This window comes from Methylosoma difficile, assembly GCF_054657615.1.
In genome coordinates this window covers 56,636-114,306 of the sequence record NZ_BAAHYJ010000006.1, presented here as the reverse complement: position 1 = coordinate 114,306, position 57,671 = coordinate 56,636, and the positions used below count along the sequence as shown (strand labels likewise).

Annotated in this window: 48 protein-coding genes, 2 tRNA genes, 1 other RNA gene and 1 pseudogene (2 of these 52 running past the window's edge); 30 read left to right on the top strand and 22 right to left on the bottom strand. The window is 48.9% G+C overall.

Translation table 11 applies throughout. From position 1 onward, the window contains the following. From ACYQ1O_RS15405 to glgB, 4 genes are all read right to left on the bottom strand, one after another. On the bottom strand, positions 1-1,111 hold the 5' portion of the coding sequence (locus tag ACYQ1O_RS15405) for a replication endonuclease (protein ID WP_459993020.1). 587 nt of this gene lie to the left of the window's left edge; only the first 1,111 of its 1,698 coding nucleotides appear in the window; it begins with the start codon at positions 1,109-1,111; its stop codon lies beyond the left edge, outside the window. A 137-nt stretch (positions 1,112-1,248) separates the two neighbouring features. Beyond that, positions 1,249-1,627: a transfer-messenger RNA gene (gene ssrA, locus ACYQ1O_RS15400) on the bottom strand. A gap of 71 nt (positions 1,628-1,698) precedes the next feature. Then, positions 1,699-3,144, bottom strand: a complete 1,446-nt coding sequence (gene glgA / locus ACYQ1O_RS15395) for a glycogen synthase GlgA (RefSeq protein WP_459993018.1) — start codon at positions 3,142-3,144, stop codon at positions 1,699-1,701. Between the two features lie 118 nt (positions 3,145-3,262). Then, positions 3,263-5,434, bottom strand: a complete 2,172-nt coding sequence (gene glgB, locus ACYQ1O_RS15390; protein ID WP_459993203.1) for a 1,4-alpha-glucan branching protein GlgB — start codon at positions 5,432-5,434, stop codon at positions 3,263-3,265. Between the two features lie 222 nt (positions 5,435-5,656). Here glgB and glgC point away from each other — a divergent pair, with 222 nt between their 5' ends. From glgC to recJ, 5 genes are all read left to right on the top strand, one after another. Next, complete coding sequence (gene glgC, locus ACYQ1O_RS15385; RefSeq protein WP_459993017.1) at positions 5,657-6,925, top strand: glucose-1-phosphate adenylyltransferase; 1,269 nt, start codon at positions 5,657-5,659, stop codon at positions 6,923-6,925. 196 nt (positions 6,926-7,121) lie between these two features. After that, complete coding sequence (gene malQ, locus ACYQ1O_RS15380) at positions 7,122-8,585, top strand: 4-alpha-glucanotransferase (RefSeq protein ID WP_459993016.1); 1,464 nt, start codon at positions 7,122-7,124, stop codon at positions 8,583-8,585. Between the two features lie 7 nt (positions 8,586-8,592). Next, a complete protein-coding gene (cmoA, locus tag ACYQ1O_RS15375) occupies positions 8,593-9,333 on the top strand; it encodes a carboxy-S-adenosyl-L-methionine synthase CmoA (RefSeq protein ID WP_459993015.1) in 741 nt (246 codons plus the stop codon). Positions 9,334-9,676: 343 nt separating this feature from the next. Then, positions 9,677-11,770 carry a glycogen debranching protein GlgX gene (gene glgX, locus ACYQ1O_RS15370; RefSeq protein WP_459993014.1) on the top strand — a complete coding sequence of 698 codons (2,094 nt, stop codon included), beginning with the start codon at positions 9,677-9,679 and terminating at the stop codon, positions 11,768-11,770. A 77-nt stretch (positions 11,771-11,847) separates the two neighbouring features. Next, a complete protein-coding gene (recJ, locus tag ACYQ1O_RS15365) occupies positions 11,848-13,593 on the top strand; it encodes a single-stranded-DNA-specific exonuclease RecJ (protein WP_459993012.1) in 1,746 nt (581 codons plus the stop codon). Between the two features lie 44 nt (positions 13,594-13,637). On the opposite strand, the gene ACYQ1O_RS15360 is transcribed toward recJ, so the two are convergent. From ACYQ1O_RS15360 to ACYQ1O_RS15345, 4 genes are read right to left on the bottom strand one after another with little or no spacing between them, the layout of a single operon-like run. Further along, positions 13,638-14,693 carry a peptidylprolyl isomerase gene (locus tag ACYQ1O_RS15360; protein ID WP_459993009.1) on the bottom strand — a complete coding sequence of 352 codons (1,056 nt, stop codon included), beginning with the start codon at positions 14,691-14,693 and terminating at the stop codon, positions 13,638-13,640. After that, positions 14,694-14,972: a BolA family protein gene (locus ACYQ1O_RS15355; RefSeq protein ID WP_459993008.1), complete on the bottom strand. Its 279-nt coding sequence runs from the start codon at positions 14,970-14,972 to the stop codon at positions 14,694-14,696. Next, on the bottom strand, positions 14,969-15,271 hold the full coding sequence (locus tag ACYQ1O_RS15350; protein ID WP_459993006.1) for a YciI family protein: 303 nt from the start codon (positions 15,269-15,271) through the stop codon (positions 14,969-14,971). Before ACYQ1O_RS15350 ends, ACYQ1O_RS15355 begins: the two co-directional genes overlap by 4 nt. 3 nt (positions 15,272-15,274) lie before the next feature. Next, entirely contained in the window at positions 15,275-15,811 is a 537-nt protein-coding gene (locus tag ACYQ1O_RS15345; RefSeq protein WP_459993005.1) for a septation protein A, read from the bottom strand. Positions 15,812-15,972: 161 nt separating this feature from the next. Here ACYQ1O_RS15345 and ACYQ1O_RS15340 point away from each other — a divergent pair, with 161 nt between their 5' ends. From ACYQ1O_RS15340 to dapB, 6 genes and pseudogenes are all read left to right on the top strand, one after another. Continuing rightward, positions 15,973-16,275, top strand: a complete 303-nt coding sequence (locus ACYQ1O_RS15340) for a DUF1244 domain-containing protein (RefSeq protein WP_459993003.1) — start codon at positions 15,973-15,975, stop codon at positions 16,273-16,275. A gap of 162 nt (positions 16,276-16,437) precedes the next feature. Next, positions 16,438-17,493, top strand: coding sequence for a heat-inducible transcriptional repressor HrcA (gene hrcA / locus ACYQ1O_RS15335; protein WP_459993001.1), 1,056 nt, complete (start codon positions 16,438-16,440; stop codon positions 17,491-17,493). 85 nt (positions 17,494-17,578) lie between these two features. Continuing rightward, a complete protein-coding gene (gene grpE, locus ACYQ1O_RS15330) occupies positions 17,579-18,184 on the top strand; it encodes a nucleotide exchange factor GrpE (protein WP_459992999.1) in 606 nt (201 codons plus the stop codon). Positions 18,185-18,254: 70 nt separating this feature from the next. Next, positions 18,255-20,171: pseudogene (gene dnaK, locus ACYQ1O_RS15325) on the top strand (molecular chaperone DnaK); the annotation flags it as partial. Between the two features lie 254 nt (positions 20,172-20,425). Continuing rightward, positions 20,426-21,568, top strand: a complete 1,143-nt coding sequence (gene dnaJ, locus ACYQ1O_RS15320; protein ID WP_459992998.1) for a molecular chaperone DnaJ — start codon at positions 20,426-20,428, stop codon at positions 21,566-21,568. Positions 21,569-21,573: 5 nt separating this feature from the next. Next, complete coding sequence (gene dapB / locus ACYQ1O_RS15315) at positions 21,574-22,374, top strand: 4-hydroxy-tetrahydrodipicolinate reductase (protein WP_459992997.1); 801 nt, start codon at positions 21,574-21,576, stop codon at positions 22,372-22,374. A 760-nt stretch (positions 22,375-23,134) separates the two neighbouring features. On the opposite strand, the gene ACYQ1O_RS15310 is transcribed toward dapB, so the two are convergent. Both ACYQ1O_RS15310 and ACYQ1O_RS15305 read right to left on the bottom strand, forming a co-directional pair. Next, positions 23,135-23,596, bottom strand: a complete 462-nt coding sequence (locus ACYQ1O_RS15310) for a CreA family protein (RefSeq protein WP_459992995.1) — start codon at positions 23,594-23,596, stop codon at positions 23,135-23,137. Between the two features lie 64 nt (positions 23,597-23,660). Continuing rightward, positions 23,661-24,782, bottom strand: coding sequence for a PQQ-dependent sugar dehydrogenase (locus ACYQ1O_RS15305; RefSeq protein ID WP_459992993.1), 1,122 nt, complete (start codon positions 24,780-24,782; stop codon positions 23,661-23,663). Between the two features lie 128 nt (positions 24,783-24,910). On the opposite strand from ACYQ1O_RS15305, the gene ACYQ1O_RS15300 reads away from it, so the two are divergent. From ACYQ1O_RS15300 to ACYQ1O_RS15250, 11 genes are all read left to right on the top strand, one after another. Next, a tRNA-Ser gene (locus tag ACYQ1O_RS15300) sits at positions 24,911-25,000 on the top strand. A 308-nt stretch (positions 25,001-25,308) separates the two neighbouring features. Further along, entirely contained in the window at positions 25,309-26,781 is a 1,473-nt protein-coding gene (locus ACYQ1O_RS15295; RefSeq protein WP_459992992.1) for a class I SAM-dependent DNA methyltransferase, read from the top strand. Continuing rightward, entirely contained in the window at positions 26,778-27,938 is a 1,161-nt protein-coding gene (locus ACYQ1O_RS15290; RefSeq protein WP_459992990.1) for a restriction endonuclease subunit S, read from the top strand. The genes ACYQ1O_RS15295 and ACYQ1O_RS15290 overlap by 4 nt, the downstream gene beginning before the upstream one ends. 1,012 nt (positions 27,939-28,950) lie before the next feature. Continuing rightward, positions 28,951-29,412, top strand: a complete 462-nt coding sequence (gene tnpA / locus ACYQ1O_RS15285; RefSeq protein ID WP_459992988.1) for an IS200/IS605 family transposase — start codon at positions 28,951-28,953, stop codon at positions 29,410-29,412. A gap of 84 nt (positions 29,413-29,496) precedes the next feature. Continuing rightward, positions 29,497-29,748, top strand: a complete 252-nt coding sequence (locus ACYQ1O_RS15280) for a type II toxin-antitoxin system Phd/YefM family antitoxin (protein WP_459992986.1) — start codon at positions 29,497-29,499, stop codon at positions 29,746-29,748. Positions 29,749-29,781: 33 nt separating this feature from the next. Continuing rightward, positions 29,782-30,186 (top strand): putative toxin-antitoxin system toxin component, PIN family, encoded by a 405-nt coding sequence (locus tag ACYQ1O_RS15275; RefSeq protein WP_459992984.1) that lies wholly within the window; start codon positions 29,782-29,784, stop codon positions 30,184-30,186. Positions 30,187-30,194: 8 nt separating this feature from the next. Then, a complete protein-coding gene (gene hsdR / locus ACYQ1O_RS15270) occupies positions 30,195-32,582 on the top strand; it encodes an EcoAI/FtnUII family type I restriction enzme subunit R (RefSeq protein ID WP_459992983.1) in 2,388 nt (795 codons plus the stop codon). A gap of 308 nt (positions 32,583-32,890) precedes the next feature. Continuing rightward, a complete protein-coding gene (locus tag ACYQ1O_RS15265; protein WP_459992981.1) occupies positions 32,891-34,090 on the top strand; it encodes an efflux RND transporter periplasmic adaptor subunit in 1,200 nt (399 codons plus the stop codon). Continuing rightward, positions 34,087-37,251 (top strand): efflux RND transporter permease subunit, encoded by a 3,165-nt coding sequence (locus tag ACYQ1O_RS15260; protein WP_459992979.1) that lies wholly within the window; start codon positions 34,087-34,089, stop codon positions 37,249-37,251. Before ACYQ1O_RS15265 ends, ACYQ1O_RS15260 begins: the two co-directional genes overlap by 4 nt. Before the next feature lies 1 nt (position 37,252). Then, the gene (locus tag ACYQ1O_RS15255; RefSeq protein ID WP_459992977.1) at positions 37,253-38,668 is read left to right on the top strand and encodes an efflux transporter outer membrane subunit; all 1,416 of its coding nucleotides are present in this window, start codon (positions 37,253-37,255) and stop codon (positions 38,666-38,668) included. Next, positions 38,665-39,111: a GNAT family N-acetyltransferase gene (locus tag ACYQ1O_RS15250; RefSeq protein WP_459992976.1), complete on the top strand. Its 447-nt coding sequence runs from the start codon at positions 38,665-38,667 to the stop codon at positions 39,109-39,111. Before ACYQ1O_RS15255 ends, ACYQ1O_RS15250 begins: the two co-directional genes overlap by 4 nt. A 61-nt stretch (positions 39,112-39,172) precedes the next feature. Here the strand turns inward: ACYQ1O_RS15250 and ACYQ1O_RS15245 are convergent, their stop codons facing one another. From ACYQ1O_RS15245 to ACYQ1O_RS15230, 4 genes are all read right to left on the bottom strand, one after another. Further along, complete coding sequence (locus ACYQ1O_RS15245; protein WP_459992975.1) at positions 39,173-39,889, bottom strand: YebC/PmpR family DNA-binding transcriptional regulator; 717 nt, start codon at positions 39,887-39,889, stop codon at positions 39,173-39,175. 124 nt (positions 39,890-40,013) lie between these two features. Next, a complete protein-coding gene (locus ACYQ1O_RS15240; RefSeq protein ID WP_459992973.1) occupies positions 40,014-40,745 on the bottom strand; it encodes a DUF5765 domain-containing protein in 732 nt (243 codons plus the stop codon). A gap of 183 nt (positions 40,746-40,928) precedes the next feature. Continuing rightward, entirely contained in the window at positions 40,929-42,521 is a 1,593-nt protein-coding gene (locus tag ACYQ1O_RS15235) for a GTPase (protein WP_459992971.1), read from the bottom strand. Then, positions 42,502-44,241, bottom strand: a complete 1,740-nt coding sequence (locus tag ACYQ1O_RS15230; protein WP_459992969.1) for a GTPase domain-containing protein — start codon at positions 44,239-44,241, stop codon at positions 42,502-42,504. Before ACYQ1O_RS15230 ends, ACYQ1O_RS15235 begins: the two co-directional genes overlap by 20 nt. Before the next feature lie 217 nt (positions 44,242-44,458). Here ACYQ1O_RS15230 and ACYQ1O_RS15225 point away from each other — a divergent pair, with 217 nt between their 5' ends. Beyond that, complete coding sequence (locus ACYQ1O_RS15225) at positions 44,459-44,806, top strand: hypothetical protein (RefSeq protein ID WP_459992968.1); 348 nt, start codon at positions 44,459-44,461, stop codon at positions 44,804-44,806. A 2-nt stretch (positions 44,807-44,808) separates the two neighbouring features. Here ACYQ1O_RS15225 and ACYQ1O_RS15220 read toward each other — a convergent pair whose 3' ends face one another. Next, positions 44,809-45,489 carry a DUF2959 domain-containing protein gene (locus tag ACYQ1O_RS15220; RefSeq protein ID WP_459992967.1) on the bottom strand — a complete coding sequence of 227 codons (681 nt, stop codon included), beginning with the start codon at positions 45,487-45,489 and terminating at the stop codon, positions 44,809-44,811. A gap of 109 nt (positions 45,490-45,598) precedes the next feature. Next, positions 45,599-45,674, bottom strand: a tRNA-Thr gene (locus ACYQ1O_RS15215). 120 nt (positions 45,675-45,794) lie between these two features. Between ACYQ1O_RS15215 and ACYQ1O_RS15210 the strand changes: the two genes are divergently transcribed. Further along, positions 45,795-46,742: a ZIP family metal transporter gene (locus ACYQ1O_RS15210; RefSeq protein WP_459992965.1), complete on the top strand. Its 948-nt coding sequence runs from the start codon at positions 45,795-45,797 to the stop codon at positions 46,740-46,742. Here ACYQ1O_RS15210 and ribA read toward each other — a convergent pair. From ribA to ACYQ1O_RS15180, 6 genes are all read right to left on the bottom strand, one after another. After that, positions 46,739-47,359: a GTP cyclohydrolase II gene (gene ribA, locus ACYQ1O_RS15205; RefSeq protein ID WP_459992963.1), complete on the bottom strand. Its 621-nt coding sequence runs from the start codon at positions 47,357-47,359 to the stop codon at positions 46,739-46,741. The genes ACYQ1O_RS15210 and ribA overlap by 4 nt on opposite strands. 121 nt (positions 47,360-47,480) lie before the next feature. Next, positions 47,481-48,728 (bottom strand): (Fe-S)-binding protein, encoded by a 1,248-nt coding sequence (locus tag ACYQ1O_RS15200; protein WP_459992961.1) that lies wholly within the window; start codon positions 48,726-48,728, stop codon positions 47,481-47,483. Between the two features lies 1 nt (position 48,729). After that, positions 48,730-49,173: a hypothetical protein gene (locus ACYQ1O_RS15195; protein WP_459992960.1), complete on the bottom strand. Its 444-nt coding sequence runs from the start codon at positions 49,171-49,173 to the stop codon at positions 48,730-48,732. A gap of 293 nt (positions 49,174-49,466) precedes the next feature. Next, positions 49,467-50,420, bottom strand: coding sequence for a Rossmann-like domain-containing protein (locus ACYQ1O_RS15190; protein WP_459992958.1), 954 nt, complete (start codon positions 50,418-50,420; stop codon positions 49,467-49,469). A gap of 181 nt (positions 50,421-50,601) precedes the next feature. Continuing rightward, the gene (locus ACYQ1O_RS15185) at positions 50,602-51,465 is read right to left on the bottom strand and encodes an SIR2 family protein (RefSeq protein WP_459992955.1); all 864 of its coding nucleotides are present in this window, start codon (positions 51,463-51,465) and stop codon (positions 50,602-50,604) included. A gap of 179 nt (positions 51,466-51,644) precedes the next feature. Continuing rightward, positions 51,645-52,169 carry a hypothetical protein gene (locus tag ACYQ1O_RS15180; RefSeq protein ID WP_459992953.1) on the bottom strand — a complete coding sequence of 175 codons (525 nt, stop codon included), beginning with the start codon at positions 52,167-52,169 and terminating at the stop codon, positions 51,645-51,647. A gap of 422 nt (positions 52,170-52,591) precedes the next feature. On the opposite strand from ACYQ1O_RS15180, the gene nifH reads away from it, so the two are divergent. The 6 genes from nifH to ACYQ1O_RS15150 form a co-directional block, all read left to right on the top strand. Then, a complete protein-coding gene (gene nifH / locus ACYQ1O_RS15175) occupies positions 52,592-53,476 on the top strand; it encodes a nitrogenase iron protein (protein ID WP_459992952.1) in 885 nt (294 codons plus the stop codon). Between the two features lie 209 nt (positions 53,477-53,685). Further along, positions 53,686-55,164 (top strand): nitrogenase molybdenum-iron protein alpha chain, encoded by a 1,479-nt coding sequence (gene nifD, locus ACYQ1O_RS15170; RefSeq protein WP_459992950.1) that lies wholly within the window; start codon positions 53,686-53,688, stop codon positions 55,162-55,164. A 123-nt stretch (positions 55,165-55,287) separates the two neighbouring features. Then, complete coding sequence (nifK, locus tag ACYQ1O_RS15165; RefSeq protein WP_459992947.1) at positions 55,288-56,859, top strand: nitrogenase molybdenum-iron protein subunit beta; 1,572 nt, start codon at positions 55,288-55,290, stop codon at positions 56,857-56,859. Between the two features lie 144 nt (positions 56,860-57,003). Beyond that, complete coding sequence (nifT, locus tag ACYQ1O_RS15160; protein WP_459992945.1) at positions 57,004-57,216, top strand: putative nitrogen fixation protein NifT; 213 nt, start codon at positions 57,004-57,006, stop codon at positions 57,214-57,216. Further along, a complete protein-coding gene (locus tag ACYQ1O_RS15155) occupies positions 57,216-57,416 on the top strand; it encodes a 4Fe-4S binding protein (RefSeq protein WP_088617649.1) in 201 nt (66 codons plus the stop codon). Before nifT ends, ACYQ1O_RS15155 begins: the two co-directional genes overlap by 1 nt. Positions 57,417-57,420: 4 nt before the next feature. Beyond that, positions 57,421-57,671, top strand: the 5' end (the start) of a protein-coding gene (locus tag ACYQ1O_RS15150; protein ID WP_459992942.1) for a NifB/NifX family molybdenum-iron cluster-binding protein. Its footprint extends 454 nt past the window's final position; the window shows 251 of its 705 coding nt (coding positions 1-251); the start codon lies at positions 57,421-57,423; the stop codon falls past the right edge of the window.

The window sequence follows — 57,671 nt, the reverse complement described above, 5'->3', positions numbered from 1 at the left end:
CGTCGATATTTTTGGCGACATATTTGGCGATGTAACCAGCGGCTGTACCTTTGATAGGATCAATGGCAATCGCTTTGAAGCGGTGGGCTTTTGCACCTGGTTCGTTGCTGCTATCGGCTAGGGCATAATTCTGCATGATCTCGCGCATCGGTTGCCGATGTTCGGGTGGCATGAACAATAATAAATGCCAATGCGGTGTGCCATCATGATGTGGCTCGACCACTCGGAATCCATAGGGGCGAATATTTTGGCGGTGTAATTCCGCGCGGATTAACGCCCATAGGTGGGTGAGGTATTCGTGGGCTTGAAGTGTGGTTGTACCGTCAAAGCGCGGGTTGGCTAGTCCATTGTGTAGGCTAGCGTGCATCCTTGAAGGTGTGGTGAGGGTATAAAATTCGCCGACATGCCCAAATAAATTGGCTGCTATTTCAAAGCCTTTGATTCGCACCATCAACTCCCCGCGTCGGATGGCTGGATTGGATACGGTGCAGTTTGCTAAATCTTGCAGGGAAAAGCGTTCGCCCTGTTCGTTACAGGCAAACGTTGAGGACAGATAATGGCGATTAGCTTCCTTTTGTTTGCGTTTTAAGTTTACGGTGTAATCGCTGGCATAGCTGGAACGTAAACGGTTAACCAGTTCAACATTTCTGGCGACTGTTTCGAAACTTCGTATGCGTAATGTTTTTATTTTCCGAAACCACCACCGCCAGTCTGACATACGGTTGAGGGCAGGGCTTATGTTGCCATTTTTAATGGCGGGTGGACTAATACGGTAGGATTCGACAATTTTAAGGCAAGCGGAATAAGCTTCGGTGGTGTTTTTGATTTTTTGTTGGGCGTGCAGGCATTTTTCAGCGTAACGTTTTGCCGCGTTCTTTAGTTCGTCAGTAGGTGCGCATAGATTGAGTTCACCAATGTTCAATTGGTTATGTATTGCTAGAAGCTCTTGGTTGGCTTTTTCGTAGCTGGAGCGTTCGGTGGTTTTTTTGTAACGAAGAGCCAAATCAATGGCAATGGGCGCGAGTTCACTAAAAACGTGCTGGCGGAAGTGTCGGCAATCATCCGTGCCTAGGCGGGCTGTTAATGCATCGGCTTGGATGGCTTGTGGCAAATTTGTGTCAAATTTGTGCCACGATCGAGGCCTATTAAGACCATCGGAGACTAAAAGGGAGTTTTGAGAATATCCACTAAGACTCTGTTTTTCAAGGGTCTTAGTGGGTCTTGATTGGTCTATGGAAGACCAGAAAATGGTGGAGGCGGCGGGGATTGAACCCGCGTCCGCAAGCACTCCGCCTAAAGGTCTACATGCTTATCCCGTACTTTTGATTTAGTTGCTGGCTACCCGCCGGGCCAAGAAAACAAGCAACGATTCCGTAGGGTTTTAGCGCATCCACACCGGACGGATTTCAGCGCGATCTTATGTGAATGACCTCTGAGCGTCAGGCGAACCCGACTCTACCCGCATAAGCACAAATAGTCAGAGGAATGGAAGCTGTGTTTAAGCAGCAAGAGCCATTGAGTAGTTTTCGTCGTTTGCGAATACTTTTTTTCTGTATATTTTACGAGATTTACAGTCCTCGGCATGCACTCAAGGTTTTGCTACCCACGTCGAAGCCATGTCGCCCCCTTTTGTGAGCAACCATTCTAGCGGATTATGCTTGGTCTTGCTATGTTAATTCCGCCGGTGGCAAAGCCATTTTATGGGTTGGGGCTGATTTGTCCGTAAACTTCCAAGTATTGCGTGGCGCTGCGTTGCCATGAGAAGTCTTTTTGCATGGCTTGTTGTTGCATGTTTTCCCAGACGTTGGGCAGGCTGTAGAGGGTGATGGCGCGTTTGATGGTTTCCAGTAAGGCGCCGCTGCTGGCTTCGCTAAAGACCAGGCCGGTGGCGGTTTGGTTGGCTAGGTTTTGCGGGATGGCATCGACGACGGTGTCGGCAAGGCCGCCGGTTTTTCTGACGATGGGCAAGGTGCCGTAGCGTTGGCTGTACATTTGGTTCAGCCCGCAGGGTTCAAAGCGCGAGGGCATCAGGAAGACATCGGCACCGGCTTCGATTTGGTGGGCGAGGGCTTCGTTATAGCCAAGGGTGATGGCGATTTTGTCGGGGTATTGTTGGGCTAGGTTTTGCAGTTGTGATTCAAAGCTTTTGTCGCCTGCGCCCAGCAGGATGAATTGCATGGGCATGGTGAGTGCGGCGGGTAGGCAGTCGATGACGAGGTCGATGCCTTTTTGTTCGACCAGACGGCTGATAAGGCCAAACACGGGAATGCTGTCGTCCACCGGCAAGCCCATTTGTTGTTGCAAGGCGGCTTTGTTGGTTTTTTGGGCGGCGAGTTGGTCGGCGCTGTAGTTGGCGGCTAGATAGTCGTCGGTTGTGGGGTTCCAGTCGTCGTTGTCGATGCCGTTGAGGATGCCGATCAGTTTGTCATGCCGGTAGCTGAGCAGGCCTTCCAGTCCGCAGCCGTAGGTTTCGGTTTGGATTTCTTGGGCGTAGGTGGGGCTGACGGTGGTGAGGGCATCGGCATAAACCAAGCCGCCTTTCATGAAGGAGAGCATTTGGTGGAATTCTAAGCCTTCGGGTTGCCATAGCTGGCTGGGTATGTTCAGCGTGCCGACGCTTTCCGGCGGAAATACGCCTTGGTAGGCCAAGTTGTGCAGGGTGAAGACGCTGGCAGGGCGGTTGTCTTCCAGCGAGAGCAGGGCGGGCACTAAGCCGGTTTGCCAGTCGTTGCAGTGGACGATGTCGGGTTGCCAGTCTTGTTTGATGCGGTTCATGGCGACTTCGACGGCTACTTTGCAAAATAGGGCAAAGCGTTCGTCGTTGTTGGGCCAGGCTTCTCCGTTGGCATCGAGGTACGGGTTGCCGGGGTAGTTGAAGAAGGCGGGGTAGTCAATCAGCCATGCCAGTACGTCAGTGCCGGCGATGCGCGTTTCCAGCAGGTTGATGTTGCGGTTGTCCACGCGCAGCGAGCATAAGTAGCGAATGTCGCCACGCGAGCTGATGGCTTGGTAGTTGGGCAGCAGGATTCTGATGTCTTGCCCCAGTTCCGCTAGGGCTTTGGGGAGGCTGCCGGCAACGTCGGCAAGTCCGCCGGTTTTGATGAGCGGATGGGCTTCGCTGGCGACAAAGAGGATTTTCTTCATGGTGATTGTTCTTCTGAAATGATGCGCTGATGTTCGGCGGTTTGTTCAATGGGTGGGCGGTGTTGCCCGAGTGGGGATGCCGTCTGCGCGGTATGGCAAGCAGACGGCTTACACGGGGTTAGAGCTTTAGGATAATCGCCCCCAGTGGCGGCAGCGTCAGGTTTATGGAATGGGGTTGGTTCATCCATAGCCTAGGTTCGGAGCTGACCGCGCCATTGCCGGTGTTGCTGCCGTAGTAGTAATGCGAGTCTGAGTTGAAGATGACGTGGTAGGTGCCGGGGTTGGGGACGCCCACACGGTAATTTTCTCTGGGTACTGGCGTAAAGTTAAGCACGACAATGACTTCTTCAAATTCGCTTTTGCGCCGATAGCTGATGATGGATTGTTGCACATCGTGGCAATCCAGCCATTCGAAGCCTTGCGGGTCAAAATCATGGCTGAACAAGGCGGGCTGGGTTTTGTACAGATAATTCAAATCTTTAATTAATGTTTGCATACCTTTGTGGTGCGGGTATTCCAGCACGTACCAATCGAGGCTGCGGTTGAAATTCCATTCCGTACCTTGACCAAATTCACAGCCCATAAACAGCAGTTTTTTGCCAGGATAAGTAAACATGAAGGTAAACAGCAAACGCAGGTTGGCAAAGCGTTGCCATTCATCGCCCGGCATTTTGTTGATGAGCGAGCCTTTGCCGTGGACAACTTCATCGTGCGAGAAGGGCAGGGCAAAGTTTTCGCTAAAGGCGTAGAGCAGGCCGAAAGTCAGCTGGTTGTGGTGGTGCATACGGTGGATAGGGTCGTGGCTCATGTACGATAAGGTATCGTGCATCCAGCCCATATTCCATTTCATTGAGAAGCCTAATCCCCCCGTCCAAGTCGGTCGGGTCACCTGCGGCCATGCCGTGGATTCTTCAGCCATCACTACAGTGCCTGGGTGTTGGTCGTGGGTGACTTCGTTCAGCTCGCGCAAAAAGTCGATGGCTTCGAGGTTTTCTTTGCCGCCATAGCGGTTGGGTATCCAGTCGTTATGTTTGCGCGAGTAATCCAAGTACAACATGGACGCGACGGCATCGACACGCAAGCCGTCCAGATGGAATTCTTCCAGCCAGAAAACGGCGCTGGCGAGCAGGAAGTTTTTCACTTCGTTCCTGCCATAGTTGTAAATCAGCGTACCCCAATCGCGGTGTTCGCCTTTGCGGGGGTCTTCGTGTTCGTAGAGAGCGCTGCCATCAAAGCGCGACAGGGCAAAGCCGTCTTTGGGGAAATGGGCGGGAACCCAGTCCAAAATCACACCTATATTATTTTGGTGGCAGGTATCCACGAAATAACGGAAGTCGTCCGGCGTGCCGTGGCGGCTGGTAGGGGCAAAATAACCGGTGGTTTGGTAGCCCCAAGACGCATCGAGCGGATGTTCGGAAATGGGCAGCAATTCGATGTGGGTGAAGCCTAATTCCTTTGCATAAGCGACCAGCTCGACAGCCAATTCTTTGTAATTTAGAAAATTGCCTTGTTGGTCACGTTTCCACGAACCAAGATGCACCTCGTAGATCGAGATGGGTTCGTGCAGCCAGTCAAAATTGACACGGTTACCCATCCAGCGATGGTCGCGCCATTTGTAGCTGTTTTCATTAACGACGATGGATGATGTATTGGGGCGGAATTCAAACTGTTGACCGTAAGGGTCTGTTTTTAGAAGCAGTTGTTGAGTGTTACGGTTGAGGATTTCGAATTTATATAAGCATCCGCAGCTTAGCCCCGGCACAAACAATTCCCAGATGCCGCCTGCACCCAGATTACGCATAGGGTGGCTGCGACCATCCCAATGATTGAAGTCACCCACCACGCTGACGCGCTGGGCATTGGGGGCCCAAACGGCAAAATGCACGCCTTGGATGCCGTCTACTGTATGTAGATGCGCACCCAATTTTTTGTAGATATGCCAATGTTTGCCTTCGCCAAACAGGTGTTGGTCGAAATCTGGCAATTGGCTGCCAAAGCTGTAAGGATCGTGGCTAAGGTGGCTGGTGCCTGCCTTATCTAGCCAAGCCAGCTGATAATGCAGGGGTAGTTGGTCGCCATTTTTTATGTGGCCTATAAAAAAATCACTGCCGGTTATGCGTTCAAGGGGCAGGTTAATGTCTTGTAAAACAACGCTTTCAGCAAGTGGCATGAAAACCAAGAGTGTGTCGCCATGCAAGCCCAGTACGGTGAACGGGTCGTGATGGCGGGCTTCGATAATTTGCAAATGGTTTTCATCTAAGCTTTCGAAAGATAGGTTGTCTTTTGCCATTTTAGGGGAGGCAGTTTGTTTTACTGGTTCGGAAAGGCTGATGGGGGAAGTGTCTGCAAGCGGTTCTGCTGGGCTTGTTGATTGGGTTGCGGCAGTTGTAGAATCAAGTGTGTTTTTCGAACGCTTTTTCACTTTTATTGCCTCGGTGTAGTAAAATGTCAGTGAGTTCAATGTTACCAAACGCAACAGTGGTTGTGAAACTATTCCACGTGGAGATGCCCGATGTCCGATTCAGCCAATCAAAATATTCATCATTTAACCCGAAATACAATTGCACTAATTCTGGCAGGCGGTCGGGGTTCTCGCTTAATGAATATGACCGATTGGCGGGCTAAGCCAGCTGTGCCGTTTGGTGGTAAATTCCGAATTATTGATTTCCCCCTATCTAACTGCGTCAATTCCGGTATCCGTAAAATTGGCATCCTGACCCAATACAAAGCCGATTCGCTCATTCGTCACATCCAACAAGGTTGGGGCTTTTTGCGTGGTGAGTTTGGTGAATACGTTGATTTGATGCCTGCCCAGCAGCGTCATGATGAAGACTCTTGGTATAAAGGTACTGCCGATGCGGTTTTCCAAAATATCGACATTTTGCGCACCCGCAAACCCGAGCATATTTTGGTGTTGGCGGGCGACCATATTTACAAAATGAATTACGCCGAAATGCTGGCTGACCATGTCGCCAAAAAGGCCGATCTGACTATTGGCTGTATCGAAGTGTCCTTGGAAGAGGCGACGGCTTTTGGCGTGATGGATGTCGATGGCAACCGTCGGGTTAAAGCGTTTGTTGAAAAGCCAGCCAACCCGCCGGTTATGCCAGGCCGCACCGATACCGCTTTGGCGTCAATGGGCATTTACATTTTCAATGCGGCGTTTTTGTTCGAGCAATTGCTGAAAGATGCTGACACCAAATTGTCTTCGCACGATTTTGGTAAAGACATTATCCCGTCCGTTATCGACAAGTACATCGTCAATGCCTACCCGTTCTTGGATTTGCAAAGCGGCGAGCAAAGCTACTGGCGTGATGTCGGTACGATTGATGCCTACTGGGCCGCCAATATGGAATTGATTGGCGTTAAACCCGATATGAACCTGTATGACAAAACCTGGCCTATTTGGACCTATCAGGAACAAACCCCACCCGCCAAATTTGTCTTTGACGAAGACGACCGTCGCGGCTCGGCGGTTGATTCGATGGTATCGGGCGGTTGTGTCATTTCAGGTGCAAAAGTTAGACATTCCTTATTGTTTTCTAACGTTAGGGTAAACTCTTACACAACTTTGCAAGACAGTATTGTTTTGCCTAATGCCAATATTGGTAGACATTGCCGTATTACCAAGGCCATCATCGAAAAGAACTGCGATATTCCGGAAAATACCATCATTGGTGAAAACCGTGCCGACGATGAAAAACGTTTCCACGTAAGTCCAGGTGGTGTAGTGTTGGTAACACCGGATATGTTGGGTCAAAAACTGCATTACGTTAGGTAAACTATCGGCATGTTGCTTGCGATGGGTTAAAACGAGGTAATTAGCTGTTTTTTCTGGCAAAAACACAGAATGTTCGTGGCGCCTCAAACGGGGACGCTGCGAACAAAGCAAGACCCTTTCATCGCGTTATGGGTGAAAGGGGTTAGGGCTTGAGGCAACGCATCCGGGTAAAACTATTAAATCAGGGACATTTACGGTGAAAGAACTTCTTAATAAACGCCGGGCAGGCATTCTACTGCACATTACCTCATTACCCACTGGCGACTTTGGTAAAGATGCTTATTATTTCGTCGATTTTCTGCATGATTGCGGCATAACCGTCTGGCAAACCTTGCCGTTGGGGATGACCCATTCCGACGGCTCACCTTACCAATCCCTTTCCGCACACGCTGGCAACACGGCGCTTATTAATATCGAAAAGCTGGTCGAAAAAAACTGGCTGCTGGTTTCTGAACAGTGCGAACAATGCCAAGGTACACCATCATTCAATAAATGCTGCCTATTGACGAAAGCCTACCAAGGCTTTTTAGAGCGTGCCGAAACGGAAGATAAAAAAGCCTTCAAGCAGTTCTGCAAAGACAAAGCCTTTTGGTTGGACGATTTCGCCTTGTTTATGGCGCTGCGCAACGAATTTAACCAGCAATCTTGGAATAATTGGTCCGAACCGTTAAAAGAACGCGAAAGCAAAGCCATTAAAGCCGCCGCCAAACGCCTAAAAGAAACTATTGACCGCTACAAATTTGAACAATTTGTGTTCTTTACACAATGGATGGCGATTAAGGACTATGCCAACCAACGCGGTGTTTTCGTCTTTGGCGACATCCCTATTTTTGTTTCTTACGATAGCGCCGATGTTTGGGCAAACCGCAAAGTATTCAAACTCGACAACAGCGGCCAGATGTCGGTCGTGGCGGGTGTGCCACCGGATTATTTTTCCGAAACCGGACAGCGTTGGGGCAATCCCCATTACAACTGGCAATACTTGCAAGAGACGGGGTTCGCTTGGTGGCTTGACAGGATGCGCACGCAAATTGAGCAGTTCGATATTTTAAGGATTGACCATTTCCGTGGCTTAGAGGCTGCATGGGAAATCCCTGCCGATCAAGAAACCGCGCAAATTGGGCAGTGGGCTAAAGCGCCAGGCTGGCAATTGCTGGAAGCTTTTAAAAAGGAACTGGGTTCAATTGCTTTGGTGGCGGAAGATTTGGGCATCATCACGCCGGAAGTAGAAGCTTTGCGCGATGACTTTGATCTGCCGGGCATGAAAATTTTGCAATTCGCTTTTGGCGGCGGCCCTGACAACCCTTATTTGCCTGACAACTACGACCGGAATTGTGTGGTCTACACCGGTACGCACGACAACGACACCACTTTAGGTTGGTCGCAAAAAATACCCGATTATGAAAAACACTACATTCATGATTACCTTAGCAACCCGTCCATTTCCCTGCATTGTGCGTTAATCCAAGCGGCACTGTCGTCGGTTGCTAATTTGGCGGTCATCCCTATGCAAGATATTTTGGAATTAGGTTCCGAACATCGGATGAATACGCCAGGTACAACGGTAGGCAACTGGAGCTGGTGTTTCCATTGGGAGCAGCTGACGCCAGAGCGTGCCGGACGATTATCGTATTTGGTCGGCTTGTTTAACCGTAAATAAAGCGGGCATGAGCAGTCAAGACAAGCTGTTTCAGGCTACCGGTAGGGTGGAAGATTTTACTTTCGACGAACGTGTCGCCCATGTTTTCGACGACATGGTCGCCAGAAGCATCCCCTTCTATCATGAAATCCAACGCATCCAAGCCGATTTGGTGATGGATTTTTTGCCAGAACAGGGTGGGGTGGTTTGCGATTTGGGTTGTTCCACCGGAACCAGCATTGAGTATTTAAGCCAGCATACGCAATGCCCTGAGGATGTCCGTTTTCTGGGATATGACAACTCGCAGGCGATGCTAGATAAAGCCGCCGACAAACTTGGCGGGGCAATTGCTGCTGGAAAAGTGCAGTTGCATTGCGCTGATCTTAGCGATATGCCGCCATTACCCGCTTGCCACGTTGCTATCTTGAATTGGACTTTGCAGTTCGTCAGGCCGTTGGCGCGGGAAACCTTGTTGGCTAACGTTTTTGATGCGTTACAGCCGGGTGGCGTTTTGTTGTTGTCAGAAAAAATTCTCGGCAATGACAGTATGCTCAATCGAGTTTATATCGACCATTTTTTACATTTTAAAAGCAGCCAGCGTGGTTACACCGATGCCGAAAACCAGCGCAAACGGGAAGCGTTAGAAAATGTCCTGATCCCTTACCGTTTGGACGAAAATATGGCTTTGCTTAAGCGGGCGGGTTTTACCCGTATGGATACTTATTTCCAGTGGTTTAATTTCGTTTGCATCATTGCCGTGAAAGCTTGATGTGGGTTGGCGGTTATCCGCGCCCAAGATGACGCTTAACTTATCTGTTACCAAATCAGCTAGGTTTTTGCAATAACTGAGTAAATTGTTAAACTATTCACACTTTTTGTGAGTTTAGGTCATTAATAGCTGACGTTACGTCAGTGTTTATCTGCTTTACCAACAAAACCAGCACACGATTCCGTGCGTTATTCTGATACTACAACCCAATAACTATTTTGGCTGTCCGGTTCCCTGTAACCAAGCCTTATGCAATTTTACGCCAATGTTTGTTGGCAGTAGCTGCCCGTACCCTGAAATGGATGACTGATTGGGTCGATGCAGCCAATATGGAGAGGTTCTCATGAAGAAAATAGAATACAAAACGAAGCCCGGAAACTCCTACCCGTCTGGTGTCAGGCCAAATAGCGGTGGTGTTAATTTTTCTATTTTCAGCCGCCATGCCACCCAAGTGGAATTGTTGTTGTTCCATAGTGCTGAATGCGAAGAGCCTTTCCAAATTATCCGCCTGCAAGAAGACCTCAACCGAACCTTTTTCTCTTGGCATATTTATGTATGCAAATTGCCAATGGGGACTTGGTATGCGTGGCGTATGGACGGCCCTAACCGCTTGCGGGAATCGGGCTTCAGTTTTGATAAGCAAAAACTATTGATTGATCCTTGGGCGCGGGTGGTCAGCGATAAGCTATGGAGCCGTAAAGCCGCTTGCTTACCGGGCGACAATATGAAATCAGCCATGCGCTGTATGGTGGTTGATGGCGGTCATTACGATTGGGAAGGCGATGTGCCTTTGCGTATCAGCAGCGAAAAAGCCATTCTCTATGAAGTCCATGTCGGCGGCTTTACCAAACACGCCTCATCAAAAGTCCAACACCCCGGTACTTTTTCGGGTTTGATTGAAAAAATCCCCTATTTGAAAAACCTAGGCATCACCCATGTCGAATTGTTGCCGGTGATGGCTTTTGACGAGCAAGATGTGCCTGCCAATACCGCCGAGCGGGGACTGAAAAACTATTGGGGATATAGCACCCACAGTTTTTTTAGCCCTCATCCTGGTTACTGCGTCACACCCGAACAAGGCACGCACCTTAACGAATTCCGCGATTTGGTCAAAGCCCTGCATAAAGCCGGTATTGGCGTGATTATGGATGTGGTGTTTAACCATACCTCCGAAGCCGGTGCTAACGGTCCGGTCATCAATTTCAGAGGAGTGGGCGGCGATATTTTTTATCATTTGGACCATCACGATAAAAGCATCTTCCGCGATTACACCGGCTGCGGCAACACCGTCAATGCCAACCATCCGCTGGTGGCGGGCTTTATCATCAACTGTTTGGAATACTGGGTTACGGAAATGCATGTTGACGGTTTCCGCTTCGATTTAGCCAGCGCGTTGGCAAGAGGCGAAAATGGCGATGTCTTGCATGATCCACCGGTTTTATGGGGCATTGAATTGTCCAAAGAACTGGCGAAAACCAAGCTGATTGCCGAAGCTTGGGATGCCGCAGGCCTCTATCAAGTCGGTAGCTTCCCCGGCTACCGTTGGGCGGAATGGAACGGGCGCTACCGCGACACCGTGCGCCGTTTCGTACGCGGCGATCATGGCTTGGTCACCGAATTGGCAACACGACTGTGCGGCAGTAGCGATTTATACGAACACCAAGGTCGTTTGCCGATCAGCAGCATCAACTTCGTCACCTGCCACGACGGCTTCACGTTGTATGACTTGTTCAGCTACAACAGCAAACATAACGATGCCAATGGCGAAAGCAACCGCGACGGCTGTAACAATAATTTAAGCTATAACTGCGGTGCAGAAGGCGAAACGGCTGACCAACATATCCAAATCATCCGTCGGCGCAAAGCCAAAAATGCATTTGCCATTTTATTGCTTAGCCAAGGCGTTCCTATGCTGTTGGCGGGTGATGAGTTTTTGAATAGCCAACAAGGCAACAACAACGGCTATTGCCAAGACAATGCCCTCAGCTGGTTGGATTGGACAGATGCCGAGCATAACGCCGATATGGTGCGCTTTGTACAAGCCATGATTGCTTTAAGAAAACGCCATAGCTCTATTATGCGGCGGCGCTTTTTGACGGGTCGGGTTATCGAAGGCAAAAACATGCCCGACATTGCTTGGCATGGCGCCAATCTATACGAGCCGCTCTGGTTCGAACAAGATGCGCGGCTATTGGCCTTCACCTTGGCGGGCGTTGAAGAAGACGAGGCCGACTTGCATGTGGTCATGAATATGTCCGATCAAGCCATCACCATCGATTTACCGGTGATTGCACACCGAAATTGGTGCTTGGCTTTGGACACGTGCTTGCCATCGCCTGAGGATGTTATCGTCCCCGCCTTGCAAAAACCGCTGGGCAAATCGGTTTATGATGTGCATCCGTTGTCTGTCTTGGTGTTTGAAAATCAGCCAATATAAACTTACCGCCAAGCGTTCCCGCTTAACAATCTAACCCAGCAAAGCCGACAGCCGTCGGCTTTTTTATTAGGCGCACTATGTATTTCCAAGGCGTAAAAAAAACCATCGTTACCCGTCCGCTGCCCAATCACCCCACCCAATTCGGTGATTTGCACCCGTTGTTGCAACGCTTATTTTTAACCAGAGGTATCACCTATATTGACGAGCTGGACCGATCCTTAAATAAATTGCCATCACCTTGGCTGTTGTTGGGCATGGAAACAATGGTGGCGTATTTGCAGTCAGCACTTACGAGGCAACTACGTATCTGCATTGTTGCCGATTTTGATGCCGATGGCGCGACCAGTTGCGCAGTTGCCATGCAGGGCTTGCGCTTGATGGGGGCGCAAAACCTATCATTCGTGGTGCCGAACCGCTTTGAATACGGTTATGGCTTAACGCCGGAAATTGTTGAATTGGTCAAACAACAGCAGGCTGATGTCATCATCACCGTTGATAACGGCATTTCCAGCCTTGAAGGTGTGGCGGCTGCGCAAGCCGCCGGTATTGCCGTTTTAATTACCGACCACCATTTGCCGGGTCACGAGCTGCCCAAAGCCGAAGCCATCGTCAACCCCAATTTAGCTAACGACATCTTTCCCAGCAAAGCCATTGCCGGTGTTGGCGTGATTTTCTATGTACTGATGGCATTAAGAAGCCGTCTCCGTGAAGCCAATTGGTTTGCAGAGCAGGCTTTGCCAGAACCCAACCTAGGCCGTCTGCTTGATTATGTGGCTTTGGGTACGGTTGCCGATGTGGTGGCGTTGGATGCCGTTAACCGAACCTTGGTCTACCAAGGCTTGATGCGCATTCGCGGCGGCAATGCCCATCCAGGGTTATTGGCACTGATAGACGCGGCAGGCAAAAATGCGGAAACCTTGACGGCATCGGACTTGGGCTTTTCTTTGGGGCCGCGCCTCAATGCGGCGGGGCGTATCGACGACATGACGTTGGGCATCCAATGCCTGTTGGCAGAAGATTCGCAGACCGCCAAAACCATTGCCGTGCGTTTGGATGCTTTGAATAACGAACGCCGCGATATTGAAGGGCAAATGAAATTTGAAGCGATGGCTTTGTTGGAGCAAAGTCTCGCTTTGGAAAAACAACACATGCCCGCCGGTGTCTGTTTGTACGATGCCAGCTGGCATCAGGGCGTGATTGGCATTTTAGCGGCAAGGGTAAAAGACCGTTTGCATCGACCGGTGATTTGTTTTGCACCCGCCGGTAAGGATTTGCTGAAAGGTTCGGCGCGTTCAATTGCGGGCTTGCATATCCGCGATGCACTGAGCGATGTCGCGGTCGCGCATCCGAAAATTTTGGATAAATTTGGCGGACACGCGATGGCGGCGGGGCTGACGTTGAAAATGCATGATTATCCGGCTTTTGCGTTGGCGTTCAACGAGGTGGTCGAAACCCGTTTGGCAGGTGTCGATTTGGAACAAAAAGTCGTCGTTGATGGTGAACTGACAGAGCAGGAGTTGGGTGTTGATTTGGCGGTGCAGCTGGAACAGGCGGCAACATGGGGGCAGGGCTTTCCTGAGCCGATGTTTAGCGGTGTCTTTGAGGTAGTACAAGTGCGGGTGGTCGGTCAGCGGCATTTGAAATGGGTGCTGCGTAAACCGGGTGGGCATAAGCTGCTGGATGCGATTGTCTTTTTTGTCGATGCCCCCGAGCAGTGGCTAGGGATAAGAAAAATTAAGGCGGCCTATAAATTGGAAATCAACGAGTATCGGGGCAACCGTTCGTTGCAACTTATGCTCCAGTATTTTGAAAAAATGGCATAAAAAAAGGGCGGTCAGACCGCCCTTTTTGTTGTTAGCTGAGAAGCTTATTTTTTGGCTTCTTTTGCTTTTTCGGCTGGCGCTTCAGCCGGTTTGCTTGATTCTTCTTTAGCTGGCGCTTTTTCTTCAACCACTTTTTCGTCAATGATGACTTCTTTTTCTACCGTTTTACCAGAAGCGTCTTTCACTTCCACTTGCTCTACCGTTTCTTCAACGACAGGCTGTGCTTCTGCGGCAGGTTTAGCTTCAGGTGCTTTTGGTTTTTCTTCAGTCAATGGAATCAGAATCTCAACTTGCGCTTGTTTACGCATGCTTTCGATCATGTTTTGCAATTTTTGACGTTGCAAGAAAGGCGTCAATTGTTCTTTAACCGCTTCCAAGGGGGGCGGTGTTTGTTTGCGTGAGTCTTCTTTCAAGATCACGTGCCAGCCAAATTGGGTTTGCACGGGCGTTTTGGTGTATTTGCCATTTTCTAAAGCAACAACCGCTTTTGAGAAAGGCTCAACCATTTGACCTGGCAAGAACCAGCCCAAATCACCGCCGTTTTGTGCTTCTTTGCCGTCCAAAGAGTTTTTGTTCGCCAATTTGGCAAAATCGCCGCCTTTGTCCAATTCGGCAATGATCTTTTTCGCTTCATCTTCAGTTTTCACTAAGATGTGGCGTGCTTTGTATTCGGTGCCTGCGTCGCCGGCGACTTTTTTGTCGTATTCGGCTTTGATTTCTTCATCAGTCACAGGGCTGGTTTTCATGAAGTTTTGTACAACTGCTTGGGTCAGGATGGCTTTTCTGGCTTCATCCAATTGGGCTAAAACTTCAGGTGATTTGTCCAATTGTTTTTTGACGGCATCTTGTACCAACAATTCGCGTTGTACCAATTCTTCAACCAATTTGTCTTTTGGGAACGCTTGGCCTTGACCGCGTGCAGCCAAATCTTTTTGCAGGTTTTCAAAAGTGGATTTGGCAATGTAGTTGCCGTTAACCACTGCAATGGCATCAGCTTTGTTGATAGTTGGCGCTGGGCTGCTGCTTGTTCCGGCAGGTTGTTCACAACCGGCAATCAATGCGGAGCTGATAACAAGCAATGGGATGAACTTAGTTTTCATTTACTGATTTCCTTTATTGTCTTCAGAGGGTGAGAGGGCGTTAATGCCAAGGGCATGAATTTGATCTTTCATTAACTCGCCTAAGGCTTGGTAAATCAGCTGATGGCGTTGCACCAGGGTTTTACCTTCAAAAGCTTCGGCAATAATGGTCACATGATAATGTCCGCCGCCTTTTCTGGCGCCGGCATGACCGGCATGGGCCGCGCTATTGTCAATAATTTCCAAAAGATCGGGTTGGAAAGCGTCAGTCAGTTGGCGTTTGATTAAATCGGCTGTCATGTTGGAAATACTTTTTTAAAGGGTTTGACTAAGACGTTGGCGTACACGCCAGCAATAAGATAGGGATCGGCATCGGCCCACGCCTGTGCATCGGCAAGGCTGGCAAATTCGGCAACCACCAAGCTGCCAGTAAATGCTGCCGCGCCTGGGTTTTCGGCATCAACCGCAGGGTGCGGGCCTGCCAGCACCAAACGGCCTTCATCTTGCAGTGTTTGTAGCCTATTAAGATGGTCTGGACGCGCAGACAGCCTTTTGTCAAGACTATCAGCAACATCCTCACTGATTATTGCGTATAGCACAAGTTATTTCTCGGTTTCGGGGATATGTTTATAAAGGAATGCCATTTGCACGGCAATGAACAGAACCATCAGGCCCGGCACGCCAAAAGTCTTGAAGGTGACCCAATCGTCGGTGCTGAAATTGAACATGACATACAGGTTGATAAAACCCACCGCCATAAAAAAACAGCCCCACATCAGGTTCAAACGTTTCCAAATGGCTTCTGGCAAACTTAGACTGGCTGACATCATCCGTTCGATTAAGTTCTTTTTGCCAAAAAAATGGCTGCCCAAAAAGGCCAAGCCAAACAGCCATTCAATAATCGATAACTTCCATTTAATAAATTGCTCATCCTGCAAATACAAGGTCAGTCCGCCCATGACCACGACCAGACCTAAGGTAATCCATTGCATAGGCTCCACTTTGCGGTGACGGAACCAAGCAAAAGCCACTTGGATGATGGTGGCGACGATAACCGTAGCCGTTGCTACATAAATATCGTAAGCCTTATAGGCAATAAAAAATAAAACAATCGGGAAAAATTCGTAAAGCTGTTTCATAGTAGCCAGATTAGAAGACTTTAAAGCAAGGGCAAACATCCGCTTCGGACAACCCCAAGCGCGGCGTATTGTAGAATCATTGCTGTTGAATGTACATGCCCGCCCCAGCCTTTCTGCTAGAATGCCGTGATACCGAGATGCCATCAATATAAGGAGAACTTATGGATTTGACACAACAAACTGAACTGGAAGCCGCCGCCTTCCGCCGCCTGCTTGCCCACCTACAGCAACATCCCGAAGCACAAAATATTGACTTGATGATCTTGGCGGATTTTTGCCGTAATTGCCTAGCCAAATGGTATGCCGCCGCAGCCCAAGAACGCGACCTTGATGTCGGTTATGAACAAGCGCGGGAAGTGGTTTACGGCATGCTGTACAGTGAATGGAAGGAAAAATTCCAACCAGACGCAACCCCAGAACAATTGGCGGCTTACGAGTTGAAGCTTCAGCAAAAAAAGGATTGATTTTTGGTATTGGCGGTACGGTTTGCCATGCCCTAAGCCATTGCCATTCCAGCTAATTTAGGTTTTGCCAAATTAAAGCCCGCCAATTGACAAGCCCGCCTCAAGCTGCTATTTTCGTTTGGCACTCTATTTAAGAGAGTGCTAAAAGTTATCGAGGTCAACGTGGCAAAACCTACAACGTTAAACGAGCGCTCACTGCAATTACTGAAAAATCTGATTGAACGCTACATCAGCGACGGGCAGCCGGTCGGTTCGCGCGTGTTGTCTAAAGATTCCGAACTTAACTTAAGCCCTGCCACCATACGCAACGTCATGGCGGATTTGGAAGATTTGGGTTTGGTGCATTCGCCGCATACCTCGGCAGGGCGGGTGCCGACGGTGCAAGGCTACCGCTTGTTTGTCGATAGCTTGCTGACGGTTAAGCCGCTTGATGCCCAAGAAATCAAACGTTTGCACAAAGGGTTGCTGGCTAAGGAAGATCCGTCCGATGTCGTCAATTCCGCGTCCCGATTATTGGCGGAATTGACGCAAATGGCGGGTGTCGTCACCTTGCCCAAGCGCGAAGTGGTTTGTCTGCGCCATATCGAATTTTTACCGTTGTCACACGGTCGGGTGCTGGTGATTTTTGTCACCAACGAGCAAGAAGTCCACAATAAAATCATCCAAACCAACAAGTTGTTCAGCCCTGCCGAATTGCAGCAAGCTGCCAATTATCTGAACGCCATTTACAGCGGGCGCAGCCTTGCCGCCGTGCGCGAAGCGGTGTTGAAAGAACTGCAAGAAGACCAGGAGCGCATGAACCAAGGCATGCTCGATGCCATCCGCATGGCGCAGCTGACGTTTGAGGTCGATCCCAATCAAGACGATTATGTGCTGGCGGGCGAAACTAATCTGATGGGTTTTTCCGAATTGGCAGACCGCGACCATCTCAAGCAATTGTTCGAAGCCTTCAGCCAAAAGCAAACTGTTATCCATCTGCTTGACCAATCCTTGAAAAGTGCCGGTGTGCAGATTTTTATCGGCAAAGAATCCGGCTATCAAGTTTTTGACCAGCTAAGCTTGGTCACTTCGCCTTATTCCGTCAACGACGAAGTGGTTGGCGTTTTAGGTGTTATTGGCCCCACACGCATGGCTTATGAAAAAATCATCCCCTTTGTCGATGTAACGGCAAAATTATTAGGCGCAGCCTTGAATCCCAAATCAACATCCCCATTGTAAGTAATCAGATGCGCACGACTTGGTGGCACAGCCAAGCCAGTGGCTTTTATTGATGACTTATCCGCAACAATCTTAAGGTAAACAAATGAGTAACGACCAGGAAACGCCTGACGCACAGGTTGAAGAAACTGTTGTTGAACAGGAAGCCGCTGCTGAGGCAAACACTGCCGAAGTGGTTGAAGAAAATCATGCCGAAGTCGGCGAGCATGAGTACACGTTAGATGAGCTTAAAAAAGAGCTAGAAGAAACTAAGCAAAAAGCCCATGAAAACTGGGATAAAGCCGTCCGCACCCAAGCTGAGATGGAAAACCTGAAACGCCGCACCCAAAAAGATTTGGAAGACGCGCATAAATTTGCCTTAACCGGTTTTGCCAAAGAATTGCTTTCCGTCATGGATAGCTTGGTGCTGGGTTTGCAGGCCGCTTCAGGCGATAGCGAAGAAGTCACCAAATTTAGGGAAGGCAGCGAGCTGACCATCAAACAGTTGGAAGCCGCATTTAGCAAATTCAATATTATCACCGTTGATCCGCTCGGTCAGCCCTTCAGTGCCGAGCAGCACCAAGCGGTACTCATGCAAGCCGTAGAAGGCGCAGAGCCGAACACGGTCGTCAATGTCTTTCAAAAAGGCTACATGCTCAATGGTCGGTTATTACGTCCGGCGATGGTTGTGGTCGCAAAAGCTGCAGACTAAAGACTTGAAACCCACAAAATAGCCCTTATATCGGTAATAACATTTACATTTACAAAAAAATTCGGAGCATTCAATGGCTAAAATTATTGGCATAGACTTAGGAACCACCAACTCTTGCGTAGCGGTATTGGAAAACGGCGTTGCAAAAGTGATTGAAAACAGCGAAGGTGCGCGCACCACCCCTTCTATCATTGCTTTCAGCAGCGACGACGAAGTGCTGGTAGGACAATCGGCAAAACGCCAAGCGGTCACCAACCCTAAAAACACCTTATTTGCGATCAAACGTCTGATTGGTCGCCGCTTCAAAGACGATGTCGTGCAAAAAGACATCAACATGGTGCCTTACAAAATTACCGAAGCAGAAAACGGCGACGCTTGGGTGGAAGTCAACGGCAAAAAAATGGCGGCACCAGAAATTTCTGCCCGCGTGTTGATGAAAATGAAAAAAGATGCCGAAGCGTATTTGGGCGAAGAAGTCACCGAAGCGGTCATCACCGTACCGGCGTATTTTAACGATTCACAACGCCAAGCCACCAAAGATGCAGGCCGCATTGCCGGTTTGGACGTTAAACGTATCATCAACGAACCTACCGCTGCGGCGTTGGCGTTCGGTATGGACAAACCAAAAGGCGACACCAAAATTGCCGTTTATGACTTAGGTGGTGGTACATTTGACGTTTCCATTATTGAAATTGCCGAAATCGACGGCGAACATCAGTTCGAAGTTTTGGCAACCAACGGCGATACTTTCTTAGGTGGTGAAGACTTTGACTCACGCGTCATCGAATATTTGGCGGACGAGTTCAAAAAAGACACTGGCGTGGATTTGCACAACGACCCATTGGCTTTGCAACGCTTAAAAGAAGCGGCGGAAAAAGCCAAAATCGAATTGTCATCCAGCCAACAAACCGATGTGAATTTGCCTTACATCACCGCTGATGCGACGGGTCCAAAACACTTAAACGTCAAATTGACCCGCGCCAAATTGGAGTCTTTGGTTGACGAGCTGATTTTGCGCACCAAAGCGCCTTGCGAAATGGCTTTGAAAGATGCGGGTGTGTCGGCTTCACAAATCCAAGACGTGATTTTGGTCGGCGGTCAAACCCGTATGCCCAAAGTGCAAGAAATGGTGAAAAGCATTTTCGGTCAAGAACCGCGCAAAGACGTCAATCCAGACGAAGCCGTGGCCTTGGGTGCAGCTATCCAAGCTGGTGTGTTGGCGGGCGACGTGAAAGACGTGTTGTTGCTGGACGTGATTCCGTTGTCGTTGGGTATTGAAACCATGGGCGGTATCTTGACCAAATTGATCGAGAAAAACACCACCATCCCCACTAACGCGGCACAAGTGTTCTCGACTGCGGATGACAACCAAACTGCGGTGACCATCCATGTCTTGCAAGGTGAACGCGAGCGTGCGTCGGCAAACAAATCATTGGGCAAGTTCGATTTGGCAGATATTCCGCCAGCACCACGCGGCGTGCCACAAATTGAAGTGTCTTTCGACATTGATGCCAACGGTATTTTGAACGTATCGGCAAAAGACAAAGCCACCGGCAAAAAACAATCGATTGTTATCAAAGCCTCCAGCGGTTTGTCGGATGAAGAAGTTGAACGCATGATTAAAGATGCCGAAGCCCATGCCGATGAAGACCGTAAGTTGCATGAATTGGTACAAGCCCGCAACCAAGCCGATGGCATGATCCACGCGACCGAAAAATCGCTGAAAGAATTTGCCGACCAAGTGGAAGCCGGTGAAAAAGCCAGCATTGAAGCCGCGATGGAAGCCTTGAAAGAAGCCGTTAAAGGTGACGACAAAGACGACATCGAAAGCAAAACCAATGCTTTGACCGAAGCGGCAGGCAAATTAGCTGAGCGTGTTTACGCCCAAAAAGGTGCCGCAGACGGCGCACAAGCGGCGGGCGGTTCTGCACCGGCTGACGATGGCGTGGTGGATGCGGAATTTGAAGAAGTTAAAGAAGACAAGTAAACCACAATCCTGATTTGCCGTCCGGCAAGCCAGCAGCAAAATTCGTCGGGCGGTTCTTTTGCATAGAACCGCCCTTCGGATTTTTTGTGTTTTAGTCATGGTAGGATGTGCTGAACGAAGGGAGGCGCATCATTAAACCATCGTGGTTTCGGCTTTTTAAAGGTAAGCACAGCGTACCCTACGACTACCAAGCCAATACCGAATTGCAAAACTGTTATCCGTAACTGATTTTAACCTTAGCTAAAGACCCACTCATGGCAGCAAAAGAAGATTATTACAAACTGCTGGGCGTTGACCGCAACGCCAGCGACGAAGAGCTTAAAAAGAAATACCGCAGTTTGGCGATGAAACACCATCCCGACCGCAATGCCGACAATCCCGAAGCGGCTGAAGCCAAATTTAAGCAAATCAAAGAAGCTTACGAAGTGTTGTCTGATCCTAAAAAGCGTGCCGCTTACGACCAGTTTGGTCACGCCGGTCTCGATGGCTCCATGGGCGGACGGCCTGGCGGCGCAGGTGGCTTTGGTGCGGAAGGTTTCAGCGATATTTTCGGTGATGTCTTTGGCGACATTTTTGGCGGTGCCCGGCAACGGGGCGGCGTCCAGCGTGGTGCCGATTTGCGCTACAACTTGGAAATCACCTTGGAAGAGGCGGTTGCCGGTACTGAGCAGAAAATTCGTATTCCCGTACTGGTCACCTGTGGCGAATGTTCCGGCTCAGGCGCGAAAAAAGGTTCCAGCCCAGTGATCTGTACCACCTGCCACGGTCATGGTCAGGTCAGAATGCAACAAGGCTTTTTCTCGGTGCAGCAAGCGTGTCCGACGTGTCGGGGTACTGGCAAACAAATTAAAGACCCTTGTGGGAAGTGTTACGGTCAAGGCCGTGTGCAGGAAAACAAAACCTTGTCGGCTAAAATTCCCGCCGGTGTCGATACAGGTGACCGCATCCGCCTGAGCGGCGAAGGTGAAGCAGGCGAACGTGGCGGTCCGGCAGGCGATTTGTATATCGAAATCCAAGTTAAACGCCACGATATTTTTACCCGTGATGGTGCAAACTTATCCTGCGAAGTGCCGATCAGTTTTGTCACCGCTTGTTTGGGCGATGAAATTCATGTGCCGACGCTGGATGGCAAAGTGTTGCTAAAAATCCCTGCCGAAACGCAAACCGGTAAAGTATTCCGTTTGCGCGGCAAAGGCGTCAAGCAGGTTCGTGGCGGTCCGGTGGGCGATTTATTGTGCCGTGTGGTGGTGGAAACGCCTGTCAATCTGACCAAAGAACAAAAAGCCTTGATTAGCCAATTGGGCGAGTCTTTGTCGGGTGGCGGCAAGCACCACAGCCCACAAGAACATACTTGGATTGATGGCGTAAAAGATTTTTTCGATAAATTGACGGGGTAACAATCATGCGTATTGCAATTGCCGGTGTCACGGGCCGAATGGGCGCGTGTTTGGTTAAAGCGGCTGTTTTATCTAAAAAAGCCCATGTCACTGCGGCGGTGTCGCGCCCAGACAGCCCGTCTGTCGGTAAAGATGCGGGTGAATTGGCGGGTATTGCTGCCCAAGGTGTCCATGTGGTGGGGGATTTGGCATCGGTTTTAGATCAGTTTGATGTGCTGATTGATTTTACCCGCCCTGAAACATCAATGACTTATATAGAGCAATGTCGCCAAGCCGGTAAAAAAATAGTCATTGGTACAACCGGCTACACCGACGCGCAAAAGCAGCAAATTGCCGCCGCCGCTGAAGAGATCGCCATTGTTTTGGCGCCAAACTTTAGTGTGGGCGTAAATTTGTCGCTGAAATTATTGGAAATCGCCGCCCAAGTCATGGGCGATTACACCGATATTGAAATCATTGAAGCGCATCACCGCCATAAAGTCGATGCGCCGTCCGGTACGGCTTTGCGTATGGGCGAAGTGGTTGCCAAATCGCTGGGCCGCGATTTAAAAGATTGCGCCATCTACGGGCGCGAAGGCAATACCGGCGAGCGCGACCGCAAAACCATCGGTTTTTCCACCATCCGCGCGGGCGATATTGTCGGTGAACATACAGTGATGTTTGCCGATGAAGGCGAGCGCATCGAAATCACCCATAAAGCCACCAGCCGCATGACCTTTGCCAACGGCGCAGTGCGGGCGGCGGTGTGGCTGAAAGATAAAGGCCACGGCCTTTATGATATGCAGGACGTGCTGGGCTTGTCTTAAATTCTTTACAACACTTTTAAGGCATTTTTTCAGGAACCCCAATTGACAAGGATGTCAGCCGATGCGTTTATCCGTTAATCCCTCCAAACGCCCTATTTTGGCGACACCTAATCACTAGGTTTTGCCGCTTCAACCCACACCGCTAAACTGCCCGTGGCAGGTGTCGTCTTTTTTTTTGTCGTATTTGCACCAATTTTGTCAGTTTTTAGAGACTAAATAGTGCGGAATATCAAATATTTTCTGTCAATAAAATGGTTTGTTATTACAAGTTATTGAAAATAAACAATCTAATTAAGTTGGCATCGTTGATGCTTGATTTATAGCGAATATTAGTTTTCGTGTCACACTCTCCTTGTGGTACCTTCTCAAAGCGTTCTATTTTCTCGGGTAGAACGCTTTTTTTTGTCCAAATTTCCGTGAACGACGGCAATTTCTCCCCATTTTATTTAATTTATTGTTAATTAAATAAAATGGATAAGTTAATTTTTTGTTGCTGACTAAATCTGTATGGCTGATTTATGGTGATGGCGCTTCTTTTCCTGTCGAAACTCTCTATAAAAGTGTTTTGATGTCGATAAGGAGTTGCTATGTTGCGGATAGGTTGCTTGTTGGCCTTAATGGTTATCACGATTCTTGAAATCGGGCCGTTTCCCATTACCGGTTTTATCCTGATTTACGTTGTGTTGTTCCGCCCATACTGGTTTTACGATCTGATCCAGAAAATCTATCGCAAACACTGATGGGCGGTTTTGGACGCAGCCTATTTGCCGTTCCAAGGCATGATCGGCACGGTAGAAATGCTGTTGGCAGGTGCGCCATCAATCAGCTTGCGGCTGATGGCAACATAAACCAAGGTATTGCGTTTTTTGTCAAACAAACGGCTGACGCGGGTTTCCTTAAAGAATAAGGCCGTACCTTCGCTAAAGGCGGTTTCTTCTTCGGGCAGTTTTTCTTTAATGGTGATGGGGCCGACTTGGCGGCAAGCAATGGAGAATTGCGCCGGGTCTTCGGCAACGCCGAACGTTCCGGCAATACCGCCGGTTTTGGCTTGGCTGATATGACAGGTGACGCCATCAACTTTCGGGTCGTCAAAGGCTTGCACACAAACTTTATGGTTGGCACCAATCAATTTCCAAGCGGTGGTGACACAGCCAATATCTTCGGCGTGGCCTAGCGTGGCCCAAGCAGACAAAAATGCTAATGCGGTCAATGATTTTTTCATGAAATTCCTAATGGTTTTTAAAAGGTTTGGTTGGGCGGTTAGTCCGTCCAAGCTGCGGATTAATTCATTTTTTGCCGGTGTAAGCCACCCGATAAATGAGGCCGTTCATATCATCACTCATCAACAAGCTACCATCAGGCAGGGTCAATAGATCGACAGGCCTGCCCAACACCGTACCGTCTTGGCTAAGCCAGCCGCTAATAAAACTGTGTTCGGCAACGGGCATGCCACCCACAAATTTTACCATGGCGACTTGATAGCCTTGCGGTTTGCTGCGGTTCCACGAGCCATGTTGGGCAACAAACAATTGCTGTTGGTATTCGGGTGGAAACTGTTTGCCCAGATAAAAACGCAAACCTAAGGGGGCAATATGGGCTTTATAACGCCATGCGGGCGCTTTAAAAGCCGAACAGGGCTTTTGGTTGCCAAATTGAGGGTCGGCAATCGTGCCGCCATGACAGAAAGGATAGCCAAAATGCTCGCCCTTGTTTGACCATTGGTTCAGTTCCTCTGGCGGCAAGTCATCACCCAAGTAATCGCGCCCGTTGTCATTAAAAAACAGCACATGGCTTTGTGGCTGCCAATCAAACCCCACAGTGTTGCGGATGCCGTGTGCAATCACCTCAAAATCACTGCCATCCGCATTCATACGCACCAAAGACGCGTAAATTTCCGCTTTAGGCAGGCAAATATTGCAGGGCGCGCCCACTGCGGTATACAGCTTGCCGTCAGGGCCAAAACGCAAATATTTCCAACCGTGGTGCAAGTCTTTGGGCAACTGGTCATACACCACAACGGCTTGCGGCGGATTATCTAAATGTTGGCTGATGTTGGGGTAACGCAAAATGCGGTCAATGGTCGCCACATACAGCGACCCGTCTCGGTAAGCGACCCCGTTGGGCATATTCAGCTTGTCGGCGATCACATAAGTTTGTTCGGCTATGCCATCGTGGTTGGCGTCTTTAAGCGCGTAGACCTTTTCACGTCCGCTGCCGACATAGACAACACCGTCATCCCCCAACGCCAAGCTGCGCGCATTGGCGGTTTGGTCGGCGAAAATGCTCACTTCAAACCCTGGCGGGACATGCAATTGCTGAATAATGGCTTGTTGTGCTGCGCTTGCTGCCAACAGTTGGCTGGGTAGCCACACCAATAAGCCGATAAAAACACGGTAAATGACAAACATATCAATACTCCTGATGGTGAAGTTGCTTCCGGCAAAAGGGCAGGGAAGCATTTTGTTTTTAATTAAATCCATTAAAAGATTAATTAAGGTTGCTTTATAAACTAAATCGGTTATTATATTCGGCTCACGGAGAGGTGGCAGAGCGGCCGAATGCGGCGGTCTTGAAAACCGTTGAGGGTTGATCCCCTCCCAGGGTTCGAATCCCTGCCTCTCCGCCACACATCTTTAAAAGTTTTTGTTTTTTAAATAAAAATAAAGACATCAAAAATCCCCTTTTTATACCGCAACGTCTGCGGGACTTTCGTAAGACCTCTTCAGATTTTCCCTTTTTTCGCTTAAAACGCCAGCTTTACCTTCAATAATTTTACCCATCCATCAATACCTGTGTCATGGGTAGGGATAAGTGCGTTTATCGGTTTACAATCAGCTATTTTCACCAAGATTATTGCCGCTTCGGCACAAAAGCTAAACTTAAACGGCACCCCCAACGCCGCCTGATAACTCCCCATTACCTTAGGAAAACCCCTTGTTCGAACAAACCTTTAAAAACATCGACGACATCCTGCACAAAGACGCAGGCTGCGGCAGCGAATTGGATTATGTGGAACAAACCTCTTGGGTCTTGTTTTTAAAATATCTCGACGACTTGGAACGCGATAAAGCCACCGCCGCCGAACTGACAGGCCAAATCTACACACCCATCATTGCGCCCGACTACCAATGGACAAGCTGGGCCGCACCCAAATTAGAAAACGGCAACATTGACCACAACGCCCTCACGGGAGATGATCTGGTCGATTTTGTCAACATCCGCCTGTTTCCCTACCTTAAACAATTTAAAACCACCGCCGACAGCGCCGACACCATCGAATACAAAATCGGCGAAATCTTCTCAGAACTCAAAAACCGCGTGCAAAGCGGCTACAACTTGCGCGAAGTAATCAACCGCATCGACGAACTGCGTTTCCGCACCCATGCCGAAAAGCACGAAATGAGCCACCTGTATGAAGACAAAATCAAAAACATGGGCAACGCCGGACGCAATGGCGGCGAATATTACACACCACGGCCCTTGATAAAAACCATCATCAACGTCGTCGCCCCCGAAATAGGCCACAAAATTTATGACGGCGCGGCAGGATCGGCAGGCTTTTTGTGCGAAGCCTTCGACTACCTAAGACAAGGCCGCGAACTCAGCACCCAAGAATACCAAACCCTGCAAAAACGCACCTTCTACGGCAAAGAGAAAAAATCCCTCGCCTACATCATCGGCACCATGAACATGATCTTGCACGGCGTAGAAGCCCCCAACATCGTCCACACCAACACCCTTGCCGAAAACATCGCCGACATCCAAGAAAAAGACCGCTACGACATTATCTTGGCAAACCCGCCGTTTGGCGGCAAAGAACGCGCCGAAGTGCAACAAAACTTCCCCATCAAAACTGGCGAAACCGCGTCCTTGTTTTTGCAGCACTTTATCAAAAGCCTAAAAGCAGGCGGCAAAGCGGGCGTCATCATTAAAAACACCTTTTTAAGCAACACCGACAACGCCTCCATCAGCCTACGCAAATTGCTGCTAGAAAAATGCAACCTGCACACCGTACTGGACTTGCCCGGCGGCACCTTCACGGGCGCAGGCGTAAAAACCGTGGTGCTGTTTTTTGACAAAGGCCGCCCCACGCAAAAAATCTGGTTTTACCAACTCAACTTGGCAAGAAACCTAGGCAAAACCAATCCCCTGAACGAACAGGACTTAGCAGACTTTGTCGCGCTGCAAAAACACGCCCAAACCGAAGGCGACGGCGTTGCCGACAGCGAAAACTCATGGACGCTAAACATCAAAGACATTGACCCCAACACCTATGATTTAAGCGCCAAAAATCCCAACAAAAAAGCAGAAAACGCCCTACGCCAACCGCATGAAATCTTGGCGGAAATGAAGGCGTTGGATGAGGAAAGGGAAGCGGTTTTGCGTGCGGTAATGGAGTTGTTATGAGAGAGGGTTGGGAGGTTAAAAAACTGGGTGAAGTTTTAAAAATTCAAAATGGATATGCTTTTAATTCAAAGCTATTCACAATTGAAAAAGGAACGCCATTAATTAGAATTAGAGATATAAAAAATGGATTAGTAACTGAAACTAACTTCAATGGGACATATGACAAAAAGTATGAAGTTAAAGCAGGCGATTTTTTAATAGGAATGGATGGTGAATTTGGTTGTTACGAATGGAAAGGTGATATTGCGTTATTAAATCAAAGAGTTTGCAGATTACAAGAATTTAGTAAAGAGCTTGATTCAAGATTTCTTTTTTACGGAATAAATAAATATCTAAAGGCAATTGAAGACGTAACAGCATTTGCAACAGTAAAACATATTTCGTCAAAGCAAATAGAAAACATTGAAATCCCATTACCCCCACTCTCCGAACAACAACGCATAGTAGCCCTATTAGATGAAGCCTTTGCCGCAATAGCCAAGGCAAAAGCCAATGCTGAACAAAACCTAAAAAACGCCAAAGAACTTTTTGAAAGTTATTTGCAATCGGTGTTTGAAAATAAAGGTGAGGGTTGGGAAGAGAAGGCTTTAAGTGAGTTTTGTGAAGTAAAAGATGGAACACACGATAGCCCGAAATATGTTAAGGAAGGAATTCCATTTGTAACGCAGAAAAATATTAGACAAGATGGATTATCATTTACTGACACAAAATTTATTACCGAAACAGACCACAGTAAATTTTACAAGCGTTCAAATGTAAGATTCGGTGATATTCTAATTTCGATGATTGGTGCAAATAGAGGCATGGCTTGTATTGTCAATGACAAAAGGGTTTTCAGTATTAAAAACGTTGGTTTAATTAAAGAAAGCGAAAATATAAACAAACATTTTCTTTTGTATTATCTGAAGTCTCCTTTGGCGATGAGATATGTTTTATATATGTCTAACGGAGGGGCGCAAGAATTTATTGGATTAACGGCACTAAGAAGTTTTCCAATTTCTTCTCCGCCATTAAAAGACCAACAAACCATCGTCCAAAAACTAGATGCCCTATCCACCCAAACCAAAAAACTAGAAGCCATCTACCAACAACACCTAAACGATTTGGAAGAACTAAAAAAATCCATCCTACAAAAAGCCTTCAATGGCGAATTGTAATCAGACCAGAACCAATCCCGAAGGGATGGCATGATTATAGAAACGAAATGGCACGCAAACCAAACCCCGAAGGGGTGAAATTATTATTACTATGAAAACATGCGGTTGTGGTTGTTATGTCACCCCTTCGGGGTTTTAATTGGATGTGATCGATTTTCTATAATCATGCCACCCCGTTGGGGTTTTAAAGGTGTTGAATTGTAACCAAACCAAAACCAATCCCGAAGGGATGCCATGATTATAGAAATGAAATGGCAACCAAACCAAACCCCGAAGGGGTGAAATTATTATTACTATGAAAACATGCGGTTATGGTTGTTATGTCACCCCTTCGGGGTTTGGATTGGATGTGATCGATTTTCTATAATCATGCCACCCCGTTGGGGTTTTAAAGGTGTTGAATTGTAATCAGACCAGAACCAATCCCGAAGGGATGGCATGATTATAGAAACGAAATGGCATCCAAACCAAACCCCGAAGGGGTGAAATTATTATTACTATGAAAACATGCGGTTGTGGTTGTTATGTCACCCCTTCGGGGTTTGGATTGGATGTGATCGATTTTCTATAATCATGCCACCCCGTTGGGGTTTTAAAGGTGTTGAATTGTAATCAGACCAGAACCAATCCCGAAGGGATGGCATGATTATAGAAACGAAATGGCATCCAAACCAAACCCCGAAGGGGTGAAATGATTATTGCTATGAAAACATGCGGTTGTGGTTGTTATGTCACCCCTTCGGGGTTTTAATTGGATGTGATCGATTTTCTATAATCATGCCACCCCGTTGGGGTTTTAAAGGTGTTGAATTGTAACCAAACCAAAACCAATCCCGAAGGGATGGCATGATTATAGAAACGAAATGGCATACAAACCAAACCCCGAAGGGGTGAAATGATTATTACAATGGAAACATGAGGTTGTGATTGTTATGTCACCCTTCGGGGTTTAATTTTACGTTGGTCTATTTTCTATAATCATTGCACCCCGTTGGGGTTTTGAAGGCGCATTATGCCAAGCACGTTTACGCAAATTTATATTCACTACGTTTTTACGGTGAAAGGCAGGCAAAACCTGTTACGCCAACCTTGGCGCGATGAGGTTTTTAAATATATATCTGGCATTATTAAAGCAAAAAACCAAAAGCCGATTATTGTTAATGGTATGGCGGACCATGTTCATGTGTTTGTCGGTTTGAAACCAACAATGGCTATCGCGGATTTGGTGCGGGATATTAAAAACAATTCGTCCAATTTCATTAACGAAAAAAATTTTGTCGATGGTAAATTTGCTTGGCAAGAAGGTTATGGGGCTTTTTCTTATGCGCATTCCCAAATCGACAGCGTTTATCAATACATTGCCAATCAAGAAGCCCATCACCAGACCAAATCCTTCAAGGATGAATATATGGATTTCCTGAAAAAATTTGAAATTGAATATAAGGAAGAATATTTGTTTGAATGGATAGATTAAACATCCAATAAGATCAGATTAATTTTTGGTCAAATCGAACGATTCGGCTAAACTGAACGAAAATACATATAAGGAAACACCACCATGCAAACCTTTACCGCTAACGACGCTAAAACCCGATTTGGGGAATTTCTCGATTTGGTTCAACGCGAGCCAGTACAAGTAAAGCGCCACGACCGGGTGGTGGGTGTGATGGTGAGCGCACAGGATTACGAAGCCATGCGGGCTTATTATGCCGACCGTTTGCGGCAAACGCTGCGGGAATCTGCGGAAGGGGCGGCAGCAGCGGGGTTAACAGAAGAGCAACTGGATGATTTATTGGCTGATGAGAGCTGATCTCTAGTGATACTGGTTTACGAACGGGTAGTTGTGGATACTAATGTTTTGCTCAGTGCTGCATTGTCACCTAGCGGAACGTCAGCAATTTTGCTGGATAGTTTATTGCAAGTGGGTAAGTTGGTTTTTTCGGCAACCACTTTTGCCGAATTGGAGGGGCGGATTTGGTTGCCAAAGTTTGACCGCTACTTGCCTATGGAGCGCCGTCGCCGCTTGTTGCATGAATTTAATGCTTGTTCGATTTGGGTTGATGTGCCGCCTACCCTCGCGGCGCGTCAATTTTCGCGTGATGTCAACGACGATGCCTTTATCCATACCGCCATGACCGCAGGCGTTTCGCGCTTAGTCACAGGAGATGACGATTTATTGTGCCTGCATCCACTGGATGGATTGCATATCCTCTCACCCCGCCAAGCGCTCGAAGAGCTTAGTCGCTAGGAAAAGCCATGAACGAAACAGAAACCCGAGCGGAACTGATAGACCCGAAATTAAAAGAGTGCGGTTGGGGTGTTGTGGAGGGTTCTAAAATCTTGCGTGAATTCCAAATCACCGCTGGTAAAATACAGACAGGCGGTGTTAGGGGCAAAAGGCTGGTTGCTGATTATGTTTTGGTTTACAAGGGCATCAAGCTGGCGGTTATCGAGGCCAAAAGTGATGAGCTGGCGGTCGGTGAAGGCGTGGCGCAGGCGAAGCTGTATGCCGAAAAATTAAAACTGGACACCACGTATGCCACTAATGGCAAAGCCATTTACGGTATTTGTCTGGTGACAGGTAAAGAAGGTTTGGTCGCTAATTATCCGACGCCTGATGAGCTGTGGAACAAAACCTTTGCGGTACAAAATGAATGGCGCGAGAAGTTTGCGGCGGTGCCGTTTGAAGATAAAGGCGGCGCATGGCAATTACGTTATTATCAGGAAATCGCGGTAAAAAACACCTTAGAAGCCATCGCCAATAAGCAAGCGCGCATTTTATTGACTTTGGCGACGGGTACGGGAAAGACCGCCATTGCTTTTCAAATTGCTTGGAAGCTTTTCCAAACCCGCTGGAATCTACAACGTGACGGTAGCAGAAGGCCACGGATTTTATTTTTGGCGGATAGAAATATCTTGGCGAACCAAGCGTTTAATTCTTTCTCTGCCTTTGCTGACGATGTTTTGGTACGCATTAGCCCGAAAGAAATCAGCAAAAAAGGCAGTGTGCCGACCAACGGCAGTATTTTCTTTACCATTTTTCAGACGTTTATGAGTGGCACGGATAAGGAAGGTAAGCCCGCACCTTATTTTGGCGCTTATCCACCCGACTATTTTGATTTCATCATCATTGACGAATGCCATAGAGGCGGTGCGAATGACGAAGGCAACTGGCGCGGGATTTTGGATTATTTTTCGCCAGCGGTGCAGTTGGGTTTAACCGCCACGCCCAAACGTAAAGATAACGTCGACACTTACCAATATTTTGGCGAACCTGTTTACATTTATTCGCTGAAAGAAGGCATTAACGATGGTTTTTTAACGCCGTTTAAAGTCAAGCGCATCAAAACCACGCTGGATGATTATATTTACACCCGCGACGATGATGTGATTGAAGGCGAAGTCGAAGCGGGCAAGTTGTATACCGAAGCCGATTTCAACCGGATCATCGAAATAAAAGCCAGGGAAGCCAAGCGCGTGCAGCTATTTATGGACGAGGCCAATCAGAACGAAAAGGCGATTATTTTCTGCGCTACCCAAGAACACGCGGCGGCGATTCGGGATTTGGTCAATCAATACAAAACGGCAAAAGACATCAACTATTGTGTGCGTGTCACCGCCAACGATGGCGAAATGGGCGAGCAGTTCTTAAGGGATTTTCAGGACAATGAAAATACCATCCCCACCATTCTGACCACCTCGCAAAAATTATCCACGGGCGTGGATGCGCTGAATATCCGTAATATTGTCTTGTTGCGCCCCGTCAATTCCATCATTGAATTTAAACAAATCGTCGGCAGGGGAACGCGGCTGTTTGACGGCAAAGATTTTTTCACCATTTATGATTTTGTCGATGCTTACCGTAATTTTTCCGACCCTGAATGGGATGGCGAACCGTTAGAAGAAGACGCTTGCGGCAAATGCGGAGAAAATCCTTGTGTTTGCGAAGTAGCACCGCCCAAGCCCTGCCAGCGGTGTGGGCAACAAGCGTGTGTCTGCGAAAAAACACCGAAAGTTTGCCAAAAATGCGGGCAATTGCCTTGCGTGTGCAGCAAAAAAGTAAAAATAAAATTGAAGGATGGCAAGGAACGCGACATTCAACACATGCTGTCAACGTCGTTTTGGAGCGCAGACGGCAAGCCGATTTCCGCCGAAGAATTCTTAAATAATTTGTTTGGCGAATTGCCTAAACTGTTTACAAACGAAACCGAATTAAGGACGCTTTGGAGCAATCCCATCACCCGACGGACGCTGTTGGAGAAATTGGCGGAAGCAGGTTTCGGCACGGACGAATTGACCACCTTGCAAAAACTGATGGATGCCGAAAAAAGCGATTTGTTTGATGTGTTGGAATATGTCTTTAACAGCGAGGTGAAACCCATCACACGAGCCGAACGGGTCGCCGCCGCACAAGCCAATATTTTTGCTTTCCTGAACGCCCAGCAAAAAGAATTTATTGATTTTGTGTTGAGCAAATACATTGACACCGGCGTGGAAGAATTGGATCAGCAAAAATTGCCTATCTTGTTGACCAATAAATACCATTCATTAGAAGATGCGAAGGCGGTTTTGGGCAGTGTGGCGACTATCAGTTCGTTGTTTATCGAGTTCCAGAAGCATCTTTATTTAAACGTTGCTGCTTAGTGGCACATTATGTTTTCCGCAAACCAATATCCGCGCTACGCTTTTTACTTAAAAAACGGATCCATTGACCGTCTATGGGGAACGAAGTCCATAAACCGGCTGTCGGTGCTTAGTGCCTACGTTTAACCGCTTGCCGCCAATAGCCGCCCCGTTAACCTAAGCCTTGCCTGATCTTTCTATGGGCAAACCGTGTGTCCATATGGGTGTTGAAAAATCGGGTTTTCATCACCTCTATCCCGCGTATCCATTGTTTGGCTTTTCTGCCGACATTCATCAAGAATTACAATCTCCATAGGAGCGACGTTGGTATGAATGCATTACCGCTTTCCGCCAGATTTTACGGAAAATATAAAGGACTCGGTTTTTTTACTGTGTTAATCATCGGCGGTTTGCTGGTCGCTTGCGGCAAAAGCGAAACCACCGCTACCGCCGCCGTGCCGCCACCCAAACCCAGCATCGTCGCCAGCCAGCCCCTGCAAAAAGATATTGTCGAATGGGACGAATACACCGGACGTTTGCAAGCGGTCGAATCGGTGGATATTAGGGCGCGGGTATCGGGTTATTTGCAACAGATTGGTTTTAAAGACGGCGGCAAAGTCAAAAAAGGCGATTTACTGTTTGTGGTTGACCCAAGACCGTACATGGCGCAATTGCATCAGGCCAAAGCCGAACTGGATCGGGCCACCTCGCGCTTGGAATTGGCGCAAAACGATGTGCAACGGGCGCAACGGCTACAAAAAGAGCAGGCCATTTCCGAAGAAGAATACGACACGCGTAGCAAAAATGTGGTGCAGGCTTCCGCCTCGGTGGAAGCGGCCACCGCCGCTGTCGAACTGGCGCAATTGAATGTCGATTTCACGCATATTCGCGCACCAATTGCCGGACGCATTTCCCGCAAACTCATCACCGAAGGCAATCTGGTCAGCGCTGATGCCACTGTGTTGGCGACCATTGTGTCGGTTGACCCTATTCATGTTTATATCGATGCCGACGAACGTTCGGTGTTGAAATACCGCCGCCTGAGCATTGAAGGCAAACGCAAAAGCGCGCGCGATTTTAAAATCCCCTTGGAAATGGCTTTGATCGACGAAAAAGATTATCCCCATCAAGGCTATATTGATTATGTCGATCCTGAAATCAATCCGGCGACGGGTACCATCCGCGCCCGGGGCGTCTTTGCCAATGCGGATGACTTGTTTGGCGCAGGCATGTTCGCACGGGTGCGGATACCGGGCAGCGGCAACTATCAGGCCTTGTTGATTAGCGACCGCGCGATTGCCATGGATCAGGGCAAGCAGTTCGTGATGGTGGTCAATAAAGATAACCGCGCCGAATACCGCCCCATCCAAACAGGGCGCAGCCATGAAGGCTTGCGGATTATCACCGCTGGTTTGACGGTTGACGATTGGGTCATCACCAATGGCTTGCAGTTTGTCCGCCCAGGTGTGGAAGTGGAGGCCAGCCACGCGCCCATGCAGGCCGAGCTGGTAACAGGGGCGGTCAAATGAATTTCGCCTTCTTTTTTATCGACCGCCCGCGTTTTGCCATTGTCTTATCGATTGTGATTGTGTTGGTTGGCAGCATTGCTATGTTCGGCCTGCCGATTGCCCAATACCCTGAAGTTACGCCGCCGACCATTTTGGTGTCCGCCAGTTATCCGGGTGCCAACCCTAAAGTGATTGCCGAAGCGGTTGCCGCGCCTATCGAGCAGCAAGTCAACGGCGTGGAAAATATGATGTATATGTCGTCGCAATCGACCAGCGACGGGCAAATGCAGCTGACTATTACTTTCCAAATTGGCACTAATTTAGATGTCGCGCAGATGCAGGTGCAAAACCGTGTCTCCAACGCCTTGCCGAAATTGCCGGAAGATGTCCGCCGTTTGGGCGTGACCACCAAAAAATCCTCGCCGGATATTTTGCTGGTGGTGCATTTGACCTCGCCTAACCAACGTTACGACCAGCTGTATTTATCGAATTACGCTTTGTTGAACATCAGCGACCAGTTGCTGCGCCTGCCCGGAGTCGGCGATGTCCGGACGCGGGGCGCAGGCGATTACAGCATGCGCGTCTGGCTAGACCCGACCAAAATTGCCGCCCGCAATTTGACCGCCAGTGATGTGGTGCGGGCGATCCGCGAGCAAAACGTGCAAGTGGCGGCAGGTGTCGTCGGTCAGCCGCCGTTGGATAAGGCGGTCGATTTCCAATTGAATATCAACACGATGGGGCGGTTGACCAGCATTGAAGAGTTCGGCAACATCATTGTCAAATACGGCGAAGGCGGCAGTTTGTTGCGCTTGCGAGATGTCGCCCGTATCGAGCTGGGAGCGGAACGCTATTCTTTACGCAGCCAATTGAACAACCATGACGCAGTGGCGATGCCTATTTCGCTACGCCCCGGCGCGAATGCGTTGGAAACCGCGCATCAGGTTAAGGCGTTGATGCAAAAGTTGAAAACCCGTTTCCCCGAAGGGGTCGATTACCAAATCGTTTACGACACCACCATTTTTGTCGAGCAATCGCTGGAAGCGGTCAAGCATACCTTTGTTGAAGCCTTGTTGCTGGTCGTGTTGGTGGTGCTGGTGTTTTTGCAAAGCTGGCGGGCGGCGATTATTCCGCTGTTGGCGGTGCCCGTGTCTATCGTCGGCACGTTTGCGGTGATGGCGATGATGGGGTTTTCGTTGAACAATCTCTCGCTATTTGGCTTGATCTTGGCGATTGGTATCGTTGTTGATGATGCGATTGTGGTGGTGGAAAACGTCGAGCGTAATATTGCTTTAGGTTTAAAACCCAAAGAGGCCGCCCGCCAAGCCATGCGTGAAGTGACCGGGCCGATTATTGCCATCTCGGTGGTATTGGCGGCGGTGTTCATTCCGTCGGCGTTTGTGGTCGGCATTAACGGGCAGTTTTACAAGCAATTCGCCTTGACGATTGCCGCCTCGACTTTGATTTCTGCGTTCAATTCGCTGACCTTAAGTCCGGCTTTGGCGGCGATGTTATTGAAGCCGCATCACGAAAAAGGCGACGCTCTAACGCGCCTGATTAACGCCGCGTTCGGCTGGTTTTTTAAGCTGTTCAACCGTGGCTTTGCCGCCAGCTCCGCAGGTTATGCGGGTTTGGTGAAACGCCTGATGCGCTTAAGCGCTTTGGTCGCGCTCATCTACGTGGGCTTGCTGGCGTTTACTGGTTACGAATTTAACAAAGTGCCGTCGGGCTTTATTCCTTTGCAAGACAAGGGCTATCTGATTGTGTTTGCACAATTACCGGAAGCGGCTTCGTTGGAACGCACCACTGCCGTTATCCGTAAAGCCTCGGAAATTATCCTTGCACAACCTAGCGTGAAAGCGGCAGTCGGGTTTCCTGGTTTTTCGGTTATCAGCGGCGCGAACACGCCCAATGCCGGCACGATTTTCGTGCCGCTAAAACCCTTTGATGAACGCGTCGCCAATGGTTGGACGGCACAAAAGCTGTTGGCTGAATTGCAGCCGAAAATGAAAGGCATTAAAGAAGCCTTCATTGGCGTGTTTCCTCCACCGCCGATTTTAGGCTTGGGCAGTTTGGGCGGTTTTAAAATGCAAATCCAAGATCGTGGCAATGAAGGCTTTGACAGACTGGATAACGCCGTACAAGCGGCGTTGCAACAAGGCCGGAAAAATCCGCAGTTGTCGGGGCTTTTTTCAAGTTTCCAAAATAACGTGCCGCAGCTTTATGCCGATATTGACCGTGTGAAGGCCAAGTCGCAAGGCATTCCGCTGACGGAAATTTTTGAAACCATGCAGACGTATTTGGGTTCGTTGTATGTCAACGATTTGAATTTGTTCGGGCGGACGTTTCAAGTGACGGCACAAGCCGATAGCGAATTTCGCCGCGAACCGGAAGACATTGGGCGTTTAAAAACCCGCAATGCCCAAGGCGAAATGGTGCCGTTGGAAGAATTGGTTTCCGTGCGCAAAATCAGCGGCCCGGATCGCGTGGTGCATTACAACTTGTATCCGGCGGCAGAAATCAATGGTGCTGCGGCACCGGGGTTTAGTTCGGGTCAAGCGGTGGCTTTGATGGAAGAATTGGTACATAAAAGTCTGCCGCTGTCGATGGATTTTGAATGGACCGAACTGACTTACCAACAAATATTGGCGGGCAATACCGCGTTGTATGTGTTCGCCTTTTCCAGCCTACTGGTGTTTTTGGTGTTGGTGGCTTTGTATGAAAGCTGGATTCTGCCGCTGGCGATTATCCTAATCGTGCCGATGACCTTGATGTGCGCCTTGGGTGGCGTGTGGTTGCGTGGTACGGACAACAACATCTTCACGCAAATTGCTTTGTTGGTGTTGGTGGGCTTGGCGTGTAAAAACGCGATTTTGATCGTCGAGTTTGCCAAAGAACGCCACGATGCGGGCGTAGATCGTTTTACCGCCGCGTTAGAAGCCTGCCAATTGCGGTTCAGACCGATTTTAATGACCTCGTTTGCTTTCATTATGGGCGTGTTGCCTTTGCTGTTTGCCACTGGCGCTGGATCGGAAATGCGCCAAGCTTTGGGTACGCCCGTTTTTTACGGCATGTTGGGCGTTACCGTGTTTGGTTTGCTATTAACACCGTTGTTTTATGTCACCTTACAAGGCTTGGCTGACCGTAAAAAAGCGCCTGCCGTCGATGCCAGCGAGGAGGTTTAACATGAACAATAAACCGTTAATTTATCTCGGCGCTTGTTTGGCTTTATCCGCTTGTGCGGTCGGGCCTGATTACCAGCCGCCGCAAACCGTAGCTCCCAAGCAGTTTGCCAATGCCTCTGCCGACGGTATGACGTCTAAGAGTGTCGAAATCCGCTGGTGGGAAAAATTTGCCGATAAAACCTTAAATGATTTGGTCAATGATGGTTTACGCGCTAACCCCGACTTACGCATCGCCACCGCCAATTTACGTGAGGCGAGGGCGGCGCGGCAATTAAGTCAATTTGATTTCTACCCGACAGTGACGATGTCAGCTTCGGAAAAATCAATGTTGCGTAGTAAAGGCATCTTCGGTGGCACTACTAATCCTAGCAGTTTCGATTTGCTCAATACCGGATTTGATGCGACATGGGAGTTGGATTTTTTCGGGCGTATCCGCCGTTCTGTCGAAACCCAAACTGCTGAGATGGAGTCTTTTGATGCCCAGCGCCGCGATGTCATTGTCAGTTTGGTTGCTGAATTAGCTCGGAATTATTTTGAATTGCGCGGCACACAACACCAGTTGTCCGTTGCCCGCAAAAATGCCGACAACCAAGCGGCAACTTTGAAATATACCCAAGCTCGGCTTAACGGCGGACAAGGCACGGCACTCGATACCGCGCGTGCCGAAGAGCAGTTGAATTCAACTTTGGCGATTATTCCACCGTTAGAATCTAGTGTTCGCCGTTCAATCCACCACTTGTCGGTGTTGGTTGGCAAAGCGCCAGAACAGCTATACGGCAACCTGGAGACGGACGCCCCGTTGCCGCAAGCGCCCAACATCATCGGCATTGGCGATCCCGCTAAATTGCTGCAACGTCGACCTGATGTGCGCGTTGCCGAACGTGGACTAGCCGCAGCCACGGCACAAATCGGCGTGGCGACGGCGGATTTGTTCCCGCGCGTCAGTTTTGTCGGCAATGTTGCCTTGGAAGCTCGCAGTTTTGCAGGGCTAGGTGCAAGCGGTGGCGACACCTATTCGTTCGGGCCGTCCATCCGTTGGGCAGCGTTTGATTTGGGCCGCGTCTACACGCGCATCAAAGCCGCCGACGCCCACGCTGAAGGCCAGTTGGCAACCTATGAAAAAACCGTGTTGGGCGCGTTGGAAGAAACCGAAAATGCGCTGTTGGAATACGGCAAACTTCAACAACGTCGTGATTATTTCCGCGCCGCCGTTACTGCGGGTGAAAAAGCCGCGCATTTGGCGAGGTTGCGTTATCAGGACGGTGTTGCCGATTTTCTCGTCGTACTGGATGCCGAACGCCGTCTTTTAGAAACCCAAGATAGGTTGGCGCAAACTGAAACGGCGACTGCAACCGCTTTGGTGGCGGTTTATAAAGCCTTGGGCGGTGGTTGGGAATGGGAGGCGGTTAAGCCATGATGAAAATGAGTGAAGCCACTTTGGAAGATATAAACGAATTGGCGGATCTGTTGGCGGTCTTGTTTGCCCAAGAAGCGGATTTCATTCCCGATCAGCTTAAGCAAAGCGCTGGTTTAAAAAAGATTATCGAGCAGCCGCAGCTGGGGCGGATCTTGGTTTTGCGTGATGGCGATAAGCTTGTCGGCATGGTCAACTTGTTGTTTACCCTGAGTACCGCTTTGGGCGGTCGTGTTGCTATTTTGGAAGATATGGTCGTGCATCCTGATGCACGCGGTGGTGGTGCGGGTTCACTGCTTTTGCAAAGCGCCATTGCTTGTGCAAAAAGCCAGGATTGTCTTCGTATCACTTTGCTGACTGATAACGACAATGCCGCCGCTATCCGTTTTTATGAAAGGCAAGGCTTTGTGGTTTCCGGCATGGTACCGTTACGGTTATTGCTTTAAACCTTCTTGGGTTGAAGGTTTAAAGCAGGCTAGGGCAGTTTTGAAAAGGCTCGATTACCTATCAATACTCGGCGTCGTGGTAAACGTTTTGGACGTCGTCCAATTCGTTCAGCATATCCAAAAACTTTTCAAACATCACGACATCATCACCGCTAATGGCGGTTGTGCCTTTCGGCAAAAATTGGATTTCGTCGACATCAAAATCAATGGTGCCGAAAGCTTCGGTTAAGGCTTGTTTGGCTTTAAACGAGTCGGTGGGCTGGGTGAAGACGGTAATTTTTCCGCCGTCACTTTCCACGTCGGTTACATCAACATCGGCAGATAGCAGGGCTTCCAGTACGGTATCTTCATCGTCATGGGCGAAGGCTAAAATGGCGGAGTGGTCGAACATGTGGCTGACCGCGCCTTGAGTGCCAATTTTGCATTTGGTTTTGGTGAAGCACAGGCGCACGTCACCAAAGGTACGGTTGGGGTTGTCGGTCAGGCAGTCGACGATGACCATAGTATTGCCGGGGCCGTAGCCTTCGTAGCGGGCAGGTGCAAATTCTTCGCCGCCGCCGCCTTTGGCTTTGTCGATGGCTTTGTCGATGACGTGGGTGGGGACTTGCGCTTTTTTGGCCCGCTCAATCAGGCCGCGTAAGGTTAGGTTGCCGTCAGGGTCGATGCCGCCTGCTTTGGCGCAAACATACAGTTCGCGTCCGTATTTGCTGTAAACCTTTGCCTTGGCATCGGAGGTTTTTGCCATCGACTCTTTACGGTTTTGATAGGCTCTGCCCATGAGTGTGTTGCTCCAAATTAAAAATAAATGCGCGGATTTTACCGTTAACTATTTGCAGAGGGAAACTTTTAGTGGCACATCCCTGCGTTGTTGGGTTGCCGCCCCTGCAATTGCCAGTCATTCGTCAGCTGTTGGCCGCCAAGTCTTGTCGGTCTTCTGTGGCTTCTACGGTAAAAAACTTCTTAAAGTAAGGCATGAAGCTGCCGGTGATAAGGATGGAGTAGAAACAGTAAATGGCGGCTGCTTCTCCGGTGTTCACCCCTAAAACCAACTGCGGCATAAATAAGGTCAGCACTGCCATCAGGCAATGGTAGGTGGAGATTTTCCAGTTGTTTTTCCACAAATAACCGCTAAACGCCAAAGCAAACAGCGAGCCGTGGGTCACCACAGAGGCAAAGGCGCTGGAGATGTGGTAGCCAATGTGGTATTTGCCCATAAACAAACAGGCAACCAGGTTGCCAAGAAATTGCGGTACGGGTTCGAAGGGGAATTGCCATTCTTTGGGCAAGAATGAGCAGAGGATAAAAATGCTGCTGAGCATAATGCCAATCACCGTGGCTTTTTTTAGTGCTGTCTTATCGGAACTGTAAGTGGCTAAGCCCGGCATGATGGCAAAGGCTTGCAAGGCGATGTGGTAGGTGGATAGCTGGCTTAAGAACAAATTGCTGCCATAGCCGCATTGGTCGGCAACCGGATAGGCAAAGTATTGGATGAATTCCATTAATGAAAAATGGAAGATGGCGTAAGACCTTGCCGCCCGTACCCAAAAAGTTTCGCTTTTGTCGGCAAAGGTCACGCCTGCCGCCGCCAATCCCGCTATGCCCATTCCCAGCGACATGTCTGCACTAAAACACATAAGTTTTCCCCGTTGTAATTATTATTGAGATGCCGCAAGCGATGGGCTTGCTGGCGTTAAGTTGCGGTTATTGTTTGTTAAATAAACCGCGAATTTTATCCTGCCGTTTCAGTTTACGGCAAGGTTGCCGGTAGGGGCGGTGGTGATCCGAAAATTGCGGTGGTTTCGGATCTTGTTGCAGTATTAATCATCCACCAACATTCTCGCGAGCGCTGGGTTTGTCTCTTGCTTTAGGTTTTGGGTGCCGGGGTTGCCGCATTGGGTTATCAGTTGCTTGAGTGGTTGGGCTTGTTGCTGGTGTTGTTCGCCCAGGTTTGCCAGTGCGTTGGCGGTTTCTTGCTCCATTTGGCTGAGGGCCGCCGATAGACCATTGTTAAGGCCGCGCAATGCTGTTTTATATAAAGAAGGCTGGCATTTTTTCAGCATAAAAAACGGGATTAGCCAGGTGAGGGCAATCAGCAAAACACTGTGGATGGCAAAGTCCACGCCGAGATAGTGGGTGTTAGTTTGGCTGCTGGTGTAATAGCCGACGAAAACTTGATAGCCCACCCAGGCCATTGCCAGTAAAGGCAGGCTGATTTCCAGTAGGCGCAGGCTTTTTAATAAGCCGCGTTGCAACGGGTTGCCTGGGCTTGCCAAGGCGAGCCGGGCGGCGGCTTCGGTTTGTTGGCGGACTTGTTTGGCGGCTTTGGCGCGTATCGGAGCCAATTGCTGTTTAACCGGTAGGGTAGGTAGGCCTAGTTGGTCGGCGCTGATGATAAGCTCGTCCAAAGCATCGTCAAAACGCAGTTGCGCCCATTCATCCCAAAGCGGGATTTTAGCCGTTGTGCCGTTCAGCAAGTCGGCGGCGTGTTCGGCATAGTGTTTGGCGAATTGCTGGACAGGCCAGGCAAACCCTTGTTGTAATTGTGTGCTGGTTTTTTGCCATTGCTGCTGCCACAACGTTGGCAATTGCTGCCACGCTGGCTCAGGTCCTAAGGCCGTTTGCCATTGGGCCAGATTTTCCCGCAAAGCCAGCTTGCGTATGTGTACGCCGCGTTGTTCCAATTGCTTAATGGTGTGACTGTTTGCTAACGACAGCAAGGTGCTTTGCAGATCGGCAAATTGGTCTTCGGCAGATTCTTCACCGCAAACGGTTTTAAAAATCAGCGGGTCGGTAAAGCTGGCTTTTTGCAATTGCTGATAAAAATCTTGGTATTGCGCGGCTTGTCCGCGATCCCATTGATTGAGCGCAAACAGCCACGCGTGTTTCGCACCTTCTGCCAAAAGCAATTTCCAGGCTTTTTCGTCGCGGTAGCGTTCGGGGCTGACCACATAGACCAGCACATCAACATACGGCAGCCATTGTAAGACCAGCTGCCGATTGGCTTGCTCGACGCTGTCAAAATCGGGCATGTCTATCCAGATGATGTGCTGTTTGCTGAGGTCGTCATGCTCGGCGATACGGATTTGCGCAAGCGGAAACTGTTCGGCAAGGTGTTCCAAGTGAACGCTGCGGTGGTGATATAAGGTCACTTCGCGCGAAGTGGGGCGTTCGACGCCCGCTTTGGCGATAGCCTTGCCAGCAAGCCGGTTGAGCAGCGAGCTTTTGCCCACACCTGTACCGCCCATGAAGGCGACGATCAACGGCCTTGAGCCGCCATTGCTGAACAGGTTTTCAGGTTGCTGGCTATCGTGGTCGGCAAGTTGTTGGTCGTTGCCCATCCAGCCTTGGGCTTGGGCTTGGGCTAGCCAAGCTTGGGCTTGCGCCAGTAGGTCAGAGTAGTCGTAAGCCATGACGTTTTTCGCTGAGTTGGGATTGCGCGGCCTGAACTTGCGCGGGGCTAATAGAAAAGTACACCAAATCCGACAGTTGCGCAGGCAAGGCCATCAGCTGTTGGTGGATGCTGTCCATAAATAAGGTTTGCTTGACGGTGTCCAATTGTTGTTGCTTAAGCTGATGCTGCACTTTGTGCAGATAACTGCCGATAGCGCTTTCGGTCAGCAAGGTGGTGACCGTCAGCATGGCGGGGGCGATGACCAAGTCATGCAAGCCAATGCCGCCGGTGTGCAAGGTGATGGCAATGGCGGCGGCATCGGCGGTGACACGGGTGGCGCGTAAGCTGTTCAGCACCAGCGGCTGTTCTTGCAGCTTTTTGTAGAGCTGTTGCGCGGTTTGTTCAACATCTTGCTGAAAATCGAGATGGTAACTTTTTGCCGAGTGGCTGAACTGCTGCAAGACCAGCAAGCGCTGTTTCCTGAGCAAGCCGTTAAAGGCTTTCCACCACGCGCTATGGCGGTTTTGTTCGGCTTTTTCCATCAGCTGGTCGGCAAGTTGGATCAGCAAGTGTTCGGCAATTTGGTTCAGCAAGAGCACTTCTTGGCTGCTGTCGGTGATGTGCTGGCGTTTTTTGCCCAGTTTCATCATTTGCCGGATGGGCCATGTCATCACTTTGCGGGCGCCGGTCAAAAAGCCTGCCAAACCCGGTATTTCCAATAAAGTCAGCAATTCTGCCATGGCTTGTTGGAAGGTTTCGTAATGGTGGGGGTGGTCGAGATAATCGCGCCGGTAGTTGACCAACGCTTCTTTAATGGCGGCGTCCACCAAGCCTTGCCATTCGGCAACCGCTTGATGTTGCTGTAAGACGGGTTCTAGCCACGCTGACCAGTATTTTTGCAACAAGGCTTGTTCATAGCGGCTTTGCTTGCTGTGTTGAACGGATTTGCACAGTTGTTTAATCAGGTTGCGCTGGTTTTGCGGCCATTCCGACAAACCGCTGTGTTTTTGGTAGTGCAATGGCACGACGTCGGGAAATTTGTCCGCGCGCACTTGTTGCCATTTTTCTTGCAGGGAAGCGATCAGCACGCTTTCCGAACCGTCCGCCAATTTGTTCAGGCAGATGAGTGTAGGCTGATGTAAATCTGCCAATAAGGCCATCATCTCCCAAACGCTTTGGTCGGCGTATTTTTCTTTGCTGACCACCAAGATCACGACATCTGCCAAGGCGATGGTGCGCAGCACACCTTCGCGGTAAGTGCTGGCGTCTATGGAGTCAAAATCGGGTGTATCCCATAGCACGCAGTTGGGCAACAGTTCGGAATGCTGTTGGCATTCGCTCAGCGCGTAGCAATCATGACGACCGTTAGACAGTTGGTTGAGGGGCAGTTGTTGGAAGCGTCCAAAATAGCTTTGTAAACTTTGGCAATCATCGGCGTTGAGGTTGTGGCAAAAGCCTTGCGGATGTTGCGTATAGCCCGCCAGCGGGCTGACACCGGCGATGCTGTCATTGAGCAACACATTCACCAAAGAGCTTTTGCCCGCTTGTGTCGGGCCGATCACGGCGATCTGCAATGCGGGTTGGCGGGAGTGGTTTAGCCATTGGCCTTTGCGGAGAAAGGCCTCCGCCAACAGCAGTTGTCCGATGCGCCGCTGGTTGTCGGCAAGGCCATTTTCGCTACTCGCTTGGTTGATAATGGCTTGATAACCTTGCTTTAATAATTGGATAAATTCCAGCATAATCGCTTAGCTCAGAGTTATAATAACTGACCATTTTACTTTGTGTTTTGTAATCTGGCGTGTATAACAACAAGGACAATAATTAAAAATACCATAACACGTACCTATCATTGACATCGAGGTTATCTTTATGAAAAAACTGCCTGTTCTTTTGCTCGTTCTGGGTTGCACAACGCTAGTGGCCTGTAACAAGGGCCAAGAAATCAACGGCCACACCATGCAAACGGCTTTTAAATCAGTTAAAGGTTTAAAAAATCGTCTGGCTCCAGAAAGCCGCGTTGAGTTTGAAGTGTCGTTCTGGACAATCCGCGATTCCATTAAAGGCGAAGGCGATTTCCTAAACGCTGTGGGTGGCAAAACGCCATTGCAAATTATCGAAATGGGCAAGGAAGTTTACCAAAAACGCAAAGCCGAAGGATTTAAAGGCTACGACCAATACTCAAGCTGGGAAGATATGATTTCTAAGTTTGGTAAAGAAAGAAACGATCAAGAAAGCCATAAAGGCAACGCGAAAGGTAAAGAAACAGCGAAAGACAAAGCCAACGACGTTTTATACAAATTATAAGATTACAACTTCGGCAAGGCTTTTTGGTCAACCAATACCGCAACAAATTGGTTGGCCTCCGCAATCGTCTGTTCCATGGCTTGGATGAGTTGTGAAATATCCAAGCCAATCTCAAAAAACTCATGCTGTAATGCCGCAATAGCCCGACCATTCAGGTTGTGTTTTAAAAACAGCACCTGATCCTTAAACGCCGACAATACCGGCTGGATTTTACTTTCCGCTTTCCGCATCGTCTTCAACAAACGCGCATAATTTTGCCGCGCCATTTTTAGCTGTTGCCTACTGCTGCGCTGTAAGGCGCGGTTGCTGTATTCGCCAAGTTCCCGTTCCCATTCCAAAAACAACGCTTCGCTGACTTGCTCGATGGCGTTGATCCTATCGCTGACCGCTTCGGTTTTAACGCGGCAGAATTGGTATTGGCGGTTGAGCAGGTTGTATTTATGTTCCAGCGAATGCTCGTTGATCACCACTAAGGTTTTAAAACGCTCCAGCGCATCTTCAAATTCATCGCGTGTCTCCTGCAAGCTTTGGCAAGCTTGGTTGACTTGGTAAACGACAATATCGCGCTTATGTTCGCCTATCGATTCCTTGGCGGTGTAGTAAGCACTGCGCAAGTTTTTTGAGAAGAATTTGCTGATAAGGCTCAGTAAGCTTTGGGATAAGTTGTGCTGCGGGTCGGACATGATAGGAAGCAATCGGAAAGGGCGGCCTGCTATTGTAAACCAGCAAACAAAGGCGCGGCTATGGCTGTTTAGTCCTGCGGCAGAGGTTGGGTGGTTGGTGTGGTTATTTTGGTGCCGGTGATAGGAATCGAACCTACGGCCTTCGCGTTACGAGTGCGCTGCTCTACCGACTGAGCTACACCGGCGGGGAATTTAGGAAAATTTTATCGCATCTCAAACGATAGGCAAGCCTTAATAACCTTATTATTTACGCGTTAATAGCTATAATGGACACCCCCGTTGCAATTGATCCTAAGGTGGTGGTTATGTCCGAGATAAGCAAAAAGGTAGCAAAAGTTCAGCGTTTTTTGCAGGCGCGTAACGAACAGCTCTGCGCTTCGCCGCATTACCAAGCCATTATGGCTTTGCCACCCTTGCAGCGGTGGTCGGTTTGGTGTGGTTTATTTGTGTTGGCACAGGTTTTGGTATTTGGCGGCTTGTACTTAATGTTTGGCAAGTTGGTGGTGATCGGCTTTGCCGCCAGCGTTCTGGCTGGTTTGGCGACGGGGTTGGGGGCATTGCCGGCGTTATACTTTAAAAATATTGCCGAGAACCTTTTCAACAGCTTGCTGGGTGCCGCAGCGGGGGTGATGTTGGCGGCTACGGCCTTTTCTTTGCTGATGCCAGGTATCGCCTTCGGCAATGTGGTCTGGCCTGGCAAAGGCATTTATGCCGTTTCTTTGGGCATGGTCGCCGGCGCGTTGTTTTTGCATTATGCTGACCGAAAATTGCCGCATGTGCATTTAGGCGTAGTTGATTCGCAAATCCGTTCGTTCAATAAAATCTGGCTGTTTATTGTGGCGATTACCTTGCATAACTTTCCGGAAGGCATGTCGGTAGGGGTCAGCTTTGGCACCGGCGACTTAAAAAATGGCTTGGTATTGGCGATTGCCATTGCTTTACAAAATATTCCGGAAGGTTTGGCGGTCGCTTTGCCGTTAGTGGGCTTGGGGATGAACAAATGGCGGGCGGTGGCGATTGCCACTTTGACCGGTTTGGTCGAACCGGTTGGCGGCTTGTTGGGTATTACTATGGTGACGCTTTTCCAGCCGATATTGCCGCTGGCAATGGGCTTCGCCGCGGGTGCCATGTTGTTTGTCATCAGCGAAGAGATCATCCCCGAAACCCATAGCCATGGGCGTTCGCGCTATGCAACCTTTGCGCTGATGGCGGGGTTCATTGTGATGATGATTCTGGACACCATGCTGGCTTAGTCTTGTTCGTTTTTAGGCTCGGACAGCATATGCGCCATTTTTTTAGCTTTGGTTTTTAAATAATCGCGATTGCTGTCGTGGGCGACGACCTCAACAGGAATGCGCCCTGCGACATTGATGCCCAAGGCTTTAAGGCCATCAATTTTTTCAGGGTTGTTGGTAATGAGCTGTACCGATTTGATTCCCAGGTCTTCCAGCATCAGGGCGGCGATGGTGTACTCGCGCTCGTCGGCCTGATAGCCTAAATGCAAGTTGGCATCGACCGTATCCATTCCCATGTCCTGCAAGTTGTAAGCTTGCAGTTTTTTCAGCAAGCCGATGCCACGGCCTTCTTGGCGCAGATAAATCAATACACCGGAACCGGCTTTGGCGATCAGCTGCAAGGCCATATCGAGCTGTTCGCCACAATCGCAACGTCGGGAACCCAACACATCGCCGGTAAAGCATTCGGAATGGATGCGTACGGGTACGTTTTCGTGTCCCGCAACAGTGCCTTTAACCAAGGCAATGTGTTCTTTGGCGTCTACATTGTTGCTGTAATAATGCAGGATGAACTCGCCGTGTTTGGTAGGGATAGGGGTTTGGACTAGGTTTTCTAAGTGTGCTTTCACGTACATCAATAACTGCTGAAAAAATTCTTGCTATTTTACCCAATTCGGACGTTATTCAAGCAAAAAACTTTAGGCTTTGCAGCAAGAGTTGAATTAACGCTTGTGTTTGTCGGGCAGTTAAACGGGTTTAGGTGGGCGTTTTTGTTAGCTGTCGGGCCACTAGCTGCAATGGATGCACAAGTTTTACACCGTCTTGTTGCAGAAAAACCGCACAACCAAAATTGCTGCTGACGAGCCAATCGGCTTGGGCGGCGGTAATCGTTTGCTGTTTTAGCTCGCGTAAACGCTGGGCGTTTTCAGGATGGGTGAGCATATAGCTGCCGCCCGCACCGCAACACAGGGCATTATCGGCTAAAGCGATAATGTGCAGTTGTGGGATTTTTGCCAACAAATCGTAGATGTTTTGCTGGTTTTTTAAGCTATTGCGTTGGCTGCAAGGCTCATGCACAGCGACAGTTTCCGGCAACGGCTGCAAGTGCAAATCCTCAGGCCAATTCGCCAGTACAAAGGCGTTGATGTCCTGCAAACGTGTCTTAAAGGTTGCCGCTGCATCGTTATCTTCCTGTTGATACTCGCTTAACATCGCGCCACAGCCCGTTGCGGCATGGAGTACGGCATCGACATTCAGAGCATTGAATACGCTGATATTATTGGCAATTAATGGTGCAGCGGATTGCCCGTTATGCTGGTGAATCGCACCGCAACAGCCTTGTTCAGGCGGTACAAAAACGTCGTAGCCGATAGCGTCGAGCAACTTGATTGCCGCTTTCAAAGTTTCTTGGTCGAACTGTTCGGCGATACAACCTGTGAACAAGGCGACTTGCCCGCGCGTTGTACTGGAAGCAGAATATTGCCATGCTAAGCTGTTCAGATTGGGTTTCGTTAATAAGGCTTCGGCCTCAGCTAAATGTAACTTTTTTAACCAGCCCGTCCAGCGCAAAGGTTTTCGCAAACCCGATGCCAAATACAACGTCAGCAACGGCATTAAACGTTGCCGCCAACGTTTGTTAGCAATCAAACCAAAGGCCAATTTGCCCAGCCAATTCGGCGTGTTTGGCAATTGCGCTTGAGTTAGGTCAAATAATTCGCCATAAGCCATTTTGCTAGGGCAAACGGTTTCACAGGCGCGGCATTGCAGGCAATTGTCCAAATGTTCGCGCTCAACAGCGGAAATAGTTTGGTTTTCCAACAAGATTTTGCTGATGGTGCGGATGCGGTTGCGCGGAGTTTCTTCGGCGGTTTGGAAAAGTTTGAAAGTCGGGCAGACGTTGACGCATAACCCACAGCGCATACAATCGCTGGCTTCGGGGATATAAGGCCCGGCAGATGGTGTGGGTGTGCTACCGTTAAAATCCATGTCCATAAAATCAAACATATCAACCTTCCATCACTTGCACATAAGCGCGGCGCAACAATTCCATTTCAGCGGGCGGTCTGCCGCGCAATTCGGGTAAGGTTTTCAGCGAGCATTGGTGGCTTTGCAGCAATTGGTGCGGAGGGTCTAGCAACTTAAACCGCGCCATGTGGACGGTGATGATGCCACTGGGTGTGTCGATTTGCTCGCTAAAGCAGGGTTCGGCTTGGAGCAAGTCATTATCGAGTTGGAAATGCTGGTTGATGGCATTGACCAACACTGACGGATGCAGGCTGACTTTGCTGTTTTCAAAGGCTTCATGCTCTAAAGCACTGGACAGCAACGGCAAAGCGGTTGGAAAACACACGCTACCGTTGGCTTGCTGGGCAAACAGTACCAAGGCGCTGATGTCACCTTTGTAATAAAGCAGTAGGCGGTGGTTTTGGAATAGATTATCGGTAGTCATCTGGACTCTTGTTTCCAAAATTTAGCATCGTAGGATGGGCTGACGATAGGATGCTCATCAAACTAATTTTCAGTCAATCTTAAAATATCGGTCATGATTTTTGTGTAGGTGCGGATTTATCCGCACGGTGCGAATGAATTCGCACCTACAACCCGACAAAACAATGCTGACTGAGTGCTAGTCGGTTTAAGGATGGGCTTCCTGCCGTCAGCCCATCCTACATCGGAATTAAAATTGTGGTCGTTATAGGATGTGCCGACGACAGGAGGCGCATCAATCGCGTATAAACTCAATTACGACTGATCCCACAACGATTTGTAACTACTATCCAAACGCGACAAACGGGCATTGCATTCTTCCAATACCCGATAATCGGGAAAACGACGGCTATTACCCGCGCCATACCACGTATCCATCTCTGCTGTTAACCGCTGCTTATCAGCGGCGCAGTCGGCGATCTGTTGTTTCAACCAAGCCATGTTGTATATCGGCGTAAGTTCGGCAACGCGGTAACACACGCCTTCAGCAAAAATTCGCACCCCGCCACCTTGCGCGGCGATATGGTACAAAGCATTGGCATCGACCACTTCCACGCCTGCCAGATAATCAATGCCAAATTCATGCAATTGCGGCAACCACGGTACGGTCGGCCCCATCAACACGGTTTTGGCGTTGCTTGCCAATTCCGCCAATCTTGGAAAGGTTTTGTTGGGAATCGAGCTGGCGGTTAGGAATACCCAATCGGCTTTGGGCAATAGAAATTCGGCGGCGGCATCGGGCAAATCGCCGGGTTGGGGTTGCCGTTCTAATACCGTCAGTTGCATTTGGCTTTGATAACGCTCGATACCGGGATAATGCCCAATCACCACCACGTTTTTTCCTTGGATTTGCGGTAGGAAATGTTCGAAAACCGTCAGATTTGGGTGTTCAGGATGGCTAGGCAATAACACCGATTCGGGTAAGGCACGAGCATTTAGGCAACAATTGATCGCCGCCATCGCCACTGTGGCTTTGTAGGGCTCCCAATCGACAATCCACGCCGCCAAGTCGGTGATCGGTTTGCCTGTTAACGTACCAGACCACGCCAAAGTACGCGTGGCGATAGCCGGACTCATCGCCAAGCCCGTCGTGCCTTCTTGGTCGTCTTGGCAAAGCGTCCAAACCAAGCCAATTAAGATGCGGTCAGCTTGAGTTTGGCTACTACAGGAGTCGAGCAGGAGTTCGTAGAGGTGATTGGGGTTGGTCATAATTTATCCATCAAGCGTTAAAAAGGCCGTTTAGATTTTTAAAACCTGAAAAGTCCATGTTGGGTGACGATACCGATAGAAAACCAAGGTAGGGTGGGCAACGCTGTTCTGCCCACCGAGCGAACCCCATCGTTTGGGTAAATTGATGGGCTTTCCTTCGTTCAGCCCACCCTACAAAAACTTAAGCTGTCAGCTTCTGCTCACAACCATAGCCCACCACGTCCAACCAATCCGCAACATCGGCATCAACAATTTCCAAGCCGATTTTTTTGCAATAGCGGATTTCCTTATCGGTGGGGTTTTTAATCAACGCCCAGCCTTTGGGTTCGCCGCCATCGCGGATAATGTCCGCCATCACCATGCGCTCGGAATCACGGTTTAGTCGTAATCCTAAGAACAGGTATTGCTTGTCTTTGCGGTAATTTTTCAAAAATCCGGGAATCGCAAAACCACCCATCAGTTCAGTGATGTAATCGACATAATCGGCATCGGAGGCGACAAAATTGGCTTCCGGTTTTGGCGTACCCATCGGTTTAAACAACACAGGCAGGCGCGGATCAACTTGGTCTTGGGTGATTTCAAAATAATGGTTGCCATCAAAATGGTAAATCCGATAGCGGAATTGGCTGGCGGTGATGCGGGCGACACCGACGATTAAGGTATGTTCTTCATCGGCATAGCTGTCTTGCAATTGGGTGTCGCGGTTAACGTCAATCACATACGCGGGCTTCCAATTGGCTAGCCATTCGTGGATGGCGGCGCGTGTCCATTCGGTTTCGCCGTAGGTTTTAGTGAGGAATTGGCTAAGGAAATTACGGCCTCTTTTCAGCTCCAAGTTCATCGCCGCACGGGGGAATTCGTACATTAATTTCGGTGCCATCGGTTGCCCGTTGTTCATCGCCAAAATCAAGCTATCGCTCGTGGCAGGCATGGCTTGTCCGGTGGTTTTATTGCTGGCATCAAACAATACGCCAGCGCCAAGGTAGGGAACGATTTTGTTGTCGTAAAGACCGTCTAAGATTTGGGAAAACAGCGCGGATGTCATGGAAAACTCCTTGAAGGCTTAAATAGTAAGGCTTTAAGCAAGAAGTAATCCAAGTTTTTTAATAAATTATCTGTTTGATTTGTATGGGATTTAAAGGAAGGTGTTTTGTTGGTTTTATGACAATTTGCTTTTCATCTGTTGTAAACGGTGGGCAGAAAAGCGTTGCCCACCCTACCTGACTAATTTGGTGCGCTCCATTTTGCAAGTGGATTAGGCCATGTGATTGGCTCAACTGATTCAATCACAATACGTTCACAAGTAAACGAGACTTCATGTGGTAGCGCAGTCCTTCCCCAATCCACGGCGAACAATTCCTTTTTTAGATTTTCGGAATATTCCTTCGTAATACCAAGACCTATTATGGGGTTTTGATAATTAAAACCATCTAGCCCAAAACGACCAAAACTTTCAAAACGAATCGTCACAATAGTTTCCCGATATGGTGGGGATTCAGCTCCATATCGCCAGTCAAAAACATAAAAGCTTGCAGTTAAGCTTTCAGGAATACGCTTACTCCATGCGTCTGTTTCAATAATTTCAAGATGGTTACCACGCTCAAAAGTTAGTTTCAGCACCTCTGCATCATGAAAGCTTGGCCAATCAGTAAATCGGTCAATTAGCAATTGGTTCCGCTCGATCATGGAAACAATTTCCGATGCAGTATTTTTAGGAATTGGGCGATGTTGCCAAGAAATATCGTTCATTGTTATCAAGTAGAGGGATTTGTAGGTCGTTAATATAGAAAAAATACTTTGTTTTACTTAACTCAACGTTTCGAATGCAGTTACTAGAGTTCGAGGCAGTTAATGCAAGAACATGCTTACACAACGAATGTGATTGCAGCCAGCCTTTTAAATCCATCTTCCTTTTATCAGACATCATTCCACGACAATATTTTAGGATTGATTGCTACATATATCGGTATAAAACATAGATCAACCTATAACCCCACTGTCAGCAAGCCTACAAGCCCCCAACCCCGAATGTCTGAAATCCAACCAGCATTCCTCGCAAAACTCTCAAAATAACCATTAAAAATCAATTAATTAAGTCGTTTTTTTGAATTGGCACGCTGGTTGCTTTAAGCATAACGTCATCAACCACAACATCCTACTAGGAGAAGATCATGGCAAGATTACGTCAATGTGCAATTTACGGTAAAGGCGGTATCGGTAAATCGACTACCACACAAAACTTGGTTTCTGCTTTGGCAGAATTAGGCAACAAAGTAATGATCGTCGGCTGCGACCCTAAAGCTGATTCTACCCGTTTGATCTTACATGCAAAAGCACAAACTACCATCATGAGCTTGGCTGCGGAAGCAGGCAGCGTGGAAGATTTGGAATTGGAAGACGTGTTGAAAGTCGGTTACGGCGGCATCAAATGCGTTGAATCCGGCGGCCCAGAGCCAGGCGTTGGCTGTGCAGGTCGTGGTGTTATCACGGCGATTAACTTCCTTGAAGAAGAAGGGGCTTACGACGATGAATTGGATTTCGTTTTTTATGATGTTCTTGGGGATGTTGTGTGTGGTGGTTTCGCCATGCCAATCCGTGAAAACAAGGCGCAAGAAATTTACATCGTTGTTTCCGGCGAAATGATGGCGATGTATGCCGCCAATAACATTGCTAAAGGTATTGTGAAATACGCTAACTCTGGCAGCGTGCGTTTGGCTGGTTTGATTTGTAACTCACGTAACACTGCCCGTGAAGATGAACTGATCTCTGCCTTGGCTGCGAAAATCGGCACAACTATGATCCATTTCATCCCACGCGACAACGTGGTTCAACGCGCTGAAATCCGCCGTATGACCGTTATCGAATACGATCCAACCGCTAAACAAGCTGATGAATATCGTCAGTTGGCTCTTAAAATCCGCGATAACACTAACTTCATCATTCCTGCGCCTATCACTATGGATGAGTTGGAAGAATTGATGATGGAATTCGGTATTTTGGAACAAGAAGACGAGTCTGTAGTGGGTAAAACTGCTGCGGCGGAAGCGGTAGCTTAATAATCGTTGCACTGTAGAGACGTTGCAGTGTACAGACGTTGCAGTGCAACGTCTCTACCAAGAATAACCGCAAGGATTTAGGCAATGTAGAGACGTTGCACTGTACAGACGTTGCACTGCAACGTCTCTACCGCTAAATATCTTTGCGGCCTCCTTTCCTCAAACCATGTCGATGGAAGATTATCCATGACATCCGTAGGAGAACACACATGGCAGCTTTAACCAGAGAAGAGACCGAAGCGTTGATTCAGGAAGTTCTGGAAATTTATCCCGAACAGGCCAAGAAAGACCGCGCCAAACATTTGGCAGTCAACGACCAATCGCTCGAAAAATCCAACAAATGTATTACTTCAAACCGCAAATCTTTGCCTGGCGTGATGACCATCCGTGGTTGCGCTTACGCCGGTTCAAAAGGTGTGGTCTGGGGCCCGATCAAGGACATGATCCATATAAGCCACGGCCCAGTTGGCTGCGGTCAATATTCCCGCGCTGGTCGCCGTAACTATTACGTTGGTACAACTGGCGTAAACACTTTCGGTACCATGAACTTCACTTCTGATTTCACCGAAAAGGACATCGTATTCGGCGGCGACAAAAAGCTGGCGAAAATCATTACTGAGATTGAGGGTCTGTTCCCGCTGCACAAAGGCATCAGCATCCAATCAGAATGTCCGATTGGTCTGATTGGTGACGATATTGAAGCGGTTGCCAAAAAAGGTAACAAAGAAATCGGCAAACCCGTTGTGCCTGTCCGTTGCGAAGGCTTCCGTGGTGTATCGCAATCCTTAGGCCATCACATTGCTAACGATGCTATACGTGACTGGGTGTTAGGTAACCGTGACGGTGATGACAGCTTCCCAACCACACCTTATGACGTTGCCGTTATCGGCGACTACAACATCGGCGGTGATGCGTGGGCTTCCCGTACTTTGTTGGAAGAAATGGGTTTGCGCGTGGTCGCCCAATGGTCTGGTGACGGTACGTTGGCTGAAATTGAAAACACGCCAAAAGTGAAGCTGAATCTGATCCATTGCTACCGTTCGATGAACTACATCGCAAGGCACATGGAAGAAAAGTACAAAATTCCTTGGATTGAGTACAACTTCTTCGGCCCTACCAAAATCGCTGAAAGCTTACGCCGTATTGCTTCCCACTTTGATGATGTCATCAAAGAAGGTGCAGAACGCGTTATCAAGAAATATGAAGCGGAATACGAAGCGGTTATCGCTAAATACAAACCTCGTTTGGAAGGCAAACGCGTGATGTTGTACATCGGTGGCTTGCGTCCTCGCCATGTGATCGGTGCGTATGAAGATTTAGGCATGGAAGTCGTCGGTACAGGTTACGAATTCGGTCACAACGACGATTACGACCGTACTATCAAAGAAATGGGCAATGCCACGTTGTTGTATGACGATGTCACTGGCTACGAGTTTGAAGAGTTCGTTAAACGCGTCCAACCTGACTTGATCGGTTCTGGTATCAAAGAGAAATACATTTTCCAAAAAATGGGCGTTCCATTCCGGCAAATGCACTCTTGGGATTATTCAGGCCCTTATCATGGCTATGACGGTTTTGCCATCTTCGCCCGCGATATGGACATGACGATTAACAACCCTTGCTGGAAACAAGTGAAAGCACCTTGGAAAAAAGATGCGAGTAGCGAAGCGGTGAAAGTCGCAGCGTAAGTTTTGTGTAGGGTGGGCAGTGCTGTTCTGCCCACCAATACGATTGCCACACGGTGGGCAAAAAAGCCTGCCCACCCTACTTCAACACGTCGTCCACAGATTAGTGGCGCGTAGGAGATTACCATGAGCCAACAAGTCGATAACATCCAACCCAGCTATCCTTTATTCAGAACGGACGAATACAAAGAAAACCTGGCTAACAAACGCAACGCTTATGAAGAACGTCATGAGCAAGAAAAAATTGATGAAGTGTTCCAATGGACCACGACTAAAGAATACCAAGAGCTGAACTTCAACCGTGAAGCCTTGACTGTTAACCCAGCTAAAGCTTGCCAACCACTCGGCGCTGTTTTGTGTGCCTTGGGTTTTGAAAAAACCATGCCTTACGTCCATGGATCACAAGGTTGTGTCGCTTACTTCCGTACCTACTTCAACCGTCATTTCAAAGAGCCTATCGCTTGCGTATCGGATTCTATGACAGAAGATGCGGCGGTTTTCGGTGGACAGAAAAACATGTTTGCGGGCTTGGAAAATGCCAAAGCCTTGTATCAACCGGACATCATCGCGGTTTCCACCACTTGTATGGCAGAAGTTATCGGTGACGACTTGAACGCGTTCATTAACAACGCCAAAAAAGCCGGACATATCGAGCAAGAATTCCCAACTCCATTCGCGCATACCCCAAGTTTCGTTGGTAGCCATACTACAGGTTGGGACAACATGTTCGAAGGCATGGCGAAGTATTTCACGCTCAACCACATGGAAGATAAAGCCGTTGGCAGCAACGGCAAAATCAACCTCGTGCCAGGCTTTGAAACTTACTTGGGCAATTTCCGCGTTATGCACCGCATGATGAAGGAAATGGGTGTGGATTATTCCTTGTTGAGCGATCCGTCTGAAGTGTTGGATACGCCAGCTGATGGTACCTTCCGCATGTACGCAGGCGGCACTACCCAAGCTGAAGTCAAAGACGCGCCAAATGCGATTGATACCATCTTGTTGCAACCTTGGCAGTTGGAAAAAACTAAAAAGTTCGTGCAAAACATCTGGCATCAACCTGCCACTGCCATCAACATTCCGATGGGCTTGGAATGGACTGATGAGTTTTTGATGACCATTTCCAAACTGACTGGCAAAGAAATCCCCACCTCCTTGGAATTGGAACGCGGACGTTTGGTGGACATGATTACCGACTCGCACGCTTGGCTACATGGCAAAAAGTTTGCGTTGTACGGTGATGCCGATTTCGTCATGGGTATGACCAAATTCTTGCTGGAATTGGGTGCAGAACCTTCTGATGTCTTGTGCAACCACGCCAACAAACGTTGGTTGAAAGCGATGGAAAAAATCTGCGCGGAATCACCTTATGGCAAAAACACCCAAATCCACGTTGGCAAAGACTTGTGGCATTTCCGCTCCTTGATGTTCACCAACAAACCGGACTTCATGATCGGCAACTCCTACGGCAAATTCATCCAACGCGATACCTTTTACAAAGGCGAAAAGGATGAAGTGCCACTGATCCGCATCGGTTTCCCAATTTTCGACCGCCACCATTTGCACCGCATGACCACCTTAGGCTATGAAGGCGCAATCTACATGCTGACCACCCTGGTCAATGCCGTATTGGAGCAGTTGGATAAAGAAACCAAAGGCATGGGTACAACGGATTATAACTACGATTTAATTCGTTAACGAAATACTCCTTCTCCCTTAGGGAGAAGGTTGGGATGAGGGAAATAAAATAGCTTTGGCCTTTTCCCCTCACCCAACCCTCTCCCGCTGGAGAGGGCTTTTTGTATTTCAAACCATCAACGGAGAACCCAAATGCCTAGCGTCATGTTGAAAAAAAACCCGGAAGGCAAGTTGGTCTTCTACGTTCCGAAAAAAGACTTGGAAGAAGTCGCGGAATCCGTCGAATTTGATGCCGCTGACAAATGGGGCGGCGAAGTCCTACTGGCAGATGGCTCAAAATATTACTTTGAACCGATTCCCATGCCCGACTTCCCCATTACCTTACGCGCAAAACGCTTAGATTCAGGAGAAGACTAATGGCCCTTTATATTGTTGAAGCAGACTGCATTTCTTGTGGCGACTGCGAACCTGTTTGCCCCACCCAATCCATCACCGAAGGCGCAATCGTCTTTAAAATCGACAAACGCACCTGTACCGAATGCGAAGGTGATTTTGACGTGCCGCAATGCGTCAAGGTTTGCCCGATTGACAACTGCATCTTACCGTTAGAGGCATAAGGCCATGAGCCAGAACGCGCTCTCACGGGAACTGGCCTTACGCATCGCCTTAGCCGCCCGCGCCTTGCCCAACACCGACACTAAGCAATTGCTTGCCGTATTGTCGGATTGTGTAGACGCGCCGATGACGGAAAGCAAAATCGCCACCATCAGCCTGACTGACTTTCAAGTGGCTGATGGCGGTGTTTTTGCCCAAGTTGATAGCCAAGTGTTGCAACAGGCTTTAAACATCCTTAGCAATACTGCACCCGACAA

What these genes read in the sequence shown, in the direction of transcription:
- ACYQ1O_RS15260 (WP_459992979.1), top strand. Translation starts at nt 34,087, where the DNA reads ATGAATTTCGCCTTCTTTTTTATCGACCGCCCGCGTTTTGCCATTGTC.
- dnaJ (WP_459992998.1), top strand. Translation starts at nt 20,426, where the DNA reads ATGGCAGCAAAAGAAGATTATTACAAACTGCTGGGCGTTGACCGCAAC.
- dapB (WP_459992997.1), top strand. Translation starts at nt 21,574, where the DNA reads ATGCGTATTGCAATTGCCGGTGTCACGGGCCGAATGGGCGCGTGTTTG.
- glgB (WP_459993203.1), bottom strand. Translation starts at nt 5,434, where the DNA reads ATGGCAAAAGACAACCTATCTTTCGAAAGCTTAGATGAAAACCATTTG.
- ACYQ1O_RS15355 (WP_459993008.1), bottom strand. Translation starts at nt 14,972, where the DNA reads ATGACAGCCGATTTAATCAAACGCCAACTGACTGACGCTTTCCAACCC.
- nifD (WP_459992950.1), top strand. Translation starts at nt 53,686, where the DNA reads ATGGCAGCTTTAACCAGAGAAGAGACCGAAGCGTTGATTCAGGAAGTT.
- ACYQ1O_RS15190 (WP_459992958.1), bottom strand. Translation starts at nt 50,420, where the DNA reads ATGACCAACCCCAATCACCTCTACGAACTCCTGCTCGACTCCTGTAGT.
- ribA (WP_459992963.1), bottom strand. Translation starts at nt 47,359, where the DNA reads ATGTACGTGAAAGCACACTTAGAAAACCTAGTCCAAACCCCTATCCCT.
- ACYQ1O_RS15200 (WP_459992961.1), bottom strand. Translation starts at nt 48,728, where the DNA reads ATGTTTGATTTTATGGACATGGATTTTAACGGTAGCACACCCACACCA.
- ACYQ1O_RS15240 (WP_459992973.1), bottom strand. Translation starts at nt 40,745, where the DNA reads ATGTGTTTTAGTGCAGACATGTCGCTGGGAATGGGCATAGCGGGATTG.
- hsdR (WP_459992983.1), top strand. Translation starts at nt 30,195, where the DNA reads ATGAACGAAACAGAAACCCGAGCGGAACTGATAGACCCGAAATTAAAA.
- recJ (WP_459993012.1), top strand. Translation starts at nt 11,848, where the DNA reads ATGTATTTCCAAGGCGTAAAAAAAACCATCGTTACCCGTCCGCTGCCC.
- ACYQ1O_RS15340 (WP_459993003.1), top strand. Translation starts at nt 15,973, where the DNA reads ATGGATTTGACACAACAAACTGAACTGGAAGCCGCCGCCTTCCGCCGC.
- ACYQ1O_RS15230 (WP_459992969.1), bottom strand. Translation starts at nt 44,241, where the DNA reads ATGCTGGAATTTATCCAATTATTAAAGCAAGGTTATCAAGCCATTATC.
- nifT (WP_459992945.1), top strand. Translation starts at nt 57,004, where the DNA reads ATGTTGAAAAAAAACCCGGAAGGCAAGTTGGTCTTCTACGTTCCGAAA.
- glgA (WP_459993018.1), bottom strand. Translation starts at nt 3,144, where the DNA reads ATGAAGAAAATCCTCTTTGTCGCCAGCGAAGCCCATCCGCTCATCAAA.
- ACYQ1O_RS15305 (WP_459992993.1), bottom strand. Translation starts at nt 24,782, where the DNA reads ATGTTTGTCATTTACCGTGTTTTTATCGGCTTATTGGTGTGGCTACCC.
- cmoA (WP_459993015.1), top strand. Translation starts at nt 8,593, where the DNA reads ATGAGCAGTCAAGACAAGCTGTTTCAGGCTACCGGTAGGGTGGAAGAT.
- ACYQ1O_RS15250 (WP_459992976.1), top strand. Translation starts at nt 38,665, where the DNA reads ATGATGAAAATGAGTGAAGCCACTTTGGAAGATATAAACGAATTGGCG.
- ACYQ1O_RS15280 (WP_459992986.1), top strand. Translation starts at nt 29,497, where the DNA reads ATGCAAACCTTTACCGCTAACGACGCTAAAACCCGATTTGGGGAATTT.
- ACYQ1O_RS15265 (WP_459992981.1), top strand. Translation starts at nt 32,891, where the DNA reads ATGAATGCATTACCGCTTTCCGCCAGATTTTACGGAAAATATAAAGGA.
- ACYQ1O_RS15310 (WP_459992995.1), bottom strand. Translation starts at nt 23,596, where the DNA reads ATGAAAAAATCATTGACCGCATTAGCATTTTTGTCTGCTTGGGCCACG.
- ACYQ1O_RS15180 (WP_459992953.1), bottom strand. Translation starts at nt 52,169, where the DNA reads ATGAACGATATTTCTTGGCAACATCGCCCAATTCCTAAAAATACTGCA.
- ACYQ1O_RS15185 (WP_459992955.1), bottom strand. Translation starts at nt 51,465, where the DNA reads ATGACATCCGCGCTGTTTTCCCAAATCTTAGACGGTCTTTACGACAAC.
- ACYQ1O_RS15235 (WP_459992971.1), bottom strand. Translation starts at nt 42,521, where the DNA reads ATGGCTTACGACTACTCTGACCTACTGGCGCAAGCCCAAGCTTGGCTA.
- glgC (WP_459993017.1), top strand. Translation starts at nt 5,657, where the DNA reads ATGTCCGATTCAGCCAATCAAAATATTCATCATTTAACCCGAAATACA.
- ACYQ1O_RS15245 (WP_459992975.1), bottom strand. Translation starts at nt 39,889, where the DNA reads ATGGGCAGAGCCTATCAAAACCGTAAAGAGTCGATGGCAAAAACCTCC.
- glgX (WP_459993014.1), top strand. Translation starts at nt 9,677, where the DNA reads ATGAAGAAAATAGAATACAAAACGAAGCCCGGAAACTCCTACCCGTCT.
- ACYQ1O_RS15255 (WP_459992977.1), top strand. Translation starts at nt 37,253, where the DNA reads ATGAACAATAAACCGTTAATTTATCTCGGCGCTTGTTTGGCTTTATCC.
- ACYQ1O_RS15195 (WP_459992960.1), bottom strand. Translation starts at nt 49,173, where the DNA reads ATGACTACCGATAATCTATTCCAAAACCACCGCCTACTGCTTTATTAC.
- ACYQ1O_RS15225 (WP_459992968.1), top strand. Translation starts at nt 44,459, where the DNA reads ATGCAAACGGCTTTTAAATCAGTTAAAGGTTTAAAAAATCGTCTGGCT.
- ACYQ1O_RS15220 (WP_459992967.1), bottom strand. Translation starts at nt 45,489, where the DNA reads ATGTCCGACCCGCAGCACAACTTATCCCAAAGCTTACTGAGCCTTATC.
- grpE (WP_459992999.1), top strand. Translation starts at nt 17,579, where the DNA reads ATGAGTAACGACCAGGAAACGCCTGACGCACAGGTTGAAGAAACTGTT.
- ACYQ1O_RS15290 (WP_459992990.1), top strand. Translation starts at nt 26,778, where the DNA reads ATGAGAGAGGGTTGGGAGGTTAAAAAACTGGGTGAAGTTTTAAAAATT.
- tnpA (WP_459992988.1), top strand. Translation starts at nt 28,951, where the DNA reads ATGCCAAGCACGTTTACGCAAATTTATATTCACTACGTTTTTACGGTG.
- ACYQ1O_RS15210 (WP_459992965.1), top strand. Translation starts at nt 45,795, where the DNA reads ATGTCCGAGATAAGCAAAAAGGTAGCAAAAGTTCAGCGTTTTTTGCAG.
- ACYQ1O_RS15345 (WP_459993005.1), bottom strand. Translation starts at nt 15,811, where the DNA reads ATGAAACAGCTTTACGAATTTTTCCCGATTGTTTTATTTTTTATTGCC.
- ACYQ1O_RS15155 (WP_088617649.1), top strand. Translation starts at nt 57,216, where the DNA reads ATGGCCCTTTATATTGTTGAAGCAGACTGCATTTCTTGTGGCGACTGC.
- nifH (WP_459992952.1), top strand. Translation starts at nt 52,592, where the DNA reads ATGGCAAGATTACGTCAATGTGCAATTTACGGTAAAGGCGGTATCGGT.
- nifK (WP_459992947.1), top strand. Translation starts at nt 55,288, where the DNA reads ATGAGCCAACAAGTCGATAACATCCAACCCAGCTATCCTTTATTCAGA.
- ACYQ1O_RS15360 (WP_459993009.1), bottom strand. Translation starts at nt 14,693, where the DNA reads ATGAAAACTAAGTTCATCCCATTGCTTGTTATCAGCTCCGCATTGATT.